This is a genomic window from Micromonospora sp. NPDC050200 (assembly GCF_040656135.1).
In the GTDB taxonomy this organism is placed as follows: Bacteria; Actinomycetota; Actinomycetes; order Mycobacteriales; family Micromonosporaceae; genus Micromonospora.
The window spans coordinates 1-57,476 of the sequence record NZ_JBFALG010000023.1 but is presented as its reverse complement, the minus strand read 5'-3'; the positions used below and the strand labels follow the sequence as shown (position 1 = coordinate 57,476).

General features: G+C 73.5%; 47 protein-coding genes and 2 pseudogenes (1 of these 49 running past the window's edge). 20 read left to right on the top strand and 29 right to left on the bottom strand.

Going from position 1 to position 57,476, the window contains the following annotated elements; all coding sequences use genetic code 11:
• A protein-coding gene (locus tag AB0I41_RS17390) for an ATP/GTP-binding protein (RefSeq protein ID WP_357108105.1) crosses the window boundary here: on the top strand, nt 1-550 show its 3' portion. The gene continues 44 nt to the left of window position 1, outside the view; only the last 550 of its 594 coding nucleotides appear in the window; the start codon falls outside the window, past its left edge; it ends in the stop codon at nt 548-550.
• A 126-nt stretch (nt 551-676) separates the two neighbouring features.
• On the opposite strand, the gene AB0I41_RS17385 is transcribed toward AB0I41_RS17390, so the two are convergent.
• The 3 genes from AB0I41_RS17385 to AB0I41_RS17375 form a co-directional block, all read right to left on the bottom strand.
• A complete protein-coding gene (locus AB0I41_RS17385) occupies nt 677-1,903 on the bottom strand; it encodes an ABC transporter substrate-binding protein (RefSeq protein ID WP_357108103.1) in 1,227 nt (408 codons plus the stop codon).
• A 132-nt stretch (nt 1,904-2,035) separates the two neighbouring features.
• Complete coding sequence (locus AB0I41_RS17380) at nt 2,036-4,549, bottom strand: transposase (protein ID WP_357108100.1); 2,514 nt, start codon at nt 4,547-4,549, stop codon at nt 2,036-2,038.
• Between the two features lie 41 nt (nt 4,550-4,590).
• Nucleotides 4,591-5,553 (bottom strand): DNA primase, encoded by a 963-nt coding sequence (locus tag AB0I41_RS17375; RefSeq protein ID WP_357108097.1) that lies wholly within the window; start codon nt 5,551-5,553, stop codon nt 4,591-4,593.
• Nucleotides 5,554-5,671: 118 nt separating this feature from the next.
• Between AB0I41_RS17375 and AB0I41_RS17370 the strand changes: the two genes are divergently transcribed.
• Nucleotides 5,672-6,013 (top strand): helix-turn-helix transcriptional regulator, encoded by a 342-nt coding sequence (locus AB0I41_RS17370; RefSeq protein WP_357108094.1) that lies wholly within the window; start codon nt 5,672-5,674, stop codon nt 6,011-6,013.
• Between the two features lie 160 nt (nt 6,014-6,173).
• Here the strand turns inward: AB0I41_RS17370 and AB0I41_RS17365 are convergent, their stop codons facing one another.
• Genes AB0I41_RS17365 through AB0I41_RS17345 form a run of 5 tightly spaced genes read right to left on the bottom strand, consistent with a single transcriptional unit; the run spans nt 6,174 to nt 12,687 of the window.
• A complete protein-coding gene (locus AB0I41_RS17365) occupies nt 6,174-6,845 on the bottom strand; it encodes a permease prefix domain 1-containing protein (protein ID WP_357108092.1) in 672 nt (223 codons plus the stop codon).
• A 58-nt stretch (nt 6,846-6,903) separates the two neighbouring features.
• Nucleotides 6,904-8,745 (bottom strand): thiol reductant ABC exporter subunit CydC, encoded by a 1,842-nt coding sequence (cydC, locus tag AB0I41_RS17360; protein WP_357108089.1) that lies wholly within the window; start codon nt 8,743-8,745, stop codon nt 6,904-6,906.
• Entirely contained in the window at nt 8,742-10,421 is a 1,680-nt protein-coding gene (gene cydD / locus AB0I41_RS17355; RefSeq protein WP_357108087.1) for a thiol reductant ABC exporter subunit CydD, read from the bottom strand. Before cydD ends, cydC begins: the two co-directional genes overlap by 4 nt.
• Nucleotides 10,418-11,425, bottom strand: coding sequence for a cytochrome d ubiquinol oxidase subunit II (locus tag AB0I41_RS17350; RefSeq protein WP_357108084.1), 1,008 nt, complete (start codon nt 11,423-11,425; stop codon nt 10,418-10,420). The genes cydD and AB0I41_RS17350 overlap by 4 nt, the downstream gene beginning before the upstream one ends.
• 11 nt (nt 11,426-11,436) lie before the next feature.
• On the bottom strand, nt 11,437-12,687 hold the full coding sequence (locus tag AB0I41_RS17345; RefSeq protein WP_357108081.1) for a cytochrome ubiquinol oxidase subunit I: 1,251 nt from the start codon (nt 12,685-12,687) through the stop codon (nt 11,437-11,439).
• A gap of 448 nt (nt 12,688-13,135) precedes the next feature.
• On the opposite strand from AB0I41_RS17345, the gene AB0I41_RS17340 reads away from it, so the two are divergent.
• Complete coding sequence (locus AB0I41_RS17340; protein ID WP_357108079.1) at nt 13,136-14,383, top strand: Cmx/CmrA family chloramphenicol efflux MFS transporter; 1,248 nt, start codon at nt 13,136-13,138, stop codon at nt 14,381-14,383.
• Here the strand turns inward: AB0I41_RS17340 and AB0I41_RS17335 are convergent.
• Together AB0I41_RS17335 and AB0I41_RS17330 are read right to left on the bottom strand one after the other, a co-directional pair.
• Nucleotides 14,376-15,281 carry a M56 family metallopeptidase gene (locus AB0I41_RS17335; protein WP_357108076.1) on the bottom strand — a complete coding sequence of 302 codons (906 nt, stop codon included), beginning with the start codon at nt 15,279-15,281 and terminating at the stop codon, nt 14,376-14,378. The genes AB0I41_RS17340 and AB0I41_RS17335 overlap by 8 nt on opposite strands.
• 9 nt (nt 15,282-15,290) lie before the next feature.
• Nucleotides 15,291-15,722: a BlaI/MecI/CopY family transcriptional regulator gene (locus AB0I41_RS17330; RefSeq protein WP_357108073.1), complete on the bottom strand. Its 432-nt coding sequence runs from the start codon at nt 15,720-15,722 to the stop codon at nt 15,291-15,293.
• A gap of 230 nt (nt 15,723-15,952) precedes the next feature.
• Here AB0I41_RS17330 and AB0I41_RS17325 point away from each other — a divergent pair, with 230 nt between their 5' ends.
• A complete protein-coding gene (locus AB0I41_RS17325) occupies nt 15,953-19,381 on the top strand; it encodes a fibronectin type III domain-containing protein (RefSeq protein ID WP_357108070.1) in 3,429 nt (1,142 codons plus the stop codon).
• A gap of 4 nt (nt 19,382-19,385) precedes the next feature.
• Here AB0I41_RS17325 and AB0I41_RS17320 read toward each other — a convergent pair whose 3' ends face one another.
• Genes AB0I41_RS17320 through deoC form a run of 3 tightly spaced genes read right to left on the bottom strand, consistent with a single transcriptional unit; the run spans nt 19,386 to nt 22,598 of the window.
• Nucleotides 19,386-20,210, bottom strand: coding sequence for an aldehyde dehydrogenase family protein (locus AB0I41_RS17320; protein WP_357108067.1), 825 nt, complete (start codon nt 20,208-20,210; stop codon nt 19,386-19,388).
• On the bottom strand, nt 20,203-21,633 hold the full coding sequence (locus AB0I41_RS17315) for an aldehyde dehydrogenase family protein (RefSeq protein ID WP_357108065.1): 1,431 nt from the start codon (nt 21,631-21,633) through the stop codon (nt 20,203-20,205). The genes AB0I41_RS17320 and AB0I41_RS17315 overlap by 8 nt, the downstream gene beginning before the upstream one ends.
• A gap of 5 nt (nt 21,634-21,638) precedes the next feature.
• Nucleotides 21,639-22,598 (bottom strand): deoxyribose-phosphate aldolase, encoded by a 960-nt coding sequence (deoC, locus tag AB0I41_RS17310; RefSeq protein ID WP_357108062.1) that lies wholly within the window; start codon nt 22,596-22,598, stop codon nt 21,639-21,641.
• Between the two features lie 135 nt (nt 22,599-22,733).
• Here deoC and upp point away from each other — a divergent pair, with 135 nt between their 5' ends.
• Together upp and AB0I41_RS17300 are read left to right on the top strand one after the other, a co-directional pair.
• Nucleotides 22,734-23,366: a uracil phosphoribosyltransferase gene (upp, locus tag AB0I41_RS17305; RefSeq protein WP_357108059.1), complete on the top strand. Its 633-nt coding sequence runs from the start codon at nt 22,734-22,736 to the stop codon at nt 23,364-23,366.
• 73 nt (nt 23,367-23,439) lie between these two features.
• Entirely contained in the window at nt 23,440-24,117 is a 678-nt protein-coding gene (locus AB0I41_RS17300; protein WP_357108055.1) for a GPP34 family phosphoprotein, read from the top strand.
• Nucleotides 24,118-24,201: 84 nt separating this feature from the next.
• Here the strand turns inward: AB0I41_RS17300 and AB0I41_RS17295 are convergent, their stop codons facing one another.
• The gene (locus AB0I41_RS17295) at nt 24,202-25,869 is read right to left on the bottom strand and encodes a phospho-sugar mutase (protein ID WP_357108052.1); all 1,668 of its coding nucleotides are present in this window, start codon (nt 25,867-25,869) and stop codon (nt 24,202-24,204) included.
• A gap of 48 nt (nt 25,870-25,917) precedes the next feature.
• Entirely contained in the window at nt 25,918-28,023 is a 2,106-nt protein-coding gene (locus tag AB0I41_RS17290) for a protein kinase (RefSeq protein WP_357108049.1), read from the bottom strand.
• A gap of 197 nt (nt 28,024-28,220) precedes the next feature.
• Between AB0I41_RS17290 and AB0I41_RS17285 the strand changes: the two genes are divergently transcribed.
• Both AB0I41_RS17285 and AB0I41_RS17280 read left to right on the top strand, forming a co-directional pair.
• Nucleotides 28,221-29,804: a methylmalonyl-CoA mutase family protein gene (locus AB0I41_RS17285; protein ID WP_357108046.1), complete on the top strand. Its 1,584-nt coding sequence runs from the start codon at nt 28,221-28,223 to the stop codon at nt 29,802-29,804.
• A 613-nt stretch (nt 29,805-30,417) separates the two neighbouring features.
• Complete coding sequence (locus tag AB0I41_RS17280) at nt 30,418-31,677, top strand: amidohydrolase (protein ID WP_357108043.1); 1,260 nt, start codon at nt 30,418-30,420, stop codon at nt 31,675-31,677.
• Here the strand turns inward: AB0I41_RS17280 and AB0I41_RS17275 are convergent.
• Nucleotides 31,634-32,596 carry a DUF4349 domain-containing protein gene (locus tag AB0I41_RS17275; protein WP_357108040.1) on the bottom strand — a complete coding sequence of 321 codons (963 nt, stop codon included), beginning with the start codon at nt 32,594-32,596 and terminating at the stop codon, nt 31,634-31,636. The two genes, AB0I41_RS17280 and AB0I41_RS17275, sit on opposite strands and share 44 nt — an antisense overlap.
• 119 nt (nt 32,597-32,715) lie before the next feature.
• On the opposite strand from AB0I41_RS17275, the gene AB0I41_RS17270 reads away from it, so the two are divergent.
• From AB0I41_RS17270 to AB0I41_RS17255, 4 genes are all read left to right on the top strand, one after another.
• A complete protein-coding gene (locus AB0I41_RS17270; RefSeq protein WP_357108037.1) occupies nt 32,716-33,345 on the top strand; it encodes an MBL fold metallo-hydrolase in 630 nt (209 codons plus the stop codon).
• A 3-nt stretch (nt 33,346-33,348) separates the two neighbouring features.
• Nucleotides 33,349-34,290 carry a hypothetical protein gene (locus AB0I41_RS17265; protein ID WP_357108035.1) on the top strand — a complete coding sequence of 314 codons (942 nt, stop codon included), beginning with the start codon at nt 33,349-33,351 and terminating at the stop codon, nt 34,288-34,290.
• Between the two features lie 31 nt (nt 34,291-34,321).
• On the top strand, nt 34,322-35,071 hold the full coding sequence (locus AB0I41_RS17260) for a hypothetical protein (protein WP_357108032.1): 750 nt from the start codon (nt 34,322-34,324) through the stop codon (nt 35,069-35,071).
• A 124-nt stretch (nt 35,072-35,195) separates the two neighbouring features.
• A complete protein-coding gene (locus tag AB0I41_RS17255; protein ID WP_357108030.1) occupies nt 35,196-36,158 on the top strand; it encodes a GNAT family N-acetyltransferase in 963 nt (320 codons plus the stop codon).
• A gap of 72 nt (nt 36,159-36,230) precedes the next feature.
• Here AB0I41_RS17255 and AB0I41_RS17250 read toward each other — a convergent pair whose 3' ends face one another.
• Nucleotides 36,231-36,686 carry a gamma-glutamylcyclotransferase gene (locus AB0I41_RS17250; RefSeq protein WP_357108027.1) on the bottom strand — a complete coding sequence of 152 codons (456 nt, stop codon included), beginning with the start codon at nt 36,684-36,686 and terminating at the stop codon, nt 36,231-36,233.
• Between the two features lie 109 nt (nt 36,687-36,795).
• On the opposite strand from AB0I41_RS17250, the gene AB0I41_RS17245 reads away from it, so the two are divergent.
• The gene (locus AB0I41_RS17245; protein ID WP_357108025.1) at nt 36,796-38,199 is read left to right on the top strand and encodes an NAD(P)H-quinone dehydrogenase; all 1,404 of its coding nucleotides are present in this window, start codon (nt 36,796-36,798) and stop codon (nt 38,197-38,199) included.
• A 123-nt stretch (nt 38,200-38,322) separates the two neighbouring features.
• Here AB0I41_RS17245 and AB0I41_RS17240 read toward each other — a convergent pair whose 3' ends face one another.
• Nucleotides 38,323-38,928 (bottom strand): DedA family protein, encoded by a 606-nt coding sequence (locus tag AB0I41_RS17240; RefSeq protein WP_357108023.1) that lies wholly within the window; start codon nt 38,926-38,928, stop codon nt 38,323-38,325.
• A gap of 546 nt (nt 38,929-39,474) precedes the next feature.
• Between AB0I41_RS17240 and thrS the strand changes: the two genes are divergently transcribed.
• Nucleotides 39,475-40,695: a threonine--tRNA ligase gene (gene thrS / locus AB0I41_RS17235; RefSeq protein WP_357108020.1), complete on the top strand. Its 1,221-nt coding sequence runs from the start codon at nt 39,475-39,477 to the stop codon at nt 40,693-40,695.
• Nucleotides 40,696-40,700: 5 nt separating this feature from the next.
• Here the strand turns inward: thrS and AB0I41_RS17230 are convergent, their stop codons facing one another.
• The 3 genes from AB0I41_RS17230 to AB0I41_RS17220 form a co-directional block, all read right to left on the bottom strand.
• Complete coding sequence (locus tag AB0I41_RS17230) at nt 40,701-42,737, bottom strand: ABC transporter ATP-binding protein (protein ID WP_357108018.1); 2,037 nt, start codon at nt 42,735-42,737, stop codon at nt 40,701-40,703.
• Between the two features lie 147 nt (nt 42,738-42,884).
• The gene (locus AB0I41_RS17225; protein WP_357108015.1) at nt 42,885-44,618 is read right to left on the bottom strand and encodes an ABC transporter ATP-binding protein; all 1,734 of its coding nucleotides are present in this window, start codon (nt 44,616-44,618) and stop codon (nt 42,885-42,887) included.
• Nucleotides 44,612-45,133, bottom strand: coding sequence for a MarR family transcriptional regulator (locus AB0I41_RS17220; protein WP_357108198.1), 522 nt, complete (start codon nt 45,131-45,133; stop codon nt 44,612-44,614). The genes AB0I41_RS17225 and AB0I41_RS17220 overlap by 7 nt, the downstream gene beginning before the upstream one ends.
• A gap of 92 nt (nt 45,134-45,225) precedes the next feature.
• Between AB0I41_RS17220 and AB0I41_RS17215 the strand changes: the two genes are divergently transcribed.
• Nucleotides 45,226-45,771, top strand: coding sequence for a TetR/AcrR family transcriptional regulator (locus tag AB0I41_RS17215; protein WP_357108012.1), 546 nt, complete (start codon nt 45,226-45,228; stop codon nt 45,769-45,771).
• A gap of 91 nt (nt 45,772-45,862) precedes the next feature.
• On the opposite strand, the gene AB0I41_RS17210 is transcribed toward AB0I41_RS17215, so the two are convergent.
• Both AB0I41_RS17210 and AB0I41_RS17205 read right to left on the bottom strand, forming a co-directional pair.
• Nucleotides 45,863-47,302, bottom strand: a complete 1,440-nt coding sequence (locus AB0I41_RS17210) for a GuaB1 family IMP dehydrogenase-related protein (protein ID WP_357108010.1) — start codon at nt 47,300-47,302, stop codon at nt 45,863-45,865.
• A 234-nt stretch (nt 47,303-47,536) separates the two neighbouring features.
• On the bottom strand, nt 47,537-49,285 hold the full coding sequence (locus AB0I41_RS17205; protein WP_357108007.1) for a biotin carboxylase N-terminal domain-containing protein: 1,749 nt from the start codon (nt 49,283-49,285) through the stop codon (nt 47,537-47,539).
• Between the two features lie 102 nt (nt 49,286-49,387).
• On the opposite strand from AB0I41_RS17205, the pseudogene AB0I41_RS17200 reads away from it, so the two are divergent.
• The 3 genes and pseudogenes from AB0I41_RS17200 to AB0I41_RS17190 all read left to right on the top strand — a co-directional run.
• A pseudogene (locus tag AB0I41_RS17200) lies at nt 49,388-49,540 on the top strand (ABC transporter); the annotation flags it as partial.
• Between the two features lie 16 nt (nt 49,541-49,556).
• A complete protein-coding gene (locus tag AB0I41_RS17195) occupies nt 49,557-49,916 on the top strand; it encodes an ABC transporter permease (protein ID WP_357108195.1) in 360 nt (119 codons plus the stop codon).
• A 58-nt stretch (nt 49,917-49,974) separates the two neighbouring features.
• The gene (locus AB0I41_RS17190) at nt 49,975-51,303 is read left to right on the top strand and encodes an MFS transporter (protein WP_357108004.1); all 1,329 of its coding nucleotides are present in this window, start codon (nt 49,975-49,977) and stop codon (nt 51,301-51,303) included.
• 38 nt (nt 51,304-51,341) lie between these two features.
• On the opposite strand, the gene AB0I41_RS17185 is transcribed toward AB0I41_RS17190, so the two are convergent.
• The 4 genes from AB0I41_RS17185 to mycP all read right to left on the bottom strand — a co-directional run bounded on the left by AB0I41_RS17185 (nt 51,342) and on the right by mycP (nt 54,157).
• Nucleotides 51,342-51,995 (bottom strand): O-methyltransferase, encoded by a 654-nt coding sequence (locus AB0I41_RS17185; protein ID WP_357108001.1) that lies wholly within the window; start codon nt 51,993-51,995, stop codon nt 51,342-51,344.
• Nucleotides 51,996-52,004: 9 nt separating this feature from the next.
• Nucleotides 52,005-52,661: a Maf family protein gene (locus AB0I41_RS17180; protein WP_357107999.1), complete on the bottom strand. Its 657-nt coding sequence runs from the start codon at nt 52,659-52,661 to the stop codon at nt 52,005-52,007.
• A 34-nt stretch (nt 52,662-52,695) separates the two neighbouring features.
• Nucleotides 52,696-52,878, bottom strand: coding sequence for a hypothetical protein (locus AB0I41_RS17175; RefSeq protein WP_357107996.1), 183 nt, complete (start codon nt 52,876-52,878; stop codon nt 52,696-52,698).
• A 112-nt stretch (nt 52,879-52,990) separates the two neighbouring features.
• On the bottom strand, nt 52,991-54,157 hold the full coding sequence (gene mycP / locus AB0I41_RS17170) for a type VII secretion-associated serine protease mycosin (protein ID WP_357107994.1): 1,167 nt from the start codon (nt 54,155-54,157) through the stop codon (nt 52,991-52,993).
• An 879-nt stretch (nt 54,158-55,036) separates the two neighbouring features.
• Here mycP and AB0I41_RS17165 point away from each other — a divergent pair.
• Nucleotides 55,037-55,186, top strand: coding sequence for a hypothetical protein (locus AB0I41_RS17165; protein ID WP_357107991.1), 150 nt, complete (start codon nt 55,037-55,039; stop codon nt 55,184-55,186).
• Between the two features lie 355 nt (nt 55,187-55,541).
• Here the strand turns inward: AB0I41_RS17165 and AB0I41_RS17160 are convergent, their stop codons facing one another.
• On the bottom strand, nt 55,542-55,994 hold the full coding sequence (locus tag AB0I41_RS17160) for a hypothetical protein (protein WP_357107989.1): 453 nt from the start codon (nt 55,992-55,994) through the stop codon (nt 55,542-55,544).
• 145 nt (nt 55,995-56,139) lie between these two features.
• Nucleotides 56,140-56,352, bottom strand: a complete 213-nt coding sequence (locus AB0I41_RS17155) for an acyl-CoA carboxylase subunit epsilon (protein WP_357107986.1) — start codon at nt 56,350-56,352, stop codon at nt 56,140-56,142.
• 91 nt (nt 56,353-56,443) lie between these two features.
• On the opposite strand from AB0I41_RS17155, the pseudogene AB0I41_RS17150 reads away from it, so the two are divergent.
• Nucleotides 56,444-57,337: pseudogene (locus tag AB0I41_RS17150) on the top strand (serine/threonine-protein kinase); the annotation flags it as partial.
• Nucleotides 57,338-57,476: the final 139 nt, after the last annotated feature.

Here is a 57,476-nt window from a genome sequence, read left to right as displayed (position 1 = left end):
GAAGATCGTTATCGCCGGGGGATTCGGCGTCGGCAAGACGACTTTGGTCGGCTCGGTCTCGGAGATCACGCCGCTGACCACCGAGGCCATCATGACCTCCGCGGGCGTGGGCGTCGACGACACCCGGCAGGTGCCGGGCAAGACGACGACCACCGTGGCGATGGACTTCGGCCGGATCTCGATCGACCGGGACCTGATCCTGTACCTGTTCGGTACGCCGGGCCAGACCCGGTTCTGGTTCATGTGGGACGAACTGGTCCGCGGCGCGATCGGTGCCGTCGTCCTGGTCGACACCCGCCGGCTGGCCGACTGCTTCGCGGCGATCGACTTCTTCGAGCACCGGCGGCTGCCGTACCTGGTGGCCATCAACTGCTTCGACGGGATGCAGTACCACGACCCGCAGGACGTCCGGGACGCGCTGGCGATCTCGACCGACGTGCCGGTGGTGGCCTGCGACGCCCGTAACCGGGAGTCGACCAAGCACGTGCTGATCTCGCTGGTCGAATACGTGCTGACCATGCGTCGTTCGCGCGCGACCGCTCCGGCCTGACGGGCCTCGACGCGTCCGGTGGCGGCTCCGGCCGACGCCGGGCGCGTCCGCGCGTCCACGGCCGGTCGGGTCCGGAGTGGACGCGCCGGCACGTGTACGCCGGCGGTGCCAGGGCCGGCCCCCGGGTCAGGAGACCCTGGTCCAGCTTCCCTGAATGAGCTGGTAGACGCCCAGCGAGTTGCGCTCCATCCCGCCGTGCCGGATCGGCGCGAAGGCGTACCACCCGGCCATCCCCTCGGTCACCTGCGTCTGGAGGTACGCCCGCAGCCGTCCACGGTCGACGCTGCTGGCCAGCCGGGCCGCGTCGGCGATGAGCTGGAGCGCGTCCGAGGCGTAGGGGGCGAAACCGCTGAACCCGCCGTGCTGCTGGATGTAGCGGAACACGAAGTCCCGCCGGGCGAGTGCGGCGGTGGTGGTGCCCGTGAGGGTGGAGCCGGCCAGGCAGGTCGGGTGCACCGTGTACGAGCCCTCGACGGCGGCCGCGTTGCTGCCCTGCACGGTCTCCTCGGCCACGGCCGCGGAGTCGAAGAAGAGCGGACCCCGCCAGCGGGCCCGGCGCAGCGCGCGGGCGGCGCTGCCGCTGTCCGGAGCCGCCGCCCACACCACCACCCCGTCGGGTCCACCGGCCACCGCCTGCCGGGCGGCGGTGGTGGAGTCAGCGCCGGTGCGGGGCAGGCGTACGGTGCGGTCAAGCTCGACCCCGACGGCCCGCAGCGCGGCCGCCACGGCTCGGACGCCGGAGTCGCCGTGCAGGCCGTCGGCGGCCAGCAGGGCGACCCGCTCCAGCCCCTGTGAGCGGGCCAGCTGGGCCAGTCGGCGGGCGACGTCCACCGCGTCCGGGGTGAGCTTGTAGATGAACGTCCGCTGCGCCAGCGGCAGCACGATGCCGTCCCCGGGCGCGAGCGAGACGAAGGGGGTCTGGAGTCGCTGGGCCACCCCGACGACCGCCATCGCGGTCTCGGTCAGCGTGGTGCCGAGCAGGGCGTGCACGCCGTCCTTGCGGATCAGCTCGGTGGCCTGCTGGGCGGCCAGGCGCGGCTCGCCGCGGTTGTCCCGCACCAGCAGCCGTACGCTCCGGCGCAGGTTGCCCACCTGCACCCGGTCGACGTTGAGGTCTTCCATGGTGATCTGCAGGGCGCGTTCCTGAAGGACCCCGAGGGCGGCGCCCCGGCCGGTGAGCTCCAGGCTGACGCCGATCAGCAGCTCCGGGCCGCCCGGCGAGGCGGTGCCGTCCGGCTCCGCCCCGTCCTGCGTCTCCGCCTGCCCGCAGGCGCTCAGCAGCAGGCTGCTGGTCGCTGCGGTGAGCACTCCCCGGCGGGTGAGCACGGAGGAGTCGATTGCCGGTGTCGCCATTGGAGTCGCCTTCCCACCCCGGCGTCACCTGCCGCCGGCGGTTCCGCCGGTATGCTTCCGGCCCCCGCGACCCGGCGTCAAATTATCCGGGTGTGGGCAGAAACACGCAGGTGGAAGGCGCTTTGCCCGCGATCAGGAACGGTAGCCGGCGGACCGGAACTCGTATTCGCGGTCGTCGTCGCGCTCGGCCGGGTCGCGGCTGAAGTCCCAGCCGCCGGCCGACTCACGACCCGGTCGCCCGCCGACCGCGAACCCGCCGATCTCCTGGCCGCGGCGCCAGCCGCGGAAGTAGCCGGTGGTGTTCTCGGCGAGGCTCGCCGCGTCGCGGACGATCCGCAGCGGACGTTCCTCGCGCAGCGGCGAGCCGGGCACCAGGTTGGCCTGCGGGACCCGCTTGGGCAGGCCGGCGGAGGTCTCCGCGCCCACGGCCGGGCGGGCCGCCTGCTCGGCGGCCTGCCAGCCGGTGTCCGCGGTGGTCGACCAGTCCAGGTCGGACTCCTCGGGCTGGCCGACGAACCAGGCGGACCTGGCCTGCGCGAAGATCAGCAGGTCGCCGTCGCCCTCGTCGGAGATCGGCGGCGGCCGGTGCTCCATCGGTGCGGGCCGGCGCTCCGCCGGCTCCGGCCGGTGTTCCGGGGCCGGCCGCTCACCACGGGGGGCGCGCCCGGAACGGCTCGCCTCCTCCCGGTCGACCAGCCGCAGCGGGGGCGTCTCCAGGCGCGGGTCGGCGCCCGGGTGTGGACCGTCGCGCAGCGCACGGTCGGCCAGCGGCGGCGGCTCGACGAGCCGCAGCATCGGCGGCTCCTGCGGCAGGTCGTCGGCGAGCCACGGCGGGGTGACCCGCCGCTCAGAGCCGGGGTCGGTCGGCGCGTCCACCTGCCGGCCGGCCCGCTCGCCGTACGGCGGCACGACCGGGTTGTTGGCGGAAGTGTCGGCCGGGTCCTCCGGGTTGTTGACCAGCGGCCAGTTCGCCCGGGAGCCGGGCGGGGCGGCCTCGGCCCCGGGGCGCGGGGTCGGCACCGGGACGCTCAGGTCGGTGGCGCTGAAGCCGCCGGTGGGCGCCGACAGCGCGCCGTTGGTCTTCGGGCGGGGCGGGATGACCGTGCGCTGCCGCTCGGCGCGGGCGCTGTTGATCGCCGCCGTGGTAAGGGTCGGCCGGAACGGCTCGCCCGCCTCGGCGGGGGGCACGTTGCCGCGCTGCGCCGGGGCGATCGGCGTGATGCCGGGCGGCGGCGGGGGCGGCGCGGACACCGGACGGTTGGTCGGGGCGTCGACGCCCCGGCGGACCACCGGCAGGCCCGGGTCGGTGCCCCGGCGGACCACCGGCAGGCCCGGGTCGGTACCCCGGCGGACCACCGGCAGGCCCGGGTCGGTACCCCGGCGGACCACCGGCAGGCCCGGGTCGGTACCCCGGCGGACCGCGGGCATGGCCGGGTCGGTACGCGAGGGCGGGGCCGAGGTCGGGGTGGCTGTCGCGGCGGCCGGCGCCGGTGCGACCGGTGGCGGTGCGACCGGGGCCGGTGCGACCGGCGGCGGACCGAGCGGTCGGGGCGAGGTTGGCATCGCTCCGCCGGAGGTCGGCTCGGGGCGGCTGCGCCGGCTGGTGGGGGTGGGGCGCTCGGGCTCGGCCGGCCGGACGGGGCGAAGCCCCGCCGCGGTGCCGCCGAGGCCGGACAGTTCGCCGATCGGCTCGCCGCGCCGGGCGGCGGCGCGCCGTCCGGGTGCCGGAGCCGGGGTGGTGATCCGGGCGCTGAGCGCGCCCACCAGTGCCTCGCAGCCGGCGTCGCAGGCCCGCACCGAGGCGACCGCGTGACGGACGGTCTCCGCGACGGCGGAGGTGAGCGCCCGGTTGACGGTGGCCCGGCGGGGGGTCTCGGAGATGGCCACCCGTAGGGCGGTCACCGCGGCGTCGATCTCGTCAACCTCGGCCACGCCGTCGGCGGCCAGCTGCGCGGCCACCGCGTCCGCGGCGACCGAGACGTCGTGGCCCTGGGCGGTCGCGCCGCCGAGCATGCCGGGCTCGGGAAGGGCGTCGAGCACCGCGAGCGACACCGGCTCGGCCGGGTCCGGGTACGCCCGGAGGGCCGCCGGGTAGAGCTCGCGCAGCACCTCGCGCAGCGCCACGGCGGCCGAGTGGCGGCCGGTGGACAGGGCGGCGTGCGCGGCCAGGACCTGCTTGAATCCGGCCAGGTCCCGGGGTGCCGGCAGGGTGACCGCGGAGAGCGCCCCGGCCTGGAGGGCGCGGGCCAGGCCCACCGCCCGCCGCTCGGCCGGCGGGGACTGCATCTCCTCCAGGGAGTCGTCGTCGGCGAACCGCTCGGCGAAGTCGTCGACCGAGTCGTCGTCGGCGATCGCGAGTGGACGCCCGGCGGCGCTCAGCAGCGAGGTGACCGTGTGGTCGTCGCTGTCGGCCGCGATCGCCGCGCCGCTCGGCCCGCCCGACCGCTCCACGAGCAGCGCGACCAGCTGGGCGTAGCCCGTCGGGTCGTCACCGATCTCGTAGACATGCAGCAGACGGCCTGCGTCGTCGACCACAGCGGACGTCAGCGTCGATCCGGCCGATGCCGGTCGGTCGGCCGGATCCGCCGAGGCCAGACCGCAGTACACGCGCACGAGCGCCACGGCGTCGTCCTCCTCCCGGGACACAGGTCCTATCTCTGCCAGAGACTGATGCTCCCCGCTCGGGGTCAGTCGCGCCAGTCCACGACAGCAGAGATCTTGCCGACAATGGTGCGCCAACCCAAACTTGCGGTTTGTGCCCCGATTTTCTTCAGCCGCCGTCGGCCGAGGAAACCACCGATTCCGCCGTTGACAGTTGCCCGTAGCGCCTCGTCCAGGTCGTCCAGGCTGGAGCTGGCGGAGAGCATGTCGAGCACCGCGGGTAGCCGCAGCGCGTACGACAGGTCACGGGCCACCTCGCCGGCCTCGATCAGCAGCGACGGGTCCCACGTGTCGTGCCCGCCGCGCAGGTTCTCCACTACCAGGTCCAGCTCGTACATGTCCTCGTCGAGCGGCGCGATGTCGGCCGGTTCCACCCGTTCGGACAGTTCATTCCAGCTGTCCAGTTGGGACATGTCGTTGGGCGCGCCGGAGCGGATGAAACTGACCAGCGCCTCGGGGGTCTTGAAGAGCAGCAGCCGCCCCTTGTGGGTGAGGAAGACCGGCACCTCCTCGTCGCCCGCCTCGTCCTCGTCCTCCGCCTCGGACTCCGCCTCGTCCGCCTCGTCCTCGGCGTCGGTGTCGGTGTCGGCGGCGCGCTTGCGACCCGCGGGCCGGCCGTCCTCCCCGTCCTCGGCGGAGAGCGCGGCGAACTCCTCGTCGAGGATCACCACCTCCTCGTCCTCGTCGTCCTCGGTCTCCACGACCTGACGGCGGGCGAGGAACGGGTCGTCCTCGTCGCGCTCGGCGACGTCGGTCGGGGTCAGCTCCCGCGCCGGCCGGTACGCGCGCAGCGTGAAACCGGTCCCGGCGGGGAGGGCGATCTCCACCGGGTCGATCCGCAGCTCGTCCCAGAGGGAGCGGTCGGCCGAGCCGCGCTCCACCTCGGGCTCGACCGGCCCGTCGGTGGCGTCGAGCTCGGGCTCGTCGGCGTCGGGCCGTTGGGGCGACTGGCGGGCCACGCTGACCTCCGTGTACGTCGGATTGCCCACTCGCCGACACTTCCGGTCGGCCAGTGACTCTGGGCACATACCCTAGTGGGCGCCTCGGCGGCGGCGGACCCCGCACCCCGCTGGCGGTCCGCGCGGTTGACAAGTAGCGTTACTACGCATGAGGGCTCAGGCGCTGCACGGACACCTGGACGCGCTGCTCCTCGCGGTGCTGGAGCAGGGCGCACTGCACGGTTACGCCATCATCGAGGCGCTGCGGGCCCGCAGCGACGGCAGTCTGGACCTGCCCACCGGCACCATCTACCCAGCGCTGCGCCGGCTGGAGCGGGCCGGCCACGTGGCCAGTTCGTGGAGCACGGTCAGCGGCCGGGAACGGCGCACGTACGAGCTGACCGACTCCGGTCGCCGGGCACTGGCCGGCGAGCGGGCCGGCTGGTGCGAGTTCAGCGCGACGGTCGGCCGGTTCCTCGGCCCCGACACGCCCCCCACCGCCCCGGCCTGACCGCAGACACCCCGGCTCCCCGGCGCCACGCCGCCCGCCCGCGCCCGCCCCGGTACGTCGTGATCGTCTGGGCTTTTCCGACGGTCGAGCCGGCGTGTCGAACCGGAAGAGTGCAGACGATCCCGGGCCGGCCCACGGCGCGCGCCGAGGCCGCGGCGGGTCAGTGGGTGGCGCGTAGCCAGCAGCGGGTGGCCCGGGCGAGGGAGAAGTAGCCGGCGCCGACCACCACCGCGCCGACGATCATCGGGGGCCAGGTCAGGGCGGCGTCCCAGAGCTCCAGCGACCAGGCGAACAGGGCGGCCCCGACGACCGCGCCGAGCGCCAGCGCGCCGGTCAGGCCCAGCCCCAGCAGCCGGCCGGCCATCGGCACGCCGGCCCGACCGTGCCGCGCCGCGCCTACCCCGAGCACCAGCCCGGCCAGCCCGAACCCGGCCACGGCCAGCCAGATCCAGTTCACCGACGCGGAGAGCAACAGGTAGCCGGCGGGCGGCCGGGGCCCGCCGCTCCAACTGGAACCCCGCCAGGTGAGGTCGCCGGCGACGAGCAGGACCAGGGCCACCGCGAAGGCCCGCAGCGACAGCCCACGCAGCGCCGCCGCCGCCAGCTCCGCCTGGTAGGCCGGCACCAACTGCGCCGGCGCGCCGAACTCGGCCACCGCGCGCCGCTCGGCCTCCGCCGCCGACAGCCCGCTCTCCCGGTACGCCTCGGCGGCGTCGTCCAGCGCGTGCCGCAGCTCGACGATCAGCTCCGCCTTGAGCCGGGCCGGCCCGCGCAGCCGGTCGTCCAGCTCGCGCAGCCGGTCCTCCACCCGTACCTCGTCACACCCCCGCATGGGGCCACCCTGCCACGAGGACAGGGCCGCCGCGTCGGGGAGATTCCCGGAACCGGACTCAGGGGGCCAGGGCCAGGTACCCCCGCTCGGCCGCCGCCTGGAGCAGCCACTGGTCGCGGTACCAGCCGGGGGTGGCCATCAGCTCGGCGTGCCGGCCGCGCCGGGTCACCCGCCCGGCGTCGAGCACCACGATTTCGTCCAGCCCCTCGAGGCCGCTGAGCCGGTGGGTGATCAGCAGCACGGAGTGCCCGGCCGGGGTGGCGGCCAGCGCAGAAGCGAGCACCGCGTCGGCGGCGGCCGGGTCGAGCCCCTCGGTGGGCTCGTCCAGCACCAGCACCGCCGGGGCGGCGAGCAGCGCCCGGGCCAGGGCGAGGCGCTGCCGCTGCCCGCCGGAGAGCTGGCCGCCCTCCTCGCCGACCACCGTGTCCCAGCCGTCGGGCTGGTCGCGTACCCAGTCGCGCAGGCCGGCCGCCCGGGCCGCGGCGGCCAGTTCCGCCTCGCCCGCGTCGGGGCGACCGAGCAGCAGGTTCTCCCGCACCGAGGCGTGGAAGACGTACGCCTCGGCGAGCAGCCCGCCGATCGCCCGGGGCAGCTCCTCGGCCGGGTACGCCGACAGGTCGACCCCGTCCAGGGTGACCCGGCCGGCGTCCGGGCGTACCGCGGCGGTGAGCACGGCGGCGAGGGTGCTCTTGCCGGCGCCGCTCGGGCCGACCACGGCGACCCGGCGGCCGGCCGGCAGGGCCAGGTCGATCCCGGCCAGGGCCGGGGCGGCGCCCTCCCGGTAGCGGACGGTCACCCCGTCGAACCGCACGTCGTGTGCCGTCCGGCCGTCCACCGTCGCGCCGGCCCCGGGAGCGGTCGGGGGCAGGGGCGTGTCGAGCAGCGTGGCGACCCGGTTGAGGCCGGCGCGCAGCTGGGTGCGCTGCCGGGCCGCGCCGACCAGGGCCAGCGCGATCTCCACCGCGGCGAGGGTGCCGACGGCCAGCACGCCGACCAGCACCCCGTCGACTCCGGCGCGCAGCGCGGCGAGCACCACGCCGCCGGCGGTCAGCCCGGCGACCAGCACCCCGGCCGCGTCGACGGCGAACCCGGTCGCGGCGAGGCGCCGTTCCAGCCGGGCCAGCCGGTCGGCACGGTCGGTGGCGGCGCGCAGCGCGTACCCGGTGGCGCCGAAGGCGGCCAGGTCGGCGGCGCCGTGGGTGAGGTCGACGGCGTCGGTGGCGAGCGCCCCGCGCAGCGGCGCGACCTCGTCGGCGGCCCGCCGGGTGAGCGCGGTGGCCAGCGTGGGCAGCGCGACCCCGGCGACCAGCAGGCCCACCGCGAGCACGCCGGCCGCGGGGAACGAGACCAGCGCGGCCCCGCCGACGGCCAGCAGGCTCACCAGCGCGGCGGCGGCGCCGGGCACGAGCACCCGCAGCAGCAGGTCCTGGACGGCCTCCACGTCGGAGACGAGCCGGCTCAGCGCGTCCCCGGACCGCTGTTCGGCGGGCCCCCGGCGGTCGGCCAGGGTGGCGAATACCCGGGCGCGCACGTCGGTGATCATCCGGAGCACGGCGTCGTGGCCGGCGAGCCGTTCGGTGTAGCGGAACACGCCCCGGCCGATGGCCAGCGCCCGGACGGCGACGATGGCCACGGTCAGCCGGTCCAGCGGCGGCCGGCCGGCGGCGCTCATCAGCAGCCAGGTGGCGGTGGCCATGAGGGCCAGTCCGGCGAACTCGGTGGCCGCGGCGAGCAGCCCCGCGCCGACCAGCCGGCCCAGGTACGGCCGGGCCAGCCGCAGCACGGTCCGCTCGGCCCCGGCCCGGGCCGGGACGGCGCCGGGGGCACCCGGCGCGGGCAGCTCGGCCGGGGTCGGGCCGCCGGTGTCGCGGCCCTCCGGGCGTACCGGTCCGGTGGTCATCGGGTCGCCTTCCCGGCCGGCGTCGGGGTCAGCTCGGTGACCCGGCCGTCCTCGACACGCAGGATCCGGTCGGCGTCCTCCAGCAGCGCCGGCCGGTGCGCGACCAGCAGCGCGGTACGCCCCGCGACCAGGCGCCGGGTGGCGGTCAACACCACCGCCTCGCTGGCGCTGTCCAGCCGGGCGGTCGGCTCGTCGAGGAGCACCAGCGGGGCGTCCCGGAGGAAGGCTCGGGCCAGCGCGACCCGCTGCCGTTGCCCGCTGGACAGGCCGTGCCCGCGCTCGCCCAGCGTGGTGGCGAGCCCGTCGGGCAGGTCCGCGACCACGTCCTGCAACGCGGCGTCGGCGACCGCCGTGGCGAGCGCCGCGTCCGGGGTGTCGGGGGCGCCGAGGCGGATGTTGTCGGCCAGCGAGGCGGCGAAGAGGTGCGCCCGCTGCGGCACCCAGGCGACCTGTCGGCGCCAGGCGTCGCCGTCGACGTCGGCCAGGTCGACGCCGTCGACGGTGATCCGGCCGGAGGTGGGGGTGACGAAGCCGAGCAGCAGGCCGAGCAGGGTGCTCTTGCCGGCGCCGCTCGGTCCGATGACCGCGATCCGCTCGCCGGGCCGGATGGTCAGATTGACCTCGCGCAGGGCGATGGTCCGCTCGTACGCCACGGTCACGTCCGCGAACCGGATCTCGCCGCGGCCGTCCGGCGCCGGGGCCCGCTCGCCGGCCGGCGGGGCGGCGGCCGGGGCGGCCGACACGGTCAGCGCCTCGTCCAGTGCGGTGAGCCCCTCCATGCTGGCGTGGAACTTGCTGCCGGCCGCCCGCAGCGGCAGGTACGCCTCCGGGGTGAGCAGCAGCACCAGCAGCGCGGTGGAGAGGGTGATCCCGCCGCCGAGCAGCCGGATGCCGACCGGCACCGCGACCAGCGCCACCGACAGGGTGGCGACCAGCTCCAGCACGAGCGCGGAGAGGAAGGCGATCCGCAGGGTCTTCATGGTGGCGACCCGGTGCCCGTCGGCCATCCGGCGTACCACGCCGGTCTGGGCCCGGGCCCGGCCGAACGCGCGCAGCGTGGGCAGCCCGGCGACCATGTCGAGGAAGTGCCCGCCGAGCAGCGACAGCCGTCGCCACTGGCGTTCGGTGGCGGCCTGCGCCTGCCAGCCGAGCAGCGCGCCGAAGACCGGGATCAGCGGGAGGGTCAGCGCGATGATGAGCGCCGAGCCCCAGTCGGCGAGGACCAGCCGGGCCAGCACGGCCACCGGCACGGTCACGCTGAGCACGAGCTGGGGAAGGTAGCCGGTGAAGTAGGCGTCCAGCGCGTCGAGGCCCCGGCCGGTGAGAGTGGCGAGCTGACCGGCGCGCTGACCGGCGACCCAGCCGGGCCCGTGCCGGCCGACGGCGGCCAGCAGGTCGGCGCGGAGCGTCGCCTTCACGGTGGCCGCGGCCCGCGCCGCGACGGTGCCCTGCGCCCAGGCGACCGTGGCCCGGGCGGCCACGGCGGCGACGAAGCCGGCCAGCGCGACCGTGTCGAGCCGTCCGTGGATCGCGGTGGCCAGCAGTGCGGCCAGGGCGGTGGCCTGCCCCACGACCAGCAACGCGGTGAGCCCGCCGAGGACCGCGAGCACGGCGAGGTCGCGCCGGGCCGCGGGGACCCGACGCAGCAGACGCGGGTCGAAGGGACGGCGGTTCACCAGTACACCGGTGCCCTGCCGTCGGTCCGTCCCCGGAACACCCACCAGCACATTGCCTGAAAGCCTAGTAGGGCCGGCAGGAGCGGCAGCGTGAGCCAGCCCAGTAGCCGCAGTGTCGGGCCGCTGGCCGCCGCGTCGGCGACGCTCAGGGAGGCGGCCGGGTCGACGGTGGAGACCAGCACCCAGGGCCACAGCGCCGCGCCGACCAGCGCCACCGGCAGCGCCAGCGCCACGGCGGTGGCGGCGAAGGCGACGCCGGGCCGCCCCCGGCCGAGCGCCGCCCGCGCCACCAGCAGCGCCGCGACCAGCGCCAACGGCAGGAGTACGGCGACCAGCGGGCGTGCCGCGGTGGCGCGTACCCGGTCGGAGAGCAGGCCGAGGACGGTGGCCGTGGCGACCGCGGCGAGCGCCACCGGGACCAGCCGGCGGGCCAGCCGGCCGACCGCCGCGGCGTCGGCGGCCGGCAGCCGGAGGGTGAGGAACGTCGCACCGTGCACCGCGACCAGGGCGAGCATCGCGAGCCCGGCGGCGGCGGCGAACGGGGTGGCCAGGTGGGTCACCCCGGCGACGTGGCCGTCGGCGTGCCGGGGTACGCCCTGGAGCAGCCCGCCGAGCACCATGCCCCAGTCCAGCGCGGCGAGCGCGCTGCCGGCGACCACCACCCGGTCCCAGCGGGCGCGGGCCCGCGGGGACGTCGGCCGGCTGCGCAGCTGCACCCCGGCGATCACCAGGATCACTCCGACCAGCGCCCCGACCATGGCCGGGTAGAAGCCGGAGAGCAGTTCGCCCTCCAGCGTGGGGAAGGCGCCGAAGAGGATGCCGACGGCGGCGACCAGCCAGACCTCGTTGCCGAGGAAGAACGGGCCGAGCGCGGTGAGCGCGGCGCGCCGGCGGGTGGGGTCGGTGCCCCGGGCCAGCAGCAGCCCGACGCCGTAGTCGTAGCCGCCGAGGACCAGGTACGTGGCGAAGAAGAGCCCGAGCAGGGCGTACCAGGCGAGTTCCACGGGTCGTCTCCTCAGGCGAGGGCGGGTTCGGGGCGGGCGTCGTCGTCCCGGGCGCCCGGCGGGCGGCCGAGCGCGGGATCGGCGGCGCCCCGGGCGGCGTGCCGGGCGAGCAGCGTCCAGTTGGTGACGGCGAGGGTGCCGAGCAGCAGGCTGAAGCCGATCAGGGAGGCGAGCATCACCCCGGCGTCCACCCCGGAGACGGCCTGCCCGGTGGGGAGCAGCCCGTACGCCGCCCAGGGCTGGCGGCCGACCTCGCGGGCGATCCAGCCCAGGATCACCGCGACGAAGGGCAGCGGCAGGGCGAACAGGATCAGCCAGAGCGGGAAGCGCAGCCGGATGATCCAGTCTCGCCAGAGCAGCGGGAGCAGCAGCCAGACGCAGCCGAGGGTGAAGCCGATCAGGATCATGAAGCCGAGCCCGACGTTGGAGAGCACCGGAGTGCTGTAGTCGCCGGGGCCGAACTTGGCGGTCCACTCGGCGACCAGCGCGTCCGCGGCCGGTCCGCCGCCGAACTTGGTGGGTTGCACCTGCCTGACCGGGCCGAACTGGGCGAAACCGAAGCCCTGCACCAGGGTGACCGCGAGCGCGGCGGTGACCAGCCCGATCCGCAGCGAGGTGCGGAACAGCGCGAAGTCCGGCGTACGACGGATTAGGTGCCAGGCACTGACCGCGGCCATCAGCACCCCGCCGGTGAGCAGCGCGGCGGCGACCACGTGCCCGAACGCCATGCCGAGGGTGGGGTTGGTGAGCAGCGCGGTGAAGTCGGTGAGGTGGGCGATGCCGTCGCGCAACTCGTATCCGACCGGGTGCTGGAGCCAGGAGTTGGCCACCATGATCCAGAAGGCGGAGGCGTACGCGGTCAGCGCGACGCCCCAGAGCAGCGCGAGGTGCACCCCGCGGCGCAGCCGGTGCCAACCGAAGATCCACATGCCGAGGAACGTGGACTCCAGGAAGAACGCGACCAGCGTCTCGATCGCCAGCGGCGCCCCGAAGACGTTGCCGACGTAGCGCGACAGCCCGCTCCAGTTCAGCCCGAACTGGAACTCCATCACGATGCCGGTGGCGATGCCGAGCACGTAGTTGATCACGTACAGCTGGCCCCAGAAGCGGGTCAGGCGCTCCCAGGCCGGGTTGCCGGTGAGGAGCCAGGCCGTCTGCAACCCCACCAGCAGGGTGACCAGGCCCAGGGTGACCACCACGAAGAGGAAGTGGATCGAGGTGGTGGTGGCGAACTGCAGGCGCGCGAGGAGCAGGGTGTCCATGACCGCTCTCCAGAGGTTGGCTCGCTTGTCGTAGCGATCCTACACGTAGTTTCTCTACGCATATTCCCCGGCCGGTCGTGGTCGGCGCCGCCGGCCCCACCCTCCGCACCCGCTTTGCTCTGCTGCGGTGGCAACACCGGGAGCGCTCTTCCCTGTCCTCGACCCGTCACAGAGGGAGATGCTCTTCGATCTCTAGCTGTTGCGGGAGCACGAGGTTGACACTCGCCCTGGGTGCGTGCCGTTGGGTTTGAGTAGTGTTTGCGTCATGTCGAGCCCTGAGGCATCCAAGGTGGGGGCTTTCGGTCACGCCGTCAGCCCCCTGAACCGCTGAGTTCTTAGTCCGCTTCCCAGCAGCCTTCGCTGCGTGGGATATTTGCGCGCACCCTTGGGGCGCTGGCCGCGGTGACGAGACGTCTCCTTCTCGTTCTCTCTCACCTCGGAGCTCTTGATGCCTCTGCCGCTCTACCTGCTTGCCGTGGCGGTCTTCGCCATGGGCACCTCGGAGTTCATGCTCGCCGGCCTGGTGCCGGACATCGCCACAAGCCTCGACGTGTCGGTCGGGGCCGCCGGGCTTCTGATCTCGGCGTTCGCTGTCGGGATGATCGTCGGCGCGCCGCTGATGGCGGCGCTTGCGCGCCGGTGGCCTGCCCGGGCCAGTCTGCTGGGCTTCGTGCTGGTTTTCGCCGTGGCACACGTCGTGGGCGCCCTCACGGCGAGTTTCGCGGTTCTGCTTGTCACCCGGATGATCGCCGCCCTGGCCAACGCGGGCTTTCTGGCCGTGGCACTGAGCACGGCGGCCACGCTCGTCGCACCTGATCAGAAAGGGCGCGCACTGGCGGTGCTGCTCTCGGGTACGACGGTGGCCACCATCGCTGGAGTTCCCGGCGGTGCGCTGCTCGGCACGCTGCTTGGCTGGCGTTCAACCTTCTGGGCGATCGCACTGCTCTGCCTTCCCGCCGCCTTCGGCGTCGTGAAGGGCATCCCGGCCCGCGCCGGAAAGACCCCTCAGGGCGCTCCGGTCGGCTCGTCTCTTCGAGACGAGATCGCCCAGCTCGTGATGCCCAGGCTGCTCCTGGTCATGCTGCTCGGTGCCCTAGTCAACGCTGCCACCTTCGCCACGTTCACCTTTTTGGCACCGATCGTGACTGACACCGCCGGCCTAGGCGAGCTGTGGGTCTCGGTCGTACTGGTGCTCTTCGGTGTCGGGTCCTTCGTCGGCGTCACCCTCGCGGGACGCCTCTCCGATCAGCATCCCGGCATCGTGATCGCAGTCGGTGGCCCGTTGCTATTGCTCGGCTGGGTCGGGTTGGCGGCCCTGGCTGCCCAGCCCGCGGTGCTTCTGCTCCTCGTGTTCGTGCAGGGCACGCTTTCCTTCGCGTTGGGCAGCACCCTGATCGCCCGGGTGCTCTATGAGGCAGCAGGCGCCCCCACCATGGGAGGGTCGTATGCGACCGCGGCGCTCAACATCGGCGCTGCTGGCGGCCCCGTCGTTGCAGCAGCGACCCTCGGGTCCAATGCTGGCGACCTCGGCCCGGTGTGCGTCAGCGGCCTCCTGGTCGCGGTCGCACTGCTCATCGCCCTGCCGCTCCGGCGGTTCATCGCACCCCGCCGAACCCGCCCAATCGCTCATGTCGCCGACGAAATGGGGACCTCGCGGGCCTGTGCCAGCAAGTGGGTCAATCGCGGAGTCAGCTGAGGAAGAGGGAGATCGGCAGGGAGACCAGGGTGGTCGCCACCGCCAGCGCGGCCGCCCCGATCACGCGGGGCGGGCGGTCGGCCACCATCAGCCGCTGCACCCGGGCGTCCAGGTCGCGGTCGCCCATGCCCAGCGCGCCGACCGGGGTGATCCGATCCCCGCAGGCCGCGAACCGGCGCAGCGCGCCCGCCAGCGGCGCCTCGGCGTGCAGCTCGCGGGCCTTGTCGTCGGCCCGCATCTCGACCAGCAGGGCGACCCGCTCGTGCGCGTCGCGCACCCAACCGAACCAGGGCAGCGCCCGGCAGAGTGCGGTGAACGGCAGCAGCACCAGGTCGTGCCGCTCCTGCGCGTGTGCCCGCTCGTGGGTGAGCACCGCCGCCAGTTCGGCCCGGTCGAGCAGGCTCAGGGTGCCGGCGCTGACCACCACCCGGGGCTTCACCCCGGGCAGGCAGTACGCCGCGGCGCTCGGGTGGTCCAGCACCAGTGCGCCCGGCACGGTGGGGTCCCGGCGGGCGACCAGCGTGAGCAGGTCCCGGTGCCGGCGCTGCGCGCGGACGGCCGCGTGGACGCTGCGGACGGTCGTGGTGAGCAGGACCGCGCCGATGCCGAAGCCGACGCCGACCAACCCGAGGTGCACGGCGCCCAGCCCGGCCGGGAGCGTGCCGTGGCTCAGGTCGGTGGCCAGGGCGAGCAGGGCGCTGCCGGTCGGCTGGTCGTACGGGGCCAGGCCGAGCGCCATCGGCAGGCCCATCGCGGAGAGGCCGAGTGCCAGCCCGACCGCCTGCCAGCAGACGATCGCCACCCGGGGAGCGCGCCACGTCCAGGTGGACCCGGCGAGGACCTGCGCGGTCAGGTAGCAGGCCAGCATCGACGCGGCGAAGTGCACGGCGAAGGCCACGGCTCGCCCCTACCTCTCCGTGGGCTCGTCGGCGAGCCTCGCCCGGCCGGCCCGCGGGTCCTCGACCCGGTCGGTCAGCCCGGCCTCGGCGCCCAGCGCCGCGCGGAGCACGTCCGCCTCCGTCCCGGTGACCGAGTGCGCGAAGCGGACCAGCGCGGCGTCCCGGCTGCCGCCGAGGTCGAGCGCGTCGAGCATGAGCCGGGCGATGTGCGCCTCGCGGCTGGCCGCGGCCTGGTAACGCCAGGCCCGCCCCTCCCGCTCGCGCTGCACCATGCCCTTGCCGGCGAGCCGGTCCAGCACGGTCATCACCGTCGTGTACGCCAACTCGCGGCCGTCCAGGGCGTCGGCGACCTCCCGCACGGTCACTCCACCCGACGTGGCGGGCACGGAGTCCCACAACACGTCCATCACCGCACGCTCAAGATCGCCCAGCCGAGTCACGCCGCCAATCCTACCTCGTGTAGTAGGTCACCGTCCCGGCCCGGGTGGCCCGCCGGGGACGGTCAGGCGAACGAGGCCCGGCCGATGGGACCGGCACCGGCGACGGTCGATCGATCCGGCCGCGGCCGTTCAGCCCGACCTGCGCGGTCGCGGTGTCCGTTGCCGGACCAGCGCCTTTCCGACACCGCATCCGCCTGATAGACGACCTCTAATCTGCGAAGGAGGCGGCCATGGGGGTTCGCGTTCGCTGTCTGGTCGTCCTGTCGGCCGTGGCGGTTCTGGTGCCGCTCGGCGCCGTGCCGGCGGCCGCTGCCGGGCCCGCCGCCCCCAGCGGCGTGGCCGCCGAGGTCGACGGTCTCGCCGTCCGGGTCACCTGGACGCCGCCCCCGGACACGACGGGCGTCACGGGATACCGGGTGAGCACGGTCCCCGCCGGCCTGTCCCTCGACGTCCCCGCCGGCGCGGACCAGGCGGTGCTGCCCGGGATCCGTCCGAACACGGCGTACGTCGCGCAGGTGGCGGCGCTGGCCGGTGCCGAGGTCTCGCCCGCCACCCCGGCCGAGACCGCCGTCACCGTGACCGCACCGGGCGGCTCGCTCACGGCCGTGCCGCCGGCCCGGCTGCTCGACACCCGTTCGGGTCTGGGAGCGCCGAAGGTGGCCACCCAGCAGGTGACCCTCACCGTGACCGGGCGGGGCGGCATCCCCGGAGCGAACGTGGCGGCCGTGGCGTTGAACGTCACCGTCACCCAGCCGGTCGCCGCCGGCTTCGTGACGGCCTACCCGGGCGGCACGACCCGGCCGACGGCCTCCAACGTCAACTTCCTCAAGGGTCAGACCGTGTCGAACCTTGTCGTGGTGCCGGTCGGGCGGAACGGCACGGTCGTGTTGCAGTCGTCCGCCGTGACCCAGTTGGTGGCGGACGCTGCGGGCTGGTTCTCCACCGCGTCAGCGGCCTCACCTGCCGCCGGCCTGTTCCACGGACTGAGCCCCGCCCGGCTCGCCGACACGCGGACCGGGTTCGGCGGTGCCACCCCGGGCCCGAACGGTCGACTCGACCTCCAGGTCACCGGGGCCGGCGGAGTGCCAACCACCGGCGTGTCGGCCGTCGTGCTCAACACCACCGTCGCCGGCTCGGCCGTCGCCGGCTTCGTCACGGCCTTCCCCGCGGGTCAGCCACAGCCGACCGCGTCGAGCGTGAACTTCGTGGCGAAGCAGGTGGTCGCCAACCGCGTAATCGTGCCGGTCGGGACCGACGGCAAGGTGAGCTTCCACAACCGGGCCGGATCGACTCCGCTCGTCATCGACGTCACCGGCTGGTTCAGCGACGGCTCGGACCCCTCCGCGGGCGGCGCCTACCTCGCCGGGGTCCCGCCCACCCGTATCGTCGACACCCGCACGGGTCTGGGCGCACCCAGGGCCCCCGTCGCCGCGGGCGCCTCGCTGCCGGTCATGGTGGCCGGACACGCCGGCCTGCCGCCGGCGACCGCGCCGGTCCCGCCGACCGGGCTCATCGCCAATGTCACGGCGGTCGAGCCGACCAGCGCCGGTTTCCTGACCGTCTACCCGGCCCTCACCACCCGACCCGACGCGTCCGACCTCAACTTCACCGCCGGCAAGGTGGTGCCCAACCTCTCCATCGCTCCGCTGGGTGCGGACGGGGGGATGCTGGTCTACAACCGCGCCGGCAACACGCACGTCGTCGTCGACGTGGTCGGGTACTTCGTGGGCGACACCGCGGCGCCCAGCAGTACCCGTCAGGCGCGGCCCGGCGACGTCGAGGCCGTCACGGGCGCGCCCGGGGAGACTCGTGAGGTCGTCCTGGCGACGCAGGCCAGCGTGCCGGAGGTCGGCGAGGTGCTCACCGCGGGCGTCACCCCCGCCACCCCGGACGGACTGCTGGTGAAGGTCACCGACACGGGCGCCGACGAGCACGGCCGGCCGGTCCTCACCACCGAGCCGGCGACTCTCCAGGAAGCCTTCGGTGCCGGGCACTTCTCGGTGTCGGCGCCGCTCTCGGCCGCCGACGTCGTCCCCGCCGGCACACCGGTCAGGCCGGACCAGGCGGCACTGACTCCGGACCGGATCCAGCGCCGCCTCACCGGAGGCGAGTCGGTCAGCGCCGTTGGGCAACCGATCGACAAGGCGGTGAGCTGCTCAGGCGGGGGCTCGGTCAAGGTGGTGGGGAGTGTCAGCGTCAGCCCGTCCGTCGACCTCTCGGTCGAGTGGGGCTGGTTCTCCTTGAAGTCGGCGACCTTCACCGGCACCCTCTCCCAGGACGCGTCGCTGACCGCCACCGCACAGGCGGCCAGTGGCTGCAGCCTCGGGCCCGTGCCGCTGCTCCTCACGCCGATCCGCTTCGCTCCGATCACGTTCAGCATCGGCCCGGTGCCCGTGGTCGTCACCCCGCAGTTGCAGTTCTACCTCTCCGCCAGCGGCACCGTCAGTGCCCAGGTCACGACCGGCGCCGCGCAGCACGCCTCCGGCACCCTGGGCCTGTCGTGGGCCGACGGCAACCTTCGCCCGATCGCCCGGACGAGCAGCAGCTTCAGCTACACGCCGCCCACCCTGTCGGGTGGGGCGTCGCTGACGGCGCGGGTCGGCCCCCGGCTCGAACTGTTCCTGTACGGGCTGGCCGGCCCGTACCTGACGGCGGACATCAACGTGGGGCTGGGTGCCAACCCGGCGGTCGAGCCGTGGTGGACCGTGACCGGCGGCCTGGACGCGGGCGCCGGCATCGCCCTGCCCTCGCTCGGCTTCGACAAGAGCAACCCCTCGATCCTGCGCTACCGCAAGGTGCTCGCTCACGCCCCGTGGCCGCAGCACCTCTACGCCGTGGAGTGCCTGAGCAGCGACTGTTTCTCGTCGCTGCGCCTGGTGCAGACCGACGACCGGGGCGGCGGGAAGCGACAGATCGGCGGCACCTTCACGGGAGGGCCGAGCAGGCTGGCAGTCAATCCGGCCGGCACCGAAGTGGTTTACCAGCGCATGGCGAGCCGCGGGATGACCCTCTTCGTCCGCAACGTGGCCACCGGGCAGGACCGCCAGCTCACCTACCAGGATCCGCAGTGCAGCGTGGACACCTTTGACGACTACCCGGTGTGGTCGCCGAACGGCGCGACCATCAGCTTCTCGCGCAGCAGCAGCTTCGGCTGGTACACCTGTCCCACGGACGGCGTCTACGTCGTACCAGCCGGGGGCGGCACACCGACCCGCATCTCCACCCGGAGGTGGGACGGGCCGCCGTCCTGGAACCCGGCCAACGACCGGTGGGCGATCACCACCGCGACGCAGCCGCCGACCCTGTACACGAGCGCGACCAACGGCAGCGGGAAGAAGACCCTCTACACCGGGTCCAGCGGAGACGGCTTCAGCCCCGCCGCCTGGTCACCGGACGGCTCGACGATCGCCTTCGGCACCGACGGGGGCAGGCTGTACGGGTACTCGCCGGCCGGCGTCCGGCTGTGGAGCCTGACGCCGGCCAAATACTGCACCGGGTACCCAGTCGCCTGGGCCCGCGACAGCGAGTCGCTCTTCTACCTCGGGTGCCAGTCGGGCAGCCTGACCCGCACGATCTACCGGATCAACGCGGCTTCGGGTGCGGCACCCACGCCGATCACCTTCGACCACATCGTCATCGCGCTGGCGGCGGGCCGCTGACCGATCAGACGCCCTTGGGGTGCCAGACCGTCTTCGTCTCCAGCAGGGTGGTCATCCGGGTGATGCCCGGATCGGCGGTCCAGTCGTGGTCGGCCTGGGCCGGCCGGAGCACCCGCTTGAGGTTCTGCGCCGCCTTGACCTCCAGGTCGGCCGCCAGTTCCGCGTCGGTCACGCCGGTCAGGTCGATGGCGTTGACGTCCATGTGCGCGGCCAGCGTCGGCACCGTCTCCGCCAGGCGACCGGTGAGGATGTTGACCACTCCGCCCGGCAGGTCGGAGGTGGCCAGCACCTCGGCCAGGGTCACCGCGGCGAGGGGCTGCGCCGGCGAGGCGGCGACCACCACCGTGTTGCCGGTGACGATCGCCGGGGCGATCACGCTGACCAGGCCGAGCAGCGCCGGCGTCTCGGGGGCCACCACGGCCACCACGCCGGTCGGCTCGGGCGCCGACAGGTTGAAGTACGGCCCGGCGACCGGGTTCGCCCCGCCGTACACCTGGGGGAGCTTGTCGGACCAGCCGGCGTACCAGACCCAGCGGTCGATCGCCGCGTCGACCTCGTCGCCCGGCACACCCAGGGCGACGAACTGCTCGCGCCGGCCCTCCAGCATCTCGGCGACCCGGTAGAGGATCTGCCCCCGGTTGTACGCGGTCGCCCCGGCCCAGCCCTTCACGGCGGCGCGGGCGGCGACCACCGCGTCCCGAGCGTCCTTACGGGAGGCCAGTGACACATTCGAGGACTGCACGAGATACGACCGTCCCGACTCGCTGCGTGGGAACTTCCCGCCGATGAAGAGCTTGTACGTCTTGCGTACCGCGACCCGCTCAGACATTGAGGTAGCCCTCCAGCCCGTGCCGGCCGCCCTCGCGACCGTAGCCCGACTCCTTGTAGCCGCCGAACGGCGAGGTGGGGTCGAACTTGTTGAACGTGTTGGCCCAGACCACGCCGGCGCGGAGCCGGTCGGCCATCCAGAGGATCCGGGAGCCCTTGTCGGTCCAGATCCCGGCCGACAGCCCGTACGGCGTGTTGTTGGCCTTCTCGACGGCCTCGGCCGGGGTACGGAAGGTGAGCACCGACAGCACCGGGCCGAAGATCTCCTCCCGGGCGACCCGGTGCGCCTGGGTGACCCCGGTGAAGATGGTCGGCGCGAACCAGAAGCCGCGCTCGGGCAGCTCGCACGGCGGCGACCAGCGCTCGGCGCCCTCGGCCGACCCGGCGTCGGAGAGCTCGCGGATCCGCTCCAGCTGGGCGGCGGAGTTGATCGCGCCGATGTCGGTGTTCTTGTCCAGCGGGTCACCGACCCGCAGCTGGGCCATCCGGCGCTTGAGCGACTCCAGCACCCGGTCGGCGACCGACTCCTGGACCAGCAGCCGGGAGCCGGCGCAGCAGACGTGCCCCTGGTTGAAGAAGATGCCGTTGACGATCCCCTCGACCGCCTGGTCGACCGGGGCGTCGTCGAAGACGATGTTCGCGGCCTTGCCGCCCAGCTCCAGGGTGAGCTTCTTGCGGGTGCCGGCGACGGAGCGGGCGATCGCCCGGCCGACCTCGGTCGAGCCGGTGAAGGCGACCTTGTCCACGCCCGGGTGCTCGACCAGCGCCCGGCCGGTCTCGCCGGCGCCGGTGACGATGTTGACCACGCCGGCCGGCAGCTCGGCCTGCTGGCAGATCTCGGCGAAGAGCAGCGCGGTCAGCGGGGTGGTCTCGGCCGGCTTGAGCACCACCGTGTTGCCGGCGGCCAGGGCCGGGGCGATCTTCCAGGCCAGCATCAGCAGCGGGAAGTTCCACGGGATGACCTGCGCGGCGACGCCCAGCGGCTTCGGGTCCGGGCCGAAGCCGGCGTGCGGGAGCTTGTCGGCCCAGCCGGCGTAGTAGAAGAAGTGCGCGGCGACCAGGGGCAGGTCGACGTCGCGGGACTCCTTGATCGGCTTGCCGTTGTCCAGCGACTCCAGCACCGCCAGCTCGCGGGAGCGCTCCTGGATGATCCGGGCGATCCGGAACAGGTACTTGGCCCGGTCGCGGCCCGGCATCGGGCCCCAGACCTTCTCGTACGCCTGCCGGGCGGCGCGGACCGCGCGGTCCACGTCCTGCGCGCCGGCCTCGGCGACCTCGGCGAGGACCTCCTCGCTGGCCGGGTTGATCGACTTGAAGGTCCCGCCGTCGGCCGGGTCGGCGAACTCGCCGTCGACGAACAGCCCGTAGGAGGTTTTGATATCCACCACCGAGCGGGACTCGGGGGCGGGTGCGTATTCGAACATCACTCTCAGTCCAGGGTGAAGTAGTCGGGACCGGAGTAGACGCCGGTCGTCAGCTTGGTGCGCTGCATGAGCAGGTCGTTCAGCAGGCTGGACGCGCCGAAGCGGAACCAGTCCGGGTCCAGCCAGTCCGCGCCGACGGTTTCGTTGACCATGACCAGGTACTTGATGGCGTCCTTGGTGTTCTTGATGCCGCCGGCCGGCTTCACGCCGACCTGCCGCCCCGTGGCGGCCCGGAAGTCGCGGACCGCCTCCAGCATCACCAGGGTCACCGGCAGGGTGGCCGCGACCGGGACCTTGCCGGTCGAGGTCTTGATGAAGTCGCCGCCGGCCAGCATGGCCAGCCAGGAGGCCCGCCGCACGTTGTCGTAGGTGGCCAGCTCGCCGGTCTCCAGGATCACCTTGAGGTGGGCGTCCCCGCAGGCCTCCTTGGTGGCCACGATCTCGTCGTAGACCTCCTGGTAGCGGCCGGCCAGGAACGCGCCCCGGTTGATCACCATGTCGATCTCGTCCGCGCCGGCCGCGACGGCGGCCCGGGTGTCGGCGAGCTTGACCTCCAGCGGCGCCTGCCCCGAGGGGAAGGCGGTCGCCACGCTGGCCAGGTGGACGCCGCTGCCGCGCAGCACCTCGGCCACGTACGGGACCATCGCCGGGTAGACGCAGACCGCGCCGACGTGCGGGCAGGTCGGGTCGGCCGGGTCGGGGCGCAGCGCCTTGGCGGCGAGCGCCCGCACCTTGCCGGGGGTGTCGGCGCCCTCCAGGGTGGTCAGGTCGACCATCCGGATGGCCAGGTCGATCGCCTGGGCCTTGGCGGTGGTCTTGATGGAGCGGGTGCCGAGTTGTGCCGCCCGCTGCTCCGCGCCGACCTGGTCCACGCCGGGTAGGCCGTGCAGGAAGGTCCGCAGAGCGGTCTCGGATCGTCCCAGCTCGGAGAGGTCCGACCGGGCCGACGTCGCTGTCGCCGTCATGCCCCGAATACTACGCATCCCGCCGGTCAGTGATCTTGGTCACGCCGGCTCGGCCGGCGCTGCCGCGTGAGCCGGGTCGCTGGTCACCCCGGCACCCGCAGTGCGGGCGAGGGCGGAGCGGTAGGTTGAGCGATCGTGGACGTACACGTCATTGACCACCCGCTCGCCCAGGCACGGCTGACCGCGATGCGGGACGCCCGGACCGACTCGCCGTCGTTCCGGGCCGCGCTGCACGAACTGACCACCATGCTGGTGTACGAGGCGGCGCGCTCCTTCCCCGTCGAGAAGTACCCCATCCAGACCCCGGTCACCGCCACCGAGGGCACCCGGTTGGCCAACCCGCCGCTGCTGGTGCCGGTGCTGCGGGCCGGTCTCGGCATGACCGACGCCGCGCTCGGCCTGCTGCCGGAGTCCTCGATGGGCTTCGTCGGCCTCGCCCGGGACGAGAAGACGTACGAGCCGCGCGCGTACATGGAGTCGCTGCCGCGCGACCTGAGCGGCCTGCCGGTGCTGGTGCTCGAGCCGATGGTGGCCACCGGCGGCTCGCTGGAGCACTGCTGCCGGCTGCTCGCCGATCGTGGCTGCACCGACATCACCGTGCTCTGCGTGCTGGCCGCGCCCGTGGCCATCGAGCGGCTGGAGCGGTCCGGCCTGCCGTTGCGCCTGGTCACCGCCTCGATCGACGAGGGCCTCAACGACAACATGTTCATCGTGCCGGGCCTCGGCGACGCCGGCGACCGGCAGTTCGGCGGCATGCCCCGGTTCTGACCCGGTCGCGGCCCGGGACGGGTGTCGGCGGGTCGGCACGCGGGCGAGCGCGCAACCGCTACCGTCTCGGGCCATGACTGGTGTTGCGCTCGCCGAAGAGTTGCTGCTGCTGGCGTACGACGACGACACGGGCCGGGCGACCATGCCCCGGATCAGCCTCGACCTGGGGATGGCCGCCGCCGTCCTGGTCGAGCTGGCCCTGGCCGGGCGGATCGCGTACGCCGAGGGATCCCTGGTGGTGAGCGACCCGACGCCGGTCGGCGAGCCGATCATCGACGAGGTGCTCGGCCGGATGGCCGCGGACACCCCGCACACCCCGTCCTCCTGGGTGCAGCGGCTGCGGCACGGCCTGCGCGACCGGATCCTCGGCGACCTGGTCGCCCGGGGCGTGGTCCGGGACGTCGAGGAGACCGAGCTGGACTTCATCGTGGTGCACCGCTACCCGATGGCGGACGCCTCGGTGGAGGACGACACCCGGCGCCGGCTCGCCGAGGCGCTGGCCGGCGGGCAGCTGCCCGACGAGCGGACCGCCGCGCTGGCCACCCTGGTCGCGGTGCTGCGGATGGAGCCGGCGCTCGGCCGGACCGGCGCCGCCGCCGCTGACGCCCGCCGCCGGCTGGAGGAGATCGCCGGCAGCGCCGGCTTCTCCGGCAACGTCAGTCTCGACGACTCGGTCGTCCGCCCCTCCGTCGGGCTGGTGGTGGCCGCCCTCGCCCAGGCCGTGGACCAGGCCCTCGGCAAGCGCCCCTAGCGGGCGCCCAGGCGGGACCGCCACCGGCTGAAGGAGTGGACACCTCCGTCGCCCGCCGGGTGCCGGCGGTCCCGACCGCTGCGGTCAGAGGCCGAGTGCGGTGGCGATCTCGGTGCGCAGCGCGGCCACCGCAGCGGTCGCGCGCTGCCGGGCCGCGGCCACGTCGCCGTCCGCGACGGGCTCCACCACCTCCAGGTACGCCTTGAGCTTCGGCTCGGTGCCCGAGGGGCGGATCACCACCCGGGCGGCGCCGGTCCGCAGGATCACCACGTCGGAGGCGGGGAGCAGGTCCCGCGACTCGCTGACCGGCTGCCCCAGCAGGGTGGTCGGGGTGGCCGCCCGGATCCGGGCCATCGCGGTGGCGATCTCCCGCAGGTCGTCGACCCGCACCGAGAGTTGGTCGGTGTGGTGCACGCCGAACTCGGCGGCCAGCTCGTCCAGCCGGTCGGTCAGCGTCCGGCCCTGCGCCTTCAGGCCGGCGGCCAGCTCGGCGACGGTCAGCGCGGCGGTGATGCCGTCCTTGTCGCGGACGTGCTCCGGGGCGACGCAGTAGCCCAGCGCCTCCTCGTACCCGAACACCAGCGGCTGCGCCCCGCCACCGGCCCGGACGATCCACTTGAACCCGGTCAGCGTCTCGTCGTACGGCAGGCCCCGGGCCGCGCACATCGCCCGCAGCAGCGACGACGAGACGATGGTGGTGGCGTACAGGCCGGTGACCCCGCGCCGCATCAGGTGATCGGCGAGCAGGGCGCCCACCTCGTCCCCGCGCAGCATCCGCCAGCCGGTCCCGCCGTCGCGGACGGCCACCGCGCAACGGTCCGCGTCCGGGTCGTTGGCGATCGCGATGTCGGCGCCGGTCGAGTCGGCGAGCGCGACCAGCCGGTCCACCGCGCCCGGCTCCTCCGGGTTGGGGAAGTGCACCGTCGGGAAGGCCGGGTCCGGTTCGGCCTGGTCGGGCACCACGCCGGGGACCGGGAAACCGGCCCGGGCGAAGGCGGCGGTCAGCACCGCCGCGCCGACCCCGTGCAGCGGCGTGTACGCCACGGTCAGGTCGCGCGGGCCGTCCGGCGAGACCACCGCGGCGGCCCGCTGGACGTACGACGCCGCCAGGTCGTTACCGAGCACCTGGCCGGACGGGCCGAGCGGCACCCGCGCCAGCGGGCCGACCGCCCGGATGGCCGCCTCGATCCCCGCGTCGGCCGGCGGCACGATCTGCGCCCCCGCCCCGAGCGTCCCACCGAGCTGGGCCCCGAGGTAGACCTTGTAGCCGTTGTCCTGCGGCGGGTTGTGGCTGGCGGTGACCATCACCCCGGCGACCGCGCCGAGGTGCCGGACCGCGTACGCCAGCACCGGGGTGGGCAGCGGCCGGGGCAGCAGCAGCGCCGGCCGGCCCGCGCCGGTGGCCACCTGGGCGGTGCGCTCGGCGAACTCGCGGGAACCGTGCCGAGCGTCGTACCCGATCACCAGCGGGCCCTCGCCGCCCTGGGCGGCGAGCCAGCCGACCAACCCGGCCGCGGCCTGGGTGACCACGGCGAGGTTCATGCCGTTGGGGCCGGCGCGCAGCGGGCCGCGCAGCCCGGCGGTGCCGAAGGTCAGCGGCCCGGCGAACCGGTCGGCCAGCTCCGGCGCGCTCTCCGGCAGCCGGTCGAGCACCGCGCGGAGCTCGTCACGGCTGGCCGGGTCGGGGTCGTCGTCGAGCCAACGCCGGGCCTGGTCGCGAATGTCGTCAAGGTCAGTGGTTTCCGCCGCCATTGCCTATGGATAGCACGGCGGCGGATCACCACGTTTCGGCGGCCTCGGTCAGCCGGCCGCCGTGAGCTGGAACGACTTCACCATCTCGTCGAAGATCGGCCTGCTCTCGGCGAACTTCGCGTCGGTCGAGGAGAGGTAGAACGAGTACATCTTCCCGTCGCTGAGCACGCCCCGCCACACGCCGTGCCGCTTGCCGTCACCGTCGCCGCAGGTGTACTCGAACTCGACGCCCGGCTTGCCGGCCGTGTCCTGCTCGTCCATGGCGACCTGCTCGTACGGGTCGCCGCAGGTGGTGCTCTTGGTCTTCAGGAAGGTCTGGGCGCTTTCCGCCCACCGGTTGGCGCTGCCCTTCCACTTCTCGGCGAGGATGCGGACCTTGCGTCCTTCGTCCTGAGGATCCACATAGTCGACGTAGGACCCGCCGGTGGCCTTCTTCCAGCCCTTGGGCACCATCACCCGAACGCCCCTGGCGTTGTGCTCCTGCATCTCGGGCAGCTCGCCGCCGGCCGCCGGCGCGGTGGGCTGGACCTGCGGCGGGGTGGTGGGCTCCGGGTCGCCGCCGCTGAACAGCGTGACCATGCCGATCAGCAGCACCACCGCCAGGCCGCCGGCCGCCGCGAGCTGGACCTTGCGGGGCCAGCCCTGCACGGTGGCGGACAGTCGTCCGCCGGCGCCCTTCACCTTGTCGAGCGCGCCGCCACCCCCGGTGGCTCCGCCCGGCGCGGTGGCCGGTGAGGCCCACGGCTGGCCGGTGCCCGGCACCGACCACTGAACGCCGCCGTACACCGGCTGGGTGGCCTCCGGCGCGCCGCCGTACACCGGCTGGGTCGCGTCCGGGTGGGCGCCGATCCGCTGGGTGGCGTCGGAGCGCCCGCCCCCGATCCGCTGGGTCGCGTCCGGGTGCCCGGTGCTGATCCGCTGGGTGGCGTCCGGCGCCCCGCCGTACGTCGTGCCGGGCGGGCGGCCCGCCGTGGGCATTGCGCCGGGTGGGCGGCCCGCCGTGGGCATCGCGCCGGTCGGGGTGTGCAGTGGGCCGGCGAGCGCGTCCGCGTTGGTGTCGTCGAGCCCGGCGGCGGACCCGGCCGGCTTCGGCCGCTCGCCCCGGCGCAGCGCGGCCAGCCGGTCCGTCAGCGACTCGCCGGGGGCCAGCATGGCCCGGCCGCCGATCTGCCCGCTCGGCTTCGACTCCGGCTCGGCCGTCGGGAGCGGCGTCGGCGGGCGCTGCACCGGCACCACCGCGTACGGGTCGGTGACCGAGTTGACCGCGGTGGCGGTGCTGGTCAGCGGCCCGGCGAGCAGCTCGCGGAGCATTGCCCGGGAGGTGTGCACGTCGAGGCGGCGGCCCGGGTCCTTCTCCAGCAGGCCCATCAGCACCCGGGTCAGCGGCCCGCTGCGCTGCGGCGTGGCCGGCGGGTCCTCGACCACGGCGTGCATGGTCTCGATCGGGTCGCCCTTGTCGAACGGGGGCCGGCCCTCCACCGCCGTGTAGAGCGTCACGCCGAGGGAGAACAGGTCGCTCGGCGGGCCGAACTCCTGGCCCATGGCCCGCTCGGGAGAGATGAAGTGCGGCGAGCCGAGCACCATCCCGGGGGTGGTGAGCTGGACGTCGGTGGGCATCCGGGCCACCCCGAAGTCGGTCAGCACGCAGCGGCCGTCGGTGCAGATCAGCACGTTGGCCGGCTTGACGTCGCGGTGCAGCACGCCGTTGGCGTGCGCCACCTCCAGCGCGCCGAGCAGCGCGATGCCGATCTTGGCGACCGCGCGGGGCGCGACCGGCCCGTCCTCGATCACCATGTCGGCGAGGCTGCGTGCGTCCAGCAGCTCCATCACGATCCACGGCCGGCCACCCTCGGTGACCACGTCGTACACCTGGACCACGGCGGGGTGCTGGATGGCCGCGGCGGCGCGGGCCTCGCGCAGGGTGCGTTCGTACATCGCGTCTCGGTCGGTGGGGGCCAGCCCCGGGGGCAGGACGACCTCCTTGACCGCCACGTCGCGCCGCAGCAGCGTGTCGGTGGCACGCCACACCGTGCCCATGCCGCCGTTGCCCACCGCCGATCGCAGCGAGTAGCGACCACCGATGATGGTGCCGGGTGCCGCGCGTCCGTTGGGAGGACTGACTGGTCCGCCGCTCCACGTCGGGATCTGAGTCACAGAAAAGCCACCGGGGGAAATCGAGGGGGCTGGGACACAACTCCCCTATCTTGCTGGTTCCGACGCCCGATGCGAAACCCGACGCGGCGCACCTTTGTCTACCGGACGGTACGTGCCCGCATGTTCACCTGTCGTCGACCCCCGGTTGTGCGGTATCCCTCACCCATCGACGCCGTCGCGCGTCCTACCATCCGGTGATGAGCGAACGGCGGCCGAGCGAGTCCGGTTTCCCCATCAAGGGCGTCTACACGGCGGACGACCTCCCCGAGGAGCTGGAGACCCGGCTGGGCGGTCCGGGGGAGTACCCCTACACCCGCGGGGTCTACCCCACCATGTACACCTCCCGTCCCTGGACCATGCGGCAGTACGCCGGCTTCGGCACCGCCACCGAGTCCAACGCGCGCTACCACCAGCTGCTGCGGGCCGGCACGATGGGCCTCTCGGTCGCCTTCGACCTGCCCACCCAGATGGGCTACGACTCCGACGACCCGATCGCGCACGGCGAGGTCGGCAAGGTCGGGGTGGCCATCGACTCGATCGAGGACATGCGGCTGCTCTTCGACGGCATCCCGCTGGACAAGGTCTCCACCTCGATGACCATCAACGCGCCCGGTTCGGTGCTGCTGCTGCTCTACCAGCTCGTCGCCGAGGAGTCCGGGGTGGCCGGCTCCGCGCTCACCGGCACCATCCAGAACGACATCCTCAAGGAGTACATCGCCCGGGGGACGTACATCTTCCCGCCGAAGCCCTCGCTGCGGCTGGTCGCCGACACGTTCGGCTACTGCCGCAAGGAGGTGCCGAAGTGGAACACCATCTCCATCTCCGGCTACCACATGGCCGAGGCCGGCGCGACGCCCGCGCAGGAGATCGCGTTCACGCTGGCCAACGGCGTGGAGTACGTCCGCGCCGCGCTGGCGGCCGGGCTGGCCGTGGACGACTTCGCGCCCCGGCTGTCGTTCTTCTTCGTCGCCCGGACGACCCTGCTCGAGGAGGTGGCGAAGTTCCGCGCCGCCCGGCGGATCTGGGCCCGGCTGATGCGCGACGACTTCGGCGCGAAGGACCCGAAGTCGATGATGCTGCGCTTCCACACCCAGACCGCCGGCGTGCAGCTCACCGCCCAGCAGCCGGAGGTGAACCTGGTCCGGGTGGCGGTGCAGGGGCTGGGCGCGGTGCTCGGCGGCACCCAGTCGCTGCACACCAACAGCTTCGACGAGGCGATCGCGCTGCCGACGGAGAAGGCGGCCCGGCTGGCGCTGCGCACCCAGCAGGTGCTGGCGTACGAGACGGACCTGACCGCCACCGTGGACCCGTTCGCCGGCTCGTACGTGGTGGAGGCGATGACCGCCGAGATCGAGGCGGCCGCCAACGAGCTGATGGACCGGGTCTTCGACCACGGTTCGGCGGTGGACGCCATCGAGGCGGGCTTCCAGAAGCGGGAGATCGAGCAGTCCGCGTACCGGATCGCCCAGGAGATCGACTCGGGCGAGCGGGTGGTGGTCGGGCTCAACCGGTTCGCCATCGACGAGGAGGAGCCGTACGAGCCGCTGCGGGTGGACCCGACGATCGAGGCGGCCCAGGCGGAGCGGCTGGCCCGGCTGCGCGCGGAGCGCGACAACGGCGCGGTGGAGCGGGCCCTGGCGGAGCTGCGGGCCGCGGCCGAGGGCACCGAGAACGTGCTCTACCCGATGAAGGAGGCGCTGCGTTCCGGGGCCACGGTCGGCGAGGTCTGCGGGACGCTGCGCCAGGTGTGGGGGACGTACCGGCCCAGCGACCGCTTCTGACCAGCGCGTGAACGGCGGCCTCCGCCGGTGCCCCGGGTGCCGGCGGGGGCCGCCGTCGTCGCGCGGCGGGGTCGGCGGCGGTCGCCGGGGGTGCCCCGGCGGGGCTACGGTCGGTGCAGGTTCCCGGTGCGGCACGGAACGGTCGAGCCTTCCGTGGGCGGCCCGGGCAGCGTGGCCCTCCGGGCGGGCATGTGCCGCCGGGTTCCCGGGTAACCCGGACGGGCGAACGGGACGGACAGCGTGTCCGGTCGCGCGCGGGACGATCGTGTCACCGTCGGGCGTCGCCTGGTTGCCGGCTGTCGTCGGTTAATTGTCCGAGCGGCAGTTAATTGCGGCGACTAATGCGACAATTCGGAACGACGGCCCCGGATCGACGCCGATTTCGCGACCGCCGAATCGGTTACGCGTTGTAGGAGGTGTGGGGCAGATGACGGCGTTCGAACGCGATCTACCTGCTGTCCCGCAGATATTCGAGCCCTCTCACCAGGGGTTACGTGACGCTGTGCGGTCCGATCATTACCGTAACGAGGTTGCGCAGCGTCACCGTCGGAGGTCTAGGCTGTCTGCTGTCCTCCCCGATGATCCATCCATTCCTAGTGATCGAGAATTCGACGTGACGAGTGCGTTGACGCTGCCGAACGGCAGCCAGCTGGCGTCGTCCTGGCCGGAGGCGCCATCCGGGTCCCAGCCCCTGCCCTTCGAGCTCGACCAGCTGCTCGCCCTGCGGGTACCCGGCCTCATCGCCACCCGTCGCCACATCCACTCCCACCCGGAGCTCTCCGGCGAGGAGTTCGGGACGGCCGCGCTGATCGCCCGGGAACTCTCCCTGGCCGGCCTGCACCCGCGGCTGCTGCCCAAGGGCAACGGGGTCATCTGCGACATCGACGGCCGCCCCGACGGCCCGGTCGTCGCGCTCCGCGCCGACATCGACGCGCTGCCGCTGACCGACGTCAAGGACGTGCCGTACCGGTCCACGGTGGAGGGCGTCTGCCACGCCTGCGGCCACGACGTGCACACCTCGGTGATGCTCGGCGTCGGCATGCTGCTGGCCCAGCTCGCCGACGCCGGCCAGCTCGACGGCCGGGTCCGGCTGATCTTCCAGCCGGCGGAGGAGATCCTGCCCTGCGGCTCGCTGGAGGTCATCGAGGCCGGCGGCCTGGAGGACGTGGTCCAGATCTTCGCCGTGCACTGCGACCCCAACCTGCCCGTGGGCAAGGTCGGCCTGCGGGTCGGCCCGATCACCGCCGCCGCCGACAACGTCACCGTCCGGCTCACCGGCCCCGGCGGGCACACCGCCCGCCCGCACCTGACGGTCGACCTGGTCGACGCGCTCGGCCGGCTGGTCACCGAGGTGCCGGCCCTGGTCAGCCGGCGGGTGCCGGCCAACAGCGGGCTGCTGCTGGTGTTCGGCCACGCCTCGGCCGGCACCCGGTACAACGTCATCCCGTCCGAGGCGAGCGCCTCGGGCACCCTGCGGGTGATGGACCGAGACACCTGGGAGCTGGCTCCCAAGATCGTCGCTCAGGTGGTCCGGGACGTCATCGCGCCCACCGGCGCCACGGTCGACCTGGAATACCTGCGCGGCCGTCCGCCGGTGTGCAACGACTCCCGGGCCATCGGCGTCCTCACCGCCGCCACCGCCGCGGCGCTCGGCCCCGAGGGGATCGCCGAGACGCCGCAGAGCATGGGCGGCGAGGACTTCTCCTGGTACCTGGAGTACGTCCCCGGCGCGCTGGCCCGCCTCGGCGTCGGCCGGTCCGGGCCCAACGTGGACCTGCACCGGGCGTCGTTCGACGTCGACGAGCGGGCCATCCCCGCCGGGGTGCGACTCATGGTCCAGACCGCGCTGCGGGCACTGGCGGCGGCGCGGTAGGCGCCGGTGGGCGCGGCACGCCGACCGGCGTCGTGGGCGGCGCCGGTGGCGCGGGCCGTCCCCGCCGCCGACGGCGCAGCACCGCCAGGAACACCACCAGGGGTACGCCCAGCGCCAGCAGCCAGGGCAGCACCGCCCCCAGCACGGTCAGCAGGATCGTCATCGATGCCACGAAGACCTTCCAGCCGCCGCGCAGCCCGACCATGAAGCCGGTCTCGGACTCCTCCTCGGCGGTCGAGGCATCCTTCCCGACGAACGTCACCGTGATGGTGGAGAGCGCGGTCAGGTCGGCCAGCCGGCGCTTCTTCGCCTCCAGCGAGGCGAGGTCGGCCTCCCGCCGGGACACCTCGTCCTCCAGCGACACCAGCTCCGGAATCGAGGAGGCCCGGGAGAGCAGCTTGCGGGCACTCTCCACCCTGGCCCGCTGGGTGGCGATCCGGGCGTCCAGGTCGACGGTCTCCTCGGTGACGTCCTGGGTCTTCACCTCCCGGCGCTGCTGCTTGCCGTACGTCGCCAGCTCGTCGATGAGCGGGGTGAACTTCGCCGCCGGCACCCGCAGCTCCAACTCCGCCTCGGCGTCGGCGGCCACGCTGCGCCGGTTGTCCCCGCCGACGAACCCGCCGGCCAGGGTCACCGCGGCGACGGCCTTGCGCGCCGCGCCCTCCACGTCGTCCACCTGCACCCGCATCGTTCCGGTGTAGATGATCGACCGCTGGTCCACCCGCAGGTCCGGCGCGCCCGCCCCAGCCTTGCCCGGCTGGGCGGCCCCACCCACCGGGGCCCTGCCGGCCGGGGCCTCGGCCGCCGAGTCACCCGCCGAACTCGTGCGGTCCGCCGCTCCGCAACCGGCCAGCAGCAACCCCGCCAGCCCCAGCGCCGCCAGGGCCTTGCCCCGGCGTCGTCCCGTCTGTCCGTCCATCCCCGCTCCGTCCTCTGACCGCCCCGGTCCCGGGGCGTTAGCTCGGACGCGACGCGACACCGCGCCGGTTCCGGCAGACTGCGCTCAGGACGTCACGATTCGGTAATCGAGGAGTCACGATGCAGGTAACCAAGTACACCCACTCCTGTGTCCGGCTGGAGCACGACGGGGGAGTGCTCGTGGTCGACCCCGGGGTGTTCAGCGAGCCGGAGGCGCTGGACGGGGCGGACGCGGTGCTGATCACCCACGAGCACCCGGACCACCTGAACGTCGAGGCGCTGACCCGGGCGCTGGACCGCCGCCCGTTCACCATCAACGGCCCGCCCTCGCTCGCCGGAGCCCTGGGTGACGCGGCAGAGGTGCTGACCGTGGTCGCGCCGGGAGAGTCCTTCGCCGCCGCCGGCGTGGCGGTCCGCGCGTACGGCGGCCAGCATGCCGTCATCCACCCGGACATCCCGGTCGTGGCGAACGTCGGGTACCTGTTCAACGACGTCGTCTACCACCCGGGGGACGCGCTGGTCGTGCCGGACGACGTCCAGGTGGACACCCTGTTCGCACCGATCCACGCGCCCTGGTCGAAGTTCTCCGAGGTGGTCGACTTCATCCGGGCGGTCGCGCCGCGCCGCGCGTACGCCCTGCACGACGGGCTGCTCAACGACAACGGCTTCGGTGTGCTCGACCGGCAGTACACCGCGCTGTCCCGGACCGACTACCGGCGGCTGGAACCGGGCACCCGGATCGACGCCTGACCCGTGCCCGCGCTCCCCTCCGAGCTGGTCCAACGGCTGTACCGCACGCCGCCGGACCGGTTCGTCGCCGCCCGGGACGCCGCCGTCGCCGAGGCCCGCCGGGCCGGTGACGCCGCCGGCGCCCGCCAGATCGCCCGGCTGAAGCGGCCCACCGTGGCGGCCTGGCTGGTCAACCTGCTCGCCCTCGAACGCCCCGAGCTGGTCGCCGACCTGGCCCAGCTCGCCGAGGCGCTGCGCACCGCCCAGCGTGACCTGAAGGGGCCGAAGCTGCGCGAGCTCTCCGCCCAGCGGCGCGCGGTCGTCGCCGCGCTGGTCGCCGAGGTGCGCCGGATCGCGGCCCGGAACCCGGACGCCCCGTCCGCCGGGAAGCTGCCGCTGGCCGAGGTGGAGGCCACCCTCAACGCCGCGCTCGCCGACGCCGAGGTGGCCGAGCAGGTCCGCGCCGGCACGCTGCTGCGGGCGGTCCACTACGCCGGTTTCGGCGAGGTGCCCCGGCCGCAGCTGCGGCTGGTCACCGGCGGGACGGAGGAGCCGCCGCGCGTACCCGACCGGGCGGCGGAGCGGGCCGGGGAGCGCCGGGCGCGCGACGAGCGGGCGGCGGCGCGGGCAGCCCGGGCCGAGCGCGCGAAACGGCGCCGGGCGCTGGAACGGGAGCTGGCGTCGGCGCGTACCGAACAGGGGCGGGCGGAGAAGGAGCTGGACGGCACGGCGGCGGCCGAGCGGGATGGCGGCGCCGCGCTCGACCGGATCGAGGCCGAACTGGCCGAACTGGAGCGCCGCCGAGCCGCGGCCGAGCAGGAGCTGAGCCGGTCCAAGCTGGCCCGCCGGGCTGCCGAACGGTCGCTCACCGCCGCGCGCCGCCGCACCGGCGAGGTGGAGGCGGCGATCGAGGCGTTGGACGCCGAAGAGGAGGATGTCGCCACGGGCGACGGCGAGGCACACTGAGCGCGATGGATGCGTGCAGCGGGTGGTCGGGATGACGCCGGAACAGGTGGCAGCCGCCAGCAAGCCCGCCGTGCTGGAACTGGGCGAGCTGTTCAGCCGCTGCCCGGGGACGCTGCGCCGGGCCCGGCTGCTCGGCATCTCCGGCTGGGCCTTCTACATCACCGGACGGGCCGGCGCGCTCGGCGACGTCCGCGCGGAGACCGTCGCCGCCGTGGTCGGCTTCATCGCCTCGGACGCGGTCGCCGACGGCTGGGACGCCGCCGTCCGGGTGGTCCGTCCGCTGGAGGTGGCCGCCGCCAACCTCGCCGAATGCTGCCGCTGGGGTGCCCAGCACCTGGACGACCTGCCCGGGACGCCCCGGCTGGCGGTGCTGCTGGAGCGGGTCGTCGCCGCGGCGGACGCCACCGGGATGCCGCTCTTCGCCGCCTGGCGGGCCATGCCGGTGCCGGAGCACGCCGCCGGCGCCCGCGCCGCGGTGGCGCTGCTGCTGCTCCGCGAGCACTTCACCGGGGCGTACCTGTTGGCGGTGCGGGCCGGCGGGATGACCCCGCTGGAGGCGGTGCTCGCCGGGCCGGAGGGGGAGGCCGGGGCGTCGGCCTGCGGCTGGTCACCGCCGTACCCGCCGGTCGGTCCGCTGGTGCGGCGGCGGCTCTGGGCCGAGGCGATGACCGACCGGTTGACCTCCGCCGCCTTCCGGGCGTTGCGCCCCGGGGAGGGCGCGGAGCTGGTGGACCTGCTCACCGCCACCCGGGCCCTGCTCGCCGGCGCCCCCGTGCGCTGACCGCCGCCCGGCGGGCCCTGCCCCGGAGCCGCCCGGCTGCGCCCGGCCGCCTCCCGGCGTGCCGCGTCGGCTCCGGGCGGAAAACCGGCGGCGCGGGAGCCGCCCGCCCTGCCAGGATCTCGCCGTGACCCTTCCCGCCGGCTGGACCGTCCGCCGCCCCACCCTCGACGACGTCCCCGCGATCCTCGCCGTGGTGCACGCCGCCGACACGTTCGCCCTCGGCTACCCGGACTTCGACGCCGAGGACGTCCGGGCCGCGCTGACCGCCCCCTTCTTCGACCCCGCCCGCGACTCCTGGCTGGTCACCGACGCGGACGGGACGGCCGTCGCCTGGACGGTGGTGGACAACCCGACCGGGGTGGGCCGCGACTTCGTCGAGGTGCACGTCGACCCGGAGCGCGGCCCGGCGCTGCGCGCCCCGCTGCTCGCCCGGATGCTCGACCGGGTCGCCGAGCGGGCCGCCGAGCGGAAGCTGCCCGCGCTGACCGCCCGGACCGCCGTCTTCGCGCCGGAGACCCGCTGGGCGGCGGAGCTGGCCGAGGCCGGCTTCACCCGGGTCAAGCGGTACGTGCGGATGAGCCGCCCGCTGGCCGGGCTGCCCGCCGAGCCGTCGCCCCCGCCCGGGGTGACCGTCCGCCCGCTGCGCGCCGGCGACGAGGCCGACCTGCGCGGGTTCCACCGGATCTTCGACACCGCGTTCCGGGACACCCCGGACTACGAGCCGGTCGGCTTCGACCGCTGGCGGGAGCAGATCCCGTCGTCCGGCAGGGTCTGGGACGAGTGGTTCGTGGCCGAGGTCGACGGCGAGCCGGCCGGCGCCCTGCAATCCTCCGACCAGGCGTTGGAGCAGGACATGGGCTGGGTCCGCACGCTGTCGGTGCTGCCCGCGTACCGGCGGTGCGGGGTGGGCGCGGCGCTGCTGTGGCGGGCCTTCACCGGCTACGCGGCCAAGGGCCGGGCCGCCGCCGGCCTGGGCGTGGACCTGACCAACCCGACCGCCCCGGTGACCCTCTACCGCTCGGTCGGGCTGCGCGAGGTGCGCTGGACCGACATGTACGAGCGGGTCGCCCCCGCCGCCGGTGTGTGATGTGCGACGCCGGCCGGGGTCGGCGGTGACCGCCCGCCCCGCCGGTAGCAGACTGGGGGCGTGCGATACGCGCTACGCCGACGCGGTGCCGGTCGGGCGGGACCGCAGCTCGGTGACGTAGTCGTCCGGCGCGCCCGCCTTCTCCGCCGCGTTCGCGATCTCCGAGAGGTACCAGGAGGTCGGCAGACCGCCCTCGTACCCGTCGAAGACGTAGACCCAGGCGGTGACGTCGCCGTCCAGGGTCGAGACGCGGACGTGCAGCTTGCGGTACGTGCCCGCGGTCACGCCCTCGATCTCGTCGAGCTGTGCGGCGTCGTACGGGTGAATGTCGTACAGCGCCACGAAGACCCGGTCGCCCGGGGACTCGACGATGGTGCTGACGGAGCCCTCCCAGCCGATCACGTCCTCGCCCGCGAAGGTCAACCGCCAGCCCTCCAGCCAGCCGGTGCCCACCATCGGCGAATGCGGACAGTAGGCGCGCATCCGGGCGGGGTCCAGGTTTGAGCCGTAGGCGGCGTAGTGACGCACGGCGATGACGATAGCCCGGCGGACGGGTGGGGGAGAATACGACGGTGCGTGTCGAACGCGTTCGGGAGAAGAAAGTCACTGTGAACATCGACGAGGGGCGTGCGCTGTGGTGAGCCGGATCGTGATCATCGGCGGGGGGCCGGCCGGCTACGAGGCGGCGCTGGTCGCCGCGCAGCTGGACGCCGACGTCACCGTGGTGGAGGCCGAGGGGGCCGGCGGCGCCTGCGTGCTCTCCGACTGCGTCCCGTCGAAGACGTTCATCGCCAGCTCGGAGGTGGTCACCGGCTACCGGGACACCGAGGAGTTCGGGGTGCACTCCGACGGGTTGGAGGCGGTGACGGTCGACGCCCGCGCGGTCCACGAGCGGGTCAAGCGGCTCGCCCTGGCCCAGTCCGCCGACATCCACGCCAAGCTGGTCAAGGCCGGGGTGACCGTCGTCGCCGGGACCGCCCGGCTGGGTGAGGACACGCTCGGTCACACCCACCGGGTGATCGTCACCCCGGCCGACGGTGGCGCTGAGTACTCGATCGCCGCGTCGACCGTGCTGGTCGCCACCGGCGCCACCCCGCGCCAACTGCCCACCGCGGTGCCCGACGGCGAGCGGATCCTGACCTGGCGGCAGGTGTACGACCTGCCCGAGCTGCCCGAGCACCTGATCGTGGTCGGCTCCGGCGTCACCGGCGCCGAGTTCGCCAGCGCCTACCTGGCGATGGGCGTCGAGGTCACCCTCGTCTCCAGCCGGGACCGGGTGATGCCGCACGAGGACGCCGACGCGGCGATGGCCATCGAGCGGGTCTTCCGCAACCGGGGCATGAGCATCCTCAACAACTCCCGGGCGGACGCGGTCCGCCGTACCGACGACGGCGTCGAGGTCCAGCTCTCCGACGGCCGGGTCGTCTACGGCTCGCACGCGCTGATCGCCGTCGGCTCGATCCCCAACACCGCCGACCTGGGGCTGGCGGAGTACGGCGTCGAGCTGGCCAGGGGCGGCTACGTCACCGTCGACCGGGTGTCGCGCACCAACGTCCCCGGCATCTACGCGGCCGGCGACTGCACCGGGGTGCTGCCGCTGGCCAGCGTCGCCGCGATGCAGGGCCGGATCGCGATGTGGCACGCGCTCGGCGAGGCGGTCCGGCCGCTGCGGCTGCGTACCGTGGCGGCGAACGTCTTCACCGACCCGGAGCTGGCCACCGTGGGCGTCTCGCAGGACGAGGTGGACGCCGGCAGGACCCCGGCCCGCCAGGTGATGCTGCCGCTGTCGGGCAACGCCCGGGCGAAGATGGACGACCTGGCCGACGGCTTCGTGAAGCTCTTCTGCCGTCCGGCCAGCGGCCAGGTGGTCGGCGGCGTGGTGGTGGCGCCGAAGGCGAGCGAGCTGATCCTGCCGATCACCATGGCGGTGGAGAACAACCTCACCGTCAACGAGCTGGCCCAGACCATCACGATCTACCCGTCGCTGTCCGGGTCGATCACCGAGGCGGCCCGCCAACTCATGCTCCACGAGCTGGAGTAATCGTTCGCGTCGCAGCCAGGGCGCGGTCCCGGGCAGGGCGTCGCGCCGGGCTGCCCGGCCGACACCTCCCGGCCGCTACCGAGACCGGCAGCCCGCCGGCAGGGCGACGGCGGGGCGTCCGCGTCAGTCGACCGGGACCTCGGCGCGGGTGCGGGCGCCGACGATCGTCATCGCCCAGCCCGCCGCCGCGAACCCGGCCGCCGCCGCTGCCGCGATCAGCGCCAGCCGCCAGGCCGACTCGGTCAGCGCCGTTCCGCCGAGGTGGCCGACCAGCGCGCCGTAGGCCGCCCAGCCGATCGCCGCGACCGTTTCGTACGACAGGAAGAGCCGGTACGGGTAGCGGCTGCGGCCGGCGGAGAAGCAGGCCGCCATCCGGCCGCCGGGTACGAACCGGCACAGCAGGATGGCCAGCGGCCCCGGCCTGCGCAGCCCCCGGGTCGCCCGGCCGGCCATCCGGCGGGCCCGGCTCGGCTCGGCGTGCCGGGGCGCGCGGCGGTCGGGGGCGCTGCGGCCCAGCAGGTAGCAGGCCAGGTCGCCGGCGAAGACACCGAGCGCCCCGACGCCGATGGTCACCGGCAGGCTCAGCCCGCCGTAGACGGTGAGCGCGCCACCGGTGATCATGACGACCTGGGTGGGGACGACCGGCACGAACGCGTCCGCGGCCAGCAGACCCAGCAGCGCGAGGTACGCCCACGTCGGCGACGCGACGTCAGTGAGAAGTTCGGGCACGACTGCCACCTCGCCGGTCAAGGCCGATCACGTCCACCGAGCCTGACGGCGTGTGCGCCGTCACCGGGGACGGACCCGGCCGGTGGTGACGGTGGACACCACCGGGCCACCAGGGGACAACGATGGAGCTCGACCCGGCGTGACGGGCGTAACGGGTCGAATCCGGGCGGGGCGCGGACGGCGGATCGGCGCTCGTCGGCGTACCGTTGTCGGCGCGCGGTCGCACGCGCGTCGGGCCCCCCGTTTCCGACGAGCCGGCCGCCGCGGGTCGCCGGCAGGTCCCGTGCCGGCGGCCCGCCCCTTCTCCCGGCCCGCCCTGGCGCCCACCCGACCGGCCGGCGACGCGAGCCGGAAATCCACTCGCACCGCCCTCCGCCGGGCCCGTACCGTCGTGGCATGCGCAGCGCGGTAATGGCCACGACGCCGGGAGACCCCGGCGTGCCGCACTGACGTTCGACGTCGACGAGGCCCCGGGGCGATCCGCCCCGGGGCCTCGCGGCGTCCGTGGATCAGGTCGCCTCGGGGCCGTACCCCGAAGGAGAGCACATGATCGACCACCGCAGGCTGGGCCGGGAGCTGGACCTGTTCGTCTCCGACCCCCTCGCCGGCGCGGGCCTGCCGATCTGGCTGCCGGCCGGCGCCGCCGCCCGGCACGCCGTCGAGGAGTACGTCCGCGAGCTGGAACGCCGGGCCGGCTACCAGCCCGTCTACTCGCCGCCGCTGGGCAAACGAGAGCTGTTCGAGCTCTCCGGGCACCTCGGCTATTTCGCCGACGACATGTTCCCGCCGCTGCGGCTCAGCGCCGACGACGAGTTCGTGCTGCGCCCGGCGCTCTGCCCGCACCACGCGCTGGTCTACCGGGCACGCGGCCGTTCCTACCGGGAGCTGCCGCTGCGCGTCGCCGAGCTGGGCGGAATGTACCGGGCGGAACGCTCCGGCGTGCTGGGCGGCCTGTCCCGGGTCCGCGCCATCTCGCTGAACGACGCGCACAACTTCTGCGCCCTGGACCAGGTCGGCGAGGAGGTGCGGGAGATCCTGCGGCTGATCCGCGAGGCGCACGCCGCGCTCGGCGTCCGCCCGGCCGGGTTCCGGCTGTCGCTGCGCGGGCCGGGGGAGAAGTACGTCGGCGACGACGCCCAGTGGGCGCGGGCCGAGGAGTTGCTGCGCGCGGCGCTCGACGGGGTCGACTTCACCGAGGCCCCGGGCGAGGCCGCCTTCTACGGCCCGAAGATCGACATCCAGATCGTCGACGCCGCCGGGCGGGAGTCCACCATCTCCACCGTCCAACTCGACTTCGACAAGCCGGAGCGGTTCGACCTGTCGTACACCGACGTGTCCGGCGGCCGGCGGCGGCCGGTGATGGTGCACCGCAGCCTGGTCGGCAGCATGGAACGGCTCTTCGCCTACCTGATCGAGGTGCACCAGGGCGCCTTTCCGCCCTGGTACGCCCCGGTGCAGCTGGTGCTGCTCCCGGTCGACGCCGGGCAGGCGGGGGCGGCGGCCGAGCTGGCCCGCCGGGCGGTCGCGGCCGGGCTGCGGGCCGAGGTCGACGCCGCCGGCTCGCTGGGTGCCCGGATCCGCGACGCCGCCCGCCGGAAGGTGCCGTACGTCGGGGTGCTGGGCGCCCGGGAGGCGGCCGGCGGGTCGGTCTCGCTGCGCCTGCGCGACGGCCGGGGGTTGGACCCGATGCCGGTCGCGGACGCGCTGGGGCTGATCGGGGCGGTGGTCGCCGCCCGATCGCCCGACCTGCTGCCGGCCGCCGCCTGAGCCGGTCATGAGGAGAGCGCCCCCTGGACCGACGGTGTCCGGGGGGCCGCCTCGTCCTCGTCGTCCACCAGCGCCCCGGCGAACTGCGACCGGTACAGCCGGTGGTACGCCCCCTTCGCGGCGAGCAGCTGCTCGTGCGTGCCCTGCTCGACGATCCGGCCGTGCTCCATCATCAGGATCAGGTCGGCGTCGCGGATGGTGGAGAGCCGGTGCGCGATGACGAAGCTGGTCCGGTCCGAGCGCAGCGCCGCCATCGCCCGCTGGAGCAGCACCTCCGTGCGGGTGTCCACCGAGCTGGTGGCCTCGTCCAGGATCAGCAGCGACGGCTCGGCCAGGAACGCCCGGGCGATCGTGATGAGCTGCTTCTCGCCGGCGCTGACGTTGCTGCCCTCCTCGTCGATCACGGTGTCGTACCCGTCGGGGAGGCTGCGCACGAAGCGGTCCACGAAGGTGGCCCGGGCGGCGGTCAGGATCTCCTCCTCGGTGGCGTCGGGCCGGCCGTAGGCGATGTTGTCCCGGATGGTGCCGCCGAAGAGCCAGGTGTCCTGGAGCACCATGCCGATCCGGCCGCGCAGGTCGTCCCGGCGCATCGTGGTGATGTCCACCCCGTCGAGCGTGATCCGGCCGGCGTCCAGCTCGTAGAAGCGCATGACCAGGTTGACCAGGGTGGTCTTGCCGGCGCCGGTCGGGCCGACGATCGCCACCGTGTGGCCGGGCTCGGCCACCAGCGACAGGTCCTCGATCAGCGGCTCGTCCGGGGCGTACCGGAAGGAGACGTGCGCGAACTCGACCCGGCCGTGCGGGTCGGTGACCCGGGCCGGCTCCGGGTCCGGCGTCTGCTCGTCGGCGTCGAGCACCGCGAAGACCCGCTCGGCCGAGGCCACCCCGGACTGGAGCAGGTTGGCCATCGAGGCGACCTGGGTGAGCGGCTGGGTGAACTGCCGCGAGTACTGGATGAACGCCTGCACGTCGCCGAGGCTCATCGACCCGGACGCCACCCGCAGCCCGCCGACCACGGCGATCGCGACATAGCTGAGGTTCCCGACGAACATCATCGCCGGCATGATGATCCCGGAGATGAACTGGGCGCCGAAGCTGGCCCGGAACAGCTCCTCGTTCTTGTCGGTGAAGGCGGCCTGCACCTCACGCTGCCGGCCGAAGACCTTGACCAGCTCGTGGCCGGTGTACGCCTCCTCGATCTGGCCGTTCAGCTCGCCGGTGTGCCTCCACTGGGCGATGAACTTCTGCTGCGACCGCTTGGCGATCTGCTGGGTCACGACGACCGACAGCGGCACCGCGACCAGCGCGACCAGCGCCAGCAGCGGCGAGATCCAGAACATCATGGCCAGCACGCCGACGACGGTGAGCAGCGAGGTGAGCAGCTGGCTGAGCGTCTGCGACAGGGTCTGCGAGATGTTGTCGATGTCGTTGGTGACCCGGCTGAGCAGCTCGCCCCGGGGCTGCCGGTCGAAGTACGGCAGCGGCAGCCGGTTGAGCTTCTCCTCCACCTCGGCGCGCAGCCGCAGCACCGTCCGCTGCACCACGCCGTTGAGCAGCCAGCCCTGCCACCACATCAGCAGGCTCGCGGCGAGGTAGAGCCCCAGCGCCAGCAACAGCACCCGGCCCAGCGCCGGGAAGTCGATGCCCACGCCGGGCACCACGTCCATCCGGGCGAGCATGTCGGCGAAGTTGTCGTTGCCGGCGGCCCGGGCCGCCGCGACGGCCTGGTCGGCGCTGCTGCCGGCGGGCAGCTGCCGGCCGATCACGCCGGTGAAGATGATGTCGGTGGCCCGACCGAGGATCTTCGGCCCGACCACGCTGGCCGCGACGCTGGCCACCGCCAGGCTGACGATGGCGGCCAGGTGCAGCCGCTGCGGCCGGAGCCGGTTCAGCAGCCGCCGGGCGGACGGCCCGAAGTTCAGCGACTTCTCCGCCGGCATGCCGGCGGACATCCACGGCGGGCCGCCGCGCTGCCCGCCGGGGGGCAGCCGCTTCGGCGTCCCTGCCTCCGGGGCCTTCTTCTGCTCGGGTACGGCCGTCATGCCGTCACCTCGCTACGCTCGGTGCCGCCATGACCCCCGCGGCCACTGAGCTGCCTGAATCGCTCGCTGCGCTCGCTCATGCCGTCACCTCGCCACGCTCGGTGCCGCCATGACCCCCGCGGCCACTGAGCTGCCTGAATCGCTCGCTCATGCCGCCACCTCCGCCGTCTGCTGGGACGCCACGATCTCGGCGTATGTCGGGCAGGTGTCCAGCAGTTCGTCGTGTCGGCCCATCCCGACGACGCCCCCGTCCTCGAGCACGATGATCTGGTCGGCGTCGACGATCGTGGAGACCCGCTGGGCCACGATCACCACCGCCGCGTCCGCGGTGACCGGCCGCAGCGCCGCCCGGAGCCGGGCGTCGGTGCCGAGGTCCAGCGCCGAGAACGAGTCGTCGAAGAGGTAGATCTCCGGTTTGCGTACCAGCGCGCGGGCGATCGCCAGGCGTTGCCGCTGACCACCGGAGACGTTGGTGCCGCCCTGGGCGATCGGCGCCTCCAGGCCGTCCGGCATCTGGGCGACGAAGTCGCGCGCCTGGGCGATCTCCAGCGCCGCCCAGAGTTCCGCGTCGGTGGCGTCCGGGTTGCCGTACCGCAGGTTGCTGGCGACCGTGCCGCTGAACAGGTACGGCCGTTGCGGCACCAGCCCGATCCGCCGCCACAGCTCGTCGGGGGCCAGTTCGCGGACGTCCACCCCGTCGACCAGCACGGCCCCGGCGGTCGGGTCGACCAGTCGCGGGATCAGCGTCAGCAGGGTGGTCTTGCCGGCGCCGGTCGAGCCGATGATCGCGGTGGTGTGCCCGGGCCGGGCCCGGAAGGAGATGTCGTGCAGCACCGGGGCGCTCGCCCCCGGGTACTGGAACGCCACGTCGCGCAGCTCCAGCTCGCCGTGCCCCTCGACCCGGGTCACCGGCGACGCCGCCGGGACCACCGACGACTCGGTGTCCAGCACCTCGACGATCCGTTCGGCGCAGACCGCCGCCCGGGGCACCATCATCAGCATGAAGGTCGCCATCATGACGGCCATCAGGATCTGCATCAGGTACTGCAGGAACGCGGTGAGCGCGCCGACCTGGATGGCGCCGGCGTCGACCCGCTGCGCGCCGAACCAGAGCACCGCGACGCTGGAGAGGTTGAGCACCAGCATCACCACCGGGAAGATCAGCGCCATCAGCCGGCCGGTGCGCAGGGCGGTGGCGGTGAGGTCGGCGTTCGCCACCGCGAAGCGGTCCGTCTCGTACGGCTCCCGGACGAAGGCCCGGACCACCCGGATGCCGGTGATCTGTTCGCGCAGCACCCGGTTGACCGTGTCGATCCGGGTCTGCATGAGCCGGAAACCGGGCACCATCCGCCGGATGATCAGACCCAGCGCGACCGCCAGCACCGGCACGCTGACCAGCATCAGCCAGGACAGCCCCAGGTCCTCCCGGAGCGCCATCACCACACCGCCGACGCTCATGATCGGCGCGGCGACCAGCATGGTGCAGCTCATCAGCACGAGCATCTGCACCTGCTGCACGTCGTTGGTGTTGCGGGTGATCAGCGAGGGCGCGCCGAACCGGGCGACCTCGCGGGCGGAGAAGCGGTTGACCTGCGCGAAGACCTCGGCCCGGACGTCCCGGCCGAAGGCCATCGCGGTCCGCGCGCCGAGGTAGACGGCGGCCACCGAGCAGGCGATCTGGACCAGGCTGACCAGCAGCATCCAGCCGCCGGTACGCATGATGTAGTCGGTGTCGCCGCGGGCCACACCAAGGTCGATGATGTCGGCGTTGAGGCTGGGCAGGTAGAGCGAGGCCATCGTGCCGACGAACTGGAGCAGCACCACGGCGGCCAGTGGCCGGTGGTACGGGCGCAGATGGTCGCGCAGCAGGCGGATCAGCACGTCCGGCCTCCCGGTCCCGCTTCGTCGGATTCCTGGTGCGATGGGTTCAACCTGTTTTCCTCCCCGTCGGACATGGTCACGATCAACTCGGTCAGGAACTCGCGGATCACCGCCCGCTTCGCCGGGTCGGCGTCGACGGAGGTCAGCGGAGTGTCGGTGTGGATGAGGTCGAAGAGCGCCTGCACGTGCTCGCGCCCCTTGTCGGTCAGCGCGAGCTGCACCGTACGGCGGTCGGCGGCGTCCCGGTGCCGCTCGACGAAGCCGTCGCGCTCCAGCGTGTCGACGATCCCGGTGAGGGTGGCGGGTCGGACGAAGCAGCGGTCGGCGACCGCCCGGTGGGTGGTCTCGCCCGCGCGGGCCAGAATGAACAGCACCCGCATCCCGGCCGTCGAGAGGCCGTGGTGTTCGGAGAGGTAGCGACCCCAGTGCTGGTCGACCAGGTGGCCGGCGACCGAGACCAGCCGCCCCATCGGCGCGTTACGCAGCAGGTCCGGGAAGCGGGCCAGCGGTTCCATGTGCACGGCGTCGAGGTTAGCCACCAGATGGTCAGGGGCCAAACTATTTTCGGGGTTCCCGCATCTTGTCGGTGACAATTTATGCTGCCGGCATGACGACGCGCGGCTACCACCACGGCGACCTGCGGCGGGCCCTGCTCGACGCGGCGGTCCAGGCGATCGAGGAGTCCGGCCCGGCCGCGCTGAGCCTGCGGGACCTGGCCCGGCGCGCCGGTGTCTCGCACGCCGCCCCGGCACACCACTTCGGCGACAAGGCCGGGCTGCTCACCGCGGTCGCCGTCGAGGGGTACGACCGCCTCGCCGCCGACCTGGGCGGGGCCGGCGACGAACTGCTGGAGGTCGGCGTGGCGTACGTCCGGTTCGCCGTCGACCACCGGGCGCACTTCGAGGTGATGTTCCGGCCGGACCTCTACCGCGGCGACGACGCCGAGGTGCGCGCGGCCCGGGACCGGGCCCGGGCGGCACTGCGCGGTGGCCTGGCCGCCCTGCCCGCCACCGCCCCCGACCGGGACGCCCTGGCCGCCTGGTCGATCGTGCACGGGTTCGCCACCCTCTGGCTGGCCGGCGCGCTGCCACCCGAGGCCGGCCGGGACCCGGAGCAGGCCGCCCGCGCGGTGATCCGCCGCCTCTTCGAGTGACCGCCCGGGCGGAGGCGTCAGCTGGGGCGGGCCACCGGTGGGCCGGTGGCGGCATCACCCGGCCGGGGGTCCGGCTTTCGGTGACGCACACTCACCAGCTGGTGGGGAGTGGCATGCCCTCGGTGTAGCCGGCGGTGCTCTGGACGCCGACCAGCGCGCGCTCGTGGAACTCGTCCAGGTTGCGGGCGCCCGCGTACGTGAAGGCGCTCCGCACCCCGGCGATGATCTCGTCGATCAGGTCCTCGACGCCGGGCCGGACCGGGTCGAGGTACATCCGCGCCGAGGAGATGCCCTCCTCGAAGACCGCCTTGCGGGCCCGGTCGAATGCGCTGTCCTCGGCGGTACGCGCGCTGACCGCCCGCGCCGAGGCCATTCCGAAGCTCTCCTTGTAGCGCCGGCCGTCCGGCTCGGTGTAGAGGTCGCCAGGGGACTCGTAGGTGCCGGCGAACCAGGACCCGATCATCACGTTGGACGCCCCGGCGGCGAGCGCCAGCGCCACGTCCCGGGGGTGCCGCACCCCGCCGTCGGCCCAGACGTGCCGGCCCAGCGCCCGGGCCGCCGCCGCGCAGTCGAGCACCGCCGAGAACTGCGGCCGGCCGACGCCGGTCATCATCCGGGTGGTGCACATGGCGCCCGGCCCGACGCCCACCTTGACGATGTCGGCGCCCGCCTCCACCAGGTCGCGTACGCCCTCGGCGGTGACCACGTTGCCGGCCGCCACCGGGACGGCGGGGTCGAGCTTGCGGACCGCCCGCAGCGCGGAGATCATCCGCTCCTGGTGGCCGTGCGCGGTGTCCACCACCAGGGTGTCCACCCCGGCGGCCAGCAGCGCCTCGGCCTTGCCGGTCACGTCGCCGTTGATGCCGACGGCGGCGGCGATGCGCAGCCGGCCCCGGTCGTCCACCGCCGGTCGGTAGAGGGTGGCGCGCAGCGCGCCCTGCCGGGTCAGCACCCCGATCAGCCGCCCGTCGGCGTCCACCACCGGGGCCAGCCGACGCCGGCCGGCCGAGAGCCGGTCGAAACCGGTACGCGGGTCGGCGTCCGCCGGCACGGTGTGCAGCTCGGTCGACATCACGTGCCGCAACTGGGCGAAGCGGTCCACGCCGACGGTGTCCGCCTCGGTGACCACGCCGAGCGGGCGGCCCGCCTCGTCGACCACGATCACCGCGCCGTGCGACCGCTTCGGCAGCAGGTGGATGGCGTCGCCGACGGTGTCGGTCGGGCCGAGCGTGATGGGGGTGTCGTGCACCAGGTGCCGCTGCTTGACCCAGGCGACGACGTTGGCCACCACCTCGATCGGGATGTCCTGCGGGATCACCGTGATCGCGCCGCGCCGGGCCACGGTCTCCGCCATCCGGCGGCCGGCCACCGCCGTCATGTTGGCGACCACCAGCGGGATGGTGGTGCCCGTGCCGTCGCCGGTGGCCAGGTCGACGTCGAGCCGCGAGCCCACCTCGGAGCGGGCCGGCGCCATGAAGACGTCGTTGTAGGTCAGGTCGTGCGCGGGGACCGCGCCATGAAGGAACCGCACCCGGCCATCATTCCTGCTCCCGGCCGGGCCCGCCGCCGCTGGTGGCCCAAACCACCCGCCGGGCCGCCGCCCGCCCCCGCCGGGCGAGCCGAGGGTACGGCCGGCCTGCCCGCCGCCCAGCCGAGAGCGCGGCCCGCCCACCCGTCGGCGGGCAGGGGCGGGCCGATGGGTGGGTGACGCGTCGCCGCGGCCGGCTGGGCAGGGGCCCTGCCGCGCCCGCCGGTCCCGACCGGATCAGGCGATGGTGCAGATCGCCGCGCCGGCGGTGATCACCGCGCCGACCTCGGCCGACAGCCCGCTGACCGTACCGGCCCTGTGGGCGTGCAGCGGCTGCTCCATCTTCATCGCCTCCAGCACCACCACCAGGTCGCCCTCGGCGACGGTGTCCCCGTCCGCCACGGCGATCTTGACGATGGTGCCCTGCATCGGGGAGGTGAGCGCGTCGCCGCTGACCGCCGCGCCGGCCTTGGCGCCGCCGCCCCGGCGGGCCGGCTTGCGGGCGGCGGGCGCGGCGGTGGTCGTACCCGCGCCGAGGCCGGCGGGGAGGCTGACCTCCAGCCGCTTGCCCGCCACCTCGACCACGACGGTCTCGCGACCCGCCGGCGCCTCGGCGGCGCCGGCGGCGGCGAACGGCGGCACGGTGTTGTCGAACTCGGTCTCGATCCACCGGGTGTGCACGGTGAACGGCTCGGTGGTGAACGCCTCGTCCCGGACGACCAGGCGGTGGAACGGCAGCGCGGTGGCCATGCCCTCGACGACCATCTCGTCCAGCGCCCGGCGGGCCCGCTCGATCGCCTCGGCCCGGGTCTCGCCGGTGATGATCACCTTGGCCAGCAGCGAGTCGAAATTGCCGCCGATCACGTCGCCGGCCGAGATACCGGTGTCCACCCGTACGCCCGGGCCGGTGGGCAGCCGGAGCGCGGTGACGGTGCCCGGGGCGGGCAGGAAGTTGCGGCCCGGGTCCTCGCCGTTGATCCGGAACTCGATGGAGTGCCCGCGCGGCGTCGGGTCCTCGGCGAACCGCAGCTTCTCGCCGTCGGCGATCCGGAACTGCTCGCGAACCAGGTCGATGCCGGCGGTCTCCTCGGTGACCGGGTGCTCCACCTGCAGCCGGGTGTTGACCTCCAGGAAGGAGATGGTGCCGTCCACGCCGACCAGGTATTCCACGGTGCCGGCGCCGTGATAGCCGGCCTCCCGGCAGATCGCCTTGGCGCTGTCGTGGATCTGGGTGCGCTGGGCGGCGGTGAGGAACGGCGCCGGGGCCTCCTCGACCAGCTTCTGGTGCCGGCGCTGCAGCGAGCAGTCCCGGGTGCCGACCACGATCACGTTGCCGTGCTGGTCGGCGAGGACCTGCGCCTCGACGTGCCGGGGCTGGTCCAGGTACCGCTCGACGAAGCACTCGCCCCGGCCGAACGCGGCGACCGCCTCGCGGGTGGCCGACTCGAACAGGTGCGGGATCTCCTCCATGGTGCGGGCCACCTTGAGCCCGCGCCCACCACCGCCGAAGGCGGCCTTGATGGCGACCGGCAGACCGTGGTCGACCGCGAAGGCGATCACCTCGTCCGGGCTGCCGACCGGGTCGGGGGTGCCGGGGACCAGGGGCGCGCCGGCGCGCTGGGCGATGTGCCGGGCGGTCACCTTGTCGCCGAGGTCGCGGATCGCCTGCGGGGTGGGGCCGATCCAGGTGAGCCCGGCGTCGATGACGGCCTGGGCGAAGTCGGCGTTCTCGGCGAGGAAGCCGTAGCCGGGGTGCACGGCGTCGGCGCCGGACCGGCCGGCGACGTCGATCAGCTTGTCGATCCGCAGGTACGTCTCGGCCGCGGTGTCGCCGCCGAGGGCGTACGCCTCGTCGGCGAGGGTGGCGTGCAGGGCGTCCCGGTCGGAGTCCGCATAGACGGCAACGCTGCCCAGGCCGGCGTCGCGGCAGGCGCGGATGACGCGGACGGCGATCTCGCCGCGGTTGGCGATGAGTACCTTGCGCACCTTGAGGGCTCCTCCCGGGAGGTCGTTGACCGGGAGTGTATCGGTCACTCTGATGGCCCTAACGATCGCTCAGTGTGGGATGGCGCACTGTCCCCGCGCGCCCTAGTCGCCACCCTCATCGAACCCGACGGCGGCGAGGCCACCATCGCCGGCGCCGATCTGCGCAAGGATCCGGCCGAGGTGCGGCGCCGGATCGGCTACGTGGCCCAGGGCGGCAGCACCTGGGACGAGTCCACCGCCCGCGAGGAACTGGTATCGACCTGCGGTCTTCATCGGTGACCTGCTGCTCGCGTACCTGATGCTCGCCCTGATCGCGCTGATGACCTCGGCCGTCTCCTACGGTGTCGCGCTCAAGGTCAAGAGCGAGGACGCGCTCGCCCCGCTGATGAACACCGTCGCCCAGCCGGTGCTGCTGCTCTCCGGCATCCTGCTGCCGCTCACCTTCGCCCCCGGCTGGCTCCAGGGCATCGCCGACTGGAACCCGTTCTCCTGGGCGGTCGACGGCACCCGGGCGCTCTTCGCCGGGGACCTCGGCAACGACAGGGTGTGGCAGGGGCTGACCATCATCGCGGTGCTCGCCGCCGCCGGCGTTTTCTGGGCAGCCCGGCAGTTCGCCCGCAGCGTCCGCTGACGAGACCTGCCTCTCACCGGGGGCGGGGCACCGGCCGAACGTTAGTAGCGTGAGGTCAGTGCCCCGCCTCACCCATGACAGGACCACCTGGCTGACCTACGCCCAGCTGGGGCTGTGGGGCTTCTTCCTCTACGGGTTCGGCCCCGTCGTACCGCTGCTCCGCGACGAACAGGGCACCAGCGCCGCCGTCGCCGGCCTGCACAGCACCGCCGTCGCCGTCGGCGCGCTGCTCGGCGGGGCGCTGTTCGCCCCGCTCGCCCGGCGGGTCGGCCGGGGCGGGGCGATCTGGTTCGGCCTGGCCGGCGTCGCCGTCGGCGTCACCGCGTTCGGCCTGCTCCGCCCGCTGCCCACCACCCTCGCCGCGGTCGCCGTCGTGGCCACCGCCGGCATGATGGTGACCAGCGGCGTCGCCGTCGTCCTCACCGCCCGGCACGGCCCCGCCGCGCCCGCCGCGCTCACCGAGGCCAACGCCGCCTGTGCCGGCATGGGCATCCTCGCCCCGCTGGTCATCGGCGCCAGCGTCGACGCGGGCTTCGGCTGGCGGCCGGTGATGGCCGTCGAGGTCGGGCTGATCGCGCTGGTCGCGCTCGCCGCCCGCCTCTTCCGGGTACGCCTGCCGCAGTCCGCCCCCGCTGCCGCGGCTGCCGCCGTACCCGTCGGGGCGACCCCCGGTGCCGCCGTCGATCCGGTCGCGGTGACCGCCGGTGCGGCTATCGATGGGGTCGGGGTGACCGCCGGTGCTGCCGCCGACCCGGTCGGGGTCACCGCCGGGGCTGGCGTCGGCGAGGCCGGGCGGCTGCCCCGGGCGTACTGGATCGCCTGGGTGCTGATGGCGGTCACCGGCTCGATCGAGGTCTGCCTGTCGCTCTGGACCGCCGACGTGCTCCGCTCACACGCCGGGATGACCGCCGCCTCCGCGTCGGCCGCCGTCGCGGCGATCGTCTGCGGCATGTTCCTCGGCCGGCTGGTCGGCGGCCGCATCGCCCTGCGCTGGCCGCCCGCGCCGCTGCTGCTCGCCGCGCTGACCGTCTCCCTGGCCGGGTTCGCCCTCTTCTGGCTCGCGTCCGTCGGCTGGCTCGCCGTCACCGGCCTGGTGGTGCTGGGACTCGGCAACGCGCTGCACTACCCCCTCGCGATCTCGATCGCGCTGGCCGTCGCCGGGCCGGCCGCCGACAAGGCGGCCGGCTGGTCGGCGTACTCGATGGGGGTGGGCTTCGGGATCGCGCCGGTGGCCCTCGGCGCGGTGGCCGACGGGATCGGACCGCACCTGGCCTTCCTGCTGCTGCCCGGCTTCATCGCCGCGGCCGTCCTGCTCACCGGGCGCCTCGGCCGCGCGCTCCGCGCCGCACCGACCGACGACCGCACCCCGGCCATGACGGGAGCCTGACCCCCGGCCGCTGCCCGCCGGGCGACCGTCCCCTGCCGTCAGCGCACGCGTGCGAGGGTCACCCCGTCGGCGATGGGCAGCATGACCACGTCGACGCGCACGTCGGCCAGCACCTCGTCGTTGAACGCGGCGATCGCCCGGTCGTCGGCGTTCTGCGGGGCGAGCACCCGGCCCCCGCGCAGCGTGTTGTCCACCGCGATCACCGCGCCCGGGCGCATCCGGGGCACCAGTTCGTCCCAGTAGACCGGGTAGCCGGTCTTGTCGGCGTCGATGAAGGCGAAGTCCAGGTGTCGCTCCCGGGGCAGCTCACGCAGCGTGTCGCCGGCCGGGCCGATGCGCAGCTCGATCCGGTCGGCTACGCCCGCGCGCTCCCAGTACCGCCGGGCGATGCCGGTGTACTCCTCGGAGATGTCGAAGCAGGTGAGCCGGCCGTCCTCGGGCAGCCCCCTGGCGATCGCCAGCGAGGAGAGCCCGGTGAAGGTGCCCACCTCCACCGCCCGCCGTGCGCCGAGCAGCCGGGTCAGGAAGGTCAGGAACGCGGCCTGCTCCGGCGCCACCTGCATCGTCGCCTGGTCGGGGAGGAGGGCCAGCGTCTCCTGCGCCAGGTCGCGGACGATCTCGTCCGGCGGCGAGCCGTGTGCGACGAGATAGGCGTGCAGTTCCGGGGTCAGCGGCAGCGACTTGGTGGTCATGAAGGGACGCTAGCTGAGATGTTCGACCTCCTGGCCTCCCGGCGCGACCTTCGTCCACAGGTCCGTGATGCTCAGCGCCAACTCGCCGAGGAGTCGGCGCAGCAGCGGCAGGGAAAGCCCCACCACGGTGCCCGGGTCGCCCTCGATCCCGGTCAGGAACGCCCCGCCCAGCCCGTCGATGGTGAACGCCCCGGCCACCGCCAGCGGCTCGCCCGTCGCCACGTACGCGGCGATCTCGTCGTCGCTGACGTCGGCGAAGTGCACCACCGTCGAGGCGACCGCCTCCGCCCGCGCCTCGTGCGTCACGTCGATCAGGCAGTGCCCGGTGTGCAGCACCCCGCTGCGCCCGCGCATCCGCCGCCAGCGGTCCGTGGCGTCGGCGGCGTCCGCCGGCTTGCCCAGGATCTCCCCGTCGAAGGCGAGCACCGAGTCGCAGCCGAGTACCAGCGTGCGCTCGTCCGGGGTGGCACGCAGCCGGTCGAGCACCGCTTGCGCCTTGAGCCGGGACAACTCCAGGCAGAGCTCCTCGGCCCGGTCCGCGACCACCTGGGACTCGTCGACGCCGCTCACCAGCACGTCGGGTTCGATCCCGGCGGCCTGCAGGAGCTTGCGGCGGGCGGGACTCTGAGAGGCGAGCACGAGGCGCAGTGGCAGGGAGTTCGGCACGTTGCCGACGCTACCGCCTGAGCGGCGGGGAGGGTCAGGCGACCAGCCGCGCGTCAGAGCGGGAGGTGACGCGCCCCGCCCAGACCCGACCCGGTAGGACGAGCGGCGCGTCATCCCGGGAGACGACGAGAAGGTGCTGACCGCTGCGCTGCGTCGTCGTCGGGGTGGGGAAGTCGATGCCGATGATCCGGACCACTGCGCCGGTCAGTTCATCCACGAAGCTGAGTGTGCCGACCGGTGAGCCGTCGAGCAAGGTCCCACAGGCGACGGTTCCGCCCAGGTTGCCACATCGAACACCTCATCAACCCGAAAGCGGTGGACGCCGGTAGTCACCGGCTGATCCGTGGTGGCGGATCGTCCGCGTTGCGGCGACGTCGCCAGAGCAGGTAACCGCCGCCTGCCGCCACGATCGCGCCGAGGGTAGCCAGGCCACGGGCCGTCGAATTATCGTCGCCCCCGCCCCCAGCAGGTTCGGCTGCCGCTGTCGTGGCTGATGCGTCGTTGGGCGGTGCGCTCGTCGTCGCCCACTCGGGTGGGAGCGGAGGTACGTCGGCCGTCAGGGCTGCCAGCAAGTCGATGACACCGTAGCCGTACTCGTCGTCACGGCCAGGTGCGCCTTTGTCGATAGCGGTGGCGGTCAGTCGATGCACGACTTCAGAAGCCGGAAGGTCTGGGTACTTCGACCGTACAAGCGCGACAGCTCCCGCAACGATGGCGGCGGCGCCGGACGTGCCGACTCCCTTGGAGTACTTTCCCTCGATGCTTGTGCTGTAAATGTCCACAGCTGGGGCTGCGACATCGATTTCTGGGCCTGTCACCGATACGGCAGCACGAATTCCAGTCCGGTCGACCCCGCCGACAGTGATTACCCCAGGCTCTGAGGCTGGGTATCCGACGTAGGAGTCCTCGGGCCTATTTCCTGCGGCTGCTACGACGACGATATTCGATGCTATTGCATTGCGGATTGTTTGCACCAGCCGTTCGCTGGATCCGCCGCCACTGGAGACGCTAATTACGTCAGCGCCATGCGATATTGCGAATTCGATCCCCGTGGCGAGTGCATCAGGGTCCCCGTCGCCGTTCGGCGGAGAGTCGAAGATGGGAAGGATCTTCGACTCGGGCGCGATGCCGAGGGCGCCGATGTTTCCGCCGCGTCCATGAGCGGCGATTAGCCCAGCCATCGACGTGCCGTGGCCATCCCGGTCGAGTCGGCCGTCTCCTTTGCCCCCTGTGATGATGTCGAAGCCGGGCAGCAGGTTGTTTCGCAGATCGGGGTGTTGATCAACGCCGGTATCTGGCACCGCGACGATGACACCTCTCCCTTGGCTAATTCGCTGTGCTCGAGCTGCATTTAGGAATTTTAGGTGCCACTGATCGCCGCGAACTCGCTCCGGGCCGCCTGTTGCGGGTGTGGCATTCGCCGGATTGACAAACGGAATATTTGCTGACATGAATATGGCAGCCGCGACGGCGGCTGGGATGAGGTGCTGCCTCACCGAGTGAAGCCGATGGCAGGGCCGGGATCGATTGGTCCCTCGTCCTGAGGAGGAAGAACTACCGGGTTGACTCCCTCATCGGTCTCCCACGGATGGTCTGGATCCCAACCTCGTGATTGCCCGTCGCTTCGCTCGCGATGGCCCGATAGGCCTGGAACTCCACCAGAAGAACTGCCGCCGTACCCGGGAGCGCCTCCGAGGGGTGACAGCCCGTGTATGCCGCCGATTTGGTTGCCGCGTCCGCCGCTTGGACGCGAGCCTGCGGCGCCAGTCGGCGCGGTGCCGGCCCCACCGCCCCCAATCACTCCTCCGACAGGGTTGACTCTGCGTGGTGGGGTGGTTCCACCCGGTTGGCCTAGTGTCATCCCGGGTGCGCCGCCAATCAACCCGCCCGGAGGCATGGACCGGCCAAGAGCAGGTCGTGTCGCGTGAGGTCCCCCGTTCTTCCCAATGGCACCTGGCTGATTGACGCTGCCTGGCTCCCCTCTTTGAGAGCGGGTCATTCCGGATCGGCCTGACGCGCCGGATATGGGGGGCATGCTCGGCGGAAGCGCGACACCTGACGAGGGGCCTGCTGGTCCTGTAGGAGGTGTAACGGGCAGGCCGGAGCTAGGGGCTTGGGCAAGTCCGGTGCCTGTCCCCCCGAGCACGGGCCCGACATTTGGCGCCGTGGGAGTCTGCACCGGCTTGACCACTGTCGCCGATCGGTTGGGTGGCAAGGGAGTGGATGCCGCTAACGGCACTGGCACGATCGGAGGAATGATCGGTGCTTGCGAACCCCCATACACGTCTGGGTTCTCGGTCTGCTTAGGAGGCCTGACCACCGGCGGCTTTTGAAGCATCACCTGCGCCTGCTGGAGCTCACCACTCAGCCCGAACATGATCCCCCGGGCCTTCGTGTTCAGCTGGTCCAACTCCACGTCCGTCACCGGCGGTTCCGTCGTCCGGTTGCCGGCCACCGCCTTCGGGTCGGCGATCATCGCCTCGTACGACCGCTTCTGCTGGAGCTTCGTCGAGTACTGCTCGTAGAGGCTCCTCAGCTCGGGCCGGGCGCTGTCGATGGCGCGGGTGGCGGCGGCGAGCGCGTCGTGGTTGGCGGCGGCGGCGTCGTGGGTGTGCTGGACCTTGTCGATGAGCTGGTCGAGTTCGCCCAGGTATGCCCGGGCGGCGGCGTTGGTCTCCGGCGGCCACGCCTCGGCCAGCCCGCGCCGGTACTCGTGCAGTCGTCGCAGGTGGGTCATCGCGAGGTCGCAGACCTTGCGCCAGCCGGCGACCTGCTTCCAGTGTCCCTTGGTCTCGTGGTCCTGGAGGCAGGCCCACATGCTGAGCACGTCCATCAACTGCCAGTCGGTGAGGCCGGACGTCCGGCCGCTGCCCCTCTCGATCACGGCAGCACCACCGGCCCCCTGTCCGGGCCGGTCGGGTCGGGCAGCCGGGGTCGGCCGCCCGGCATGGTGGAGTACGGGTTGGCGAGCGCTGCCTCCACGTCGGCCACCCTGGCGGCGGCGAAGGCGTCGGCGCCCTGGTAGTCGGAAGCGATCCTGCCGGCTGCGGAGGCCAGGTGGCCGGTGGCTCCGCCCAGGTCGTGCACCATGGTCGCCGTGGCCTGCTGGGTCTCCCAATGGGCGTGCAGGAACTGCACCAGCTCGACGAAGGCGTCGCACGGATTGGGAATGGCGGCCTTCATGTCGTCGGCGATGTACGACAGGTGTGGCGCGTAGTTGCGTTCGACCTCGGCCTGGAGCCGGTCGGCGAACTCGCTCATCTGGCGGATGTCGGCCTCGATGCCGCCGTAGCCGCGCAGCCAGGAAGCTGGGCGGTCCTCCTCAGGGATCATCGATCCTCCCTACCCGTCACGGCCTCGTTTCCCTGAGTGAGGTTAATGGGTGTGACGCGATCTCGGCAGCCCCGAGGACATCACACGGCTCCGCCCCGGCTCGGTCCGGTCGTACCGGAGGAAGGGCCAGCGGGGCAGGGAAAGATCAGCGGGGCAGGCCGGAGGCGCGCCACGCGCCCGGTCCGGCGGCGGGCGTCGCGACGGCCGGTCGGCCGCTGCGCGCCCAGGCGGACGTGGTCACCGGCGCGGGGGTGGCGGACGGCCGGGACCGGACGACGATCGCACCCACCAGCGCGGCCAGTTCGTCGGCGGTCGGGACACCCCGGACGACGCGGAACAGCGGCTCTTCGGCAGACATGGCGTCAGCGTACGCGTCGAGAACTTGACCTTCGCCGCACAGTGGCGTGCCGGCGGTGTGAGCATCGGTGGGTCCGGGTACGGTCTCTGCGATGTCTGACGCGCTTCCCCAACTTGTCGCTGACCGGTACCGGCTCCTCTCGCCGCTCGGCCAGGGCGGCATGGGTCGGGTGTGGAAGGCGCGTGACGAGGTGCTGCACCGGGACGTGGCCATCAAGGAGCTCGTCCCACCGCCCAGCCTCACCGACGACGAGCGCCGCGAGATGCGGGAACGCTCGCTGCGCGAGGCCCGGGCCATCGCCCGGCTGAACCACGTCAACGTGGTCCGCATCTTCGACGTGCTGCGCACCGACGGCGACCCGTGGATCGTCATGGAGTACGTCCCGTCGAAGTCCTTGCAGGACACTCTGGCCGAGGACGGTCCGGTGTCGCCGGCGCGCGCGGTGGAGATCGGTCTCGGGGTGCTCGGCGCGCTGAAGGCGGCGCACAAGGCCGGCGTGATGCACCGCGACATCAAGCCGGGCAACGTCCTGCTCGGCAGCGACGGCCGGGTGGTGCTGACCGATTTCGGTCTGGCCACCATCCCCGGCGACCCGAACGTGACCCGGACGGGCATGGTGCTCGGCTCGCCCGCGTACATCGCGCCGGAGCGGGCCAAGGACGGCACCGCCGGCCCGGAGGCGGACCTGTGGTCGCTGGGCGCGACGCTCTACGCCGCGGTGGAGGGGAAGTCCCCGTACGCCCGGCCGTCGGCGATCGGCACCCTGGCCGCGCTGGCCACCGAGCCGTTGCCGCCGCCGAAGAACGCCGGCCCGCTCAAGCCGGTGCTCCAGGGCCTGCTCCGCAAGGACCCTGCCCAGCGGATCAACGCCGAGGTGGCCGAGCGACTGCTGCGCCGGGCCGGCGGCAAGCGCGCCAAGGGGATCTCGCTGCTGGACGGCGTACGCCGGCCGGGGCCGAACGGTCCGCGCGAGCCGCGCTCACCGCTGGCTCCTGGTTCCTTTTACTTTGTTTTATACGTGACCTTTTTTTAAAAGGATCCTTCTTATCTTTTAGAAAGAATATTTTCAGCTGGGTGCAGTGGCTCACCCCTGTAATCCCAGCACTTTGGGAGGCCAAGGCGGG

Coding starts and splice junctions, on each gene's coding strand:
- AB0I41_RS17385 (WP_357108103.1), bottom strand. CDS start 1,903: ATGGCGACACCGGCAATCGACTCCTCCGTGCTCACCCGCCGGGGAGTG.
- AB0I41_RS17370 (WP_357108094.1), top strand. CDS start 5,672: ATGAGGGCTCAGGCGCTGCACGGACACCTGGACGCGCTGCTCCTCGCG.
- AB0I41_RS17365 (WP_357108092.1), bottom strand. CDS start 6,845: ATGCGGGGGTGTGACGAGGTACGGGTGGAGGACCGGCTGCGCGAGCTG.
- cydC (WP_357108089.1), bottom strand. CDS start 8,745: ATGACCACCGGACCGGTACGCCCGGAGGGCCGCGACACCGGCGGCCCG.
- AB0I41_RS17345 (WP_357108081.1), bottom strand. CDS start 12,687: ATGGACACCCTGCTCCTCGCGCGCCTGCAGTTCGCCACCACCACCTCG.
- AB0I41_RS17340 (WP_357108079.1), top strand. CDS start 13,136: ATGCCTCTGCCGCTCTACCTGCTTGCCGTGGCGGTCTTCGCCATGGGC.
- AB0I41_RS17325 (WP_357108070.1), top strand. CDS start 15,953: ATGGGGGTTCGCGTTCGCTGTCTGGTCGTCCTGTCGGCCGTGGCGGTT.
- AB0I41_RS17320 (WP_357108067.1), bottom strand. CDS start 20,210: ATGTCTGAGCGGGTCGCGGTACGCAAGACGTACAAGCTCTTCATCGGC.
- AB0I41_RS17315 (WP_357108065.1), bottom strand. CDS start 21,633: ATGTTCGAATACGCACCCGCCCCCGAGTCCCGCTCGGTGGTGGATATC.
- deoC (WP_357108062.1), bottom strand. CDS start 22,598: ATGACGGCGACAGCGACGTCGGCCCGGTCGGACCTCTCCGAGCTGGGA.
- AB0I41_RS17300 (WP_357108055.1), top strand. CDS start 23,440: ATGACTGGTGTTGCGCTCGCCGAAGAGTTGCTGCTGCTGGCGTACGAC.
- AB0I41_RS17295 (WP_357108052.1), bottom strand. CDS start 25,869: ATGGCGGCGGAAACCACTGACCTTGACGACATTCGCGACCAGGCCCGG.
- AB0I41_RS17285 (WP_357108046.1), top strand. CDS start 28,221: ATGAGCGAACGGCGGCCGAGCGAGTCCGGTTTCCCCATCAAGGGCGTC.
- AB0I41_RS17275 (WP_357108040.1), bottom strand. CDS start 32,596: ATGGACGGACAGACGGGACGACGCCGGGGCAAGGCCCTGGCGGCGCTG.
- AB0I41_RS17270 (WP_357108037.1), top strand. CDS start 32,716: ATGCAGGTAACCAAGTACACCCACTCCTGTGTCCGGCTGGAGCACGAC.
- AB0I41_RS17260 (WP_357108032.1), top strand. CDS start 34,322: ATGACGCCGGAACAGGTGGCAGCCGCCAGCAAGCCCGCCGTGCTGGAA.
- thrS (WP_357108020.1), top strand. CDS start 39,475: ATGATCGACCACCGCAGGCTGGGCCGGGAGCTGGACCTGTTCGTCTCC.
- AB0I41_RS17230 (WP_357108018.1), bottom strand. CDS start 42,737: ATGACGGCCGTACCCGAGCAGAAGAAGGCCCCGGAGGCAGGGACGCCG.
- AB0I41_RS17220 (WP_357108198.1), bottom strand. CDS start 45,133: ATGGAACCGCTGGCCCGCTTCCCGGACCTGCTGCGTAACGCGCCGATG.
- AB0I41_RS17215 (WP_357108012.1), top strand. CDS start 45,226: ATGACGACGCGCGGCTACCACCACGGCGACCTGCGGCGGGCCCTGCTC.
- AB0I41_RS17185 (WP_357108001.1), bottom strand. CDS start 51,995: ATGACCACCAAGTCGCTGCCGCTGACCCCGGAACTGCACGCCTATCTC.
- AB0I41_RS17165 (WP_357107991.1), top strand. CDS start 55,037: ATGATCCCCCGGGCCTTCGTGTTCAGCTGGTCCAACTCCACGTCCGTC.
- AB0I41_RS17160 (WP_357107989.1), bottom strand. CDS start 55,994: ATGATCCCTGAGGAGGACCGCCCAGCTTCCTGGCTGCGCGGCTACGGC.
- AB0I41_RS17155 (WP_357107986.1), bottom strand. CDS start 56,352: ATGTCTGCCGAAGAGCCGCTGTTCCGCGTCGTCCGGGGTGTCCCGACC.